The sequence below is a fragment of the Nocardiopsis sp. NPDC055879 genome (genome assembly GCF_053615935.1).
Genome location: NZ_JBSHCT010000019.1, coordinates 1 through 57,671 on the forward strand (window position 1 = coordinate 1; position 57,671 = coordinate 57,671).

General features: G+C 65.1%; 51 protein-coding genes and 1 pseudogene (1 of these 52 running past the window's edge). 15 read left to right on the forward strand and 37 right to left on the reverse strand.

Annotated elements, in window-relative coordinates:
• Positions 1-475 precede the first annotated feature (475 nt).
• A complete protein-coding gene (locus tag ACWGKS_RS21800) occupies positions 476-640 on the forward strand; it encodes an IS3 family transposase (RefSeq protein ID WP_452523702.1) in 165 nt (54 codons plus the stop codon).
• Between the two features lie 146 nt (positions 641-786).
• Positions 787-1,158 (forward strand): hypothetical protein, encoded by a 372-nt coding sequence (locus ACWGKS_RS21805; RefSeq protein WP_452523704.1) that lies wholly within the window; start codon positions 787-789, stop codon positions 1,156-1,158.
• 576 nt (positions 1,159-1,734) lie between these two features.
• Here ACWGKS_RS21805 and ACWGKS_RS21810 read toward each other — a convergent pair.
• From ACWGKS_RS21810 to ACWGKS_RS21845, 8 genes are all read right to left on the reverse strand, one after another.
• Positions 1,735-8,874, reverse strand: a complete 7,140-nt coding sequence (locus tag ACWGKS_RS21810; RefSeq protein WP_452523955.1) for an RHS repeat-associated core domain-containing protein — start codon at positions 8,872-8,874, stop codon at positions 1,735-1,737.
• Positions 8,875-9,034: 160 nt separating this feature from the next.
• On the reverse strand, positions 9,035-12,511 hold the full coding sequence (locus ACWGKS_RS21815; RefSeq protein WP_452523706.1) for a LamG-like jellyroll fold domain-containing protein: 3,477 nt from the start codon (positions 12,509-12,511) through the stop codon (positions 9,035-9,037).
• A 594-nt stretch (positions 12,512-13,105) separates the two neighbouring features.
• Positions 13,106-14,746 (reverse strand): recombinase family protein, encoded by a 1,641-nt coding sequence (locus tag ACWGKS_RS21820; RefSeq protein WP_452523708.1) that lies wholly within the window; start codon positions 14,744-14,746, stop codon positions 13,106-13,108.
• 90 nt (positions 14,747-14,836) lie between these two features.
• The gene (locus ACWGKS_RS21825; protein ID WP_452523710.1) at positions 14,837-15,085 is read right to left on the reverse strand and encodes a hypothetical protein; all 249 of its coding nucleotides are present in this window, start codon (positions 15,083-15,085) and stop codon (positions 14,837-14,839) included.
• A 126-nt stretch (positions 15,086-15,211) separates the two neighbouring features.
• Entirely contained in the window at positions 15,212-15,649 is a 438-nt protein-coding gene (locus ACWGKS_RS21830) for an XF1762 family protein (RefSeq protein ID WP_452523711.1), read from the reverse strand.
• Entirely contained in the window at positions 15,640-16,770 is a 1,131-nt protein-coding gene (locus tag ACWGKS_RS21835) for a DNA cytosine methyltransferase (RefSeq protein WP_452523713.1), read from the reverse strand. Before ACWGKS_RS21835 ends, ACWGKS_RS21830 begins: the two co-directional genes overlap by 10 nt.
• The gene (locus ACWGKS_RS21840; RefSeq protein WP_452523715.1) at positions 16,767-17,636 is read right to left on the reverse strand and encodes a phosphoadenosine phosphosulfate reductase domain-containing protein; all 870 of its coding nucleotides are present in this window, start codon (positions 17,634-17,636) and stop codon (positions 16,767-16,769) included. Before ACWGKS_RS21840 ends, ACWGKS_RS21835 begins: the two co-directional genes overlap by 4 nt.
• Positions 17,633-18,493, reverse strand: coding sequence for a hypothetical protein (locus tag ACWGKS_RS21845; protein WP_452523717.1), 861 nt, complete (start codon positions 18,491-18,493; stop codon positions 17,633-17,635). Before ACWGKS_RS21845 ends, ACWGKS_RS21840 begins: the two co-directional genes overlap by 4 nt.
• Positions 18,494-18,787: 294 nt before the next feature.
• Between ACWGKS_RS21845 and ACWGKS_RS21850 the strand changes: the two genes are divergently transcribed.
• From ACWGKS_RS21850 to ACWGKS_RS21890, 9 genes are all read left to right on the forward strand, one after another.
• Entirely contained in the window at positions 18,788-19,525 is a 738-nt protein-coding gene (locus ACWGKS_RS21850) for a hypothetical protein (RefSeq protein ID WP_452523719.1), read from the forward strand.
• A 193-nt stretch (positions 19,526-19,718) separates the two neighbouring features.
• Positions 19,719-20,069 (forward strand): pilin, encoded by a 351-nt coding sequence (locus tag ACWGKS_RS21855; RefSeq protein ID WP_452523721.1) that lies wholly within the window; start codon positions 19,719-19,721, stop codon positions 20,067-20,069.
• Complete coding sequence (locus ACWGKS_RS21860) at positions 20,069-21,520, forward strand: hypothetical protein (RefSeq protein WP_452523723.1); 1,452 nt, start codon at positions 20,069-20,071, stop codon at positions 21,518-21,520. Before ACWGKS_RS21855 ends, ACWGKS_RS21860 begins: the two co-directional genes overlap by 1 nt.
• Complete coding sequence (locus tag ACWGKS_RS21865; protein WP_452523725.1) at positions 21,521-22,450, forward strand: PrgI family protein; 930 nt, start codon at positions 21,521-21,523, stop codon at positions 22,448-22,450.
• Positions 22,451-24,250, forward strand: a complete 1,800-nt coding sequence (locus ACWGKS_RS21870) for a VirB4 family type IV secretion system protein (RefSeq protein ID WP_452523727.1) — start codon at positions 22,451-22,453, stop codon at positions 24,248-24,250.
• Complete coding sequence (locus ACWGKS_RS21875; RefSeq protein ID WP_452523729.1) at positions 24,247-26,544, forward strand: type IV secretory system conjugative DNA transfer family protein; 2,298 nt, start codon at positions 24,247-24,249, stop codon at positions 26,542-26,544. The genes ACWGKS_RS21870 and ACWGKS_RS21875 overlap by 4 nt, the downstream gene beginning before the upstream one ends.
• A gap of 28 nt (positions 26,545-26,572) precedes the next feature.
• The gene (locus ACWGKS_RS21880) at positions 26,573-27,454 is read left to right on the forward strand and encodes a replication-relaxation family protein (protein WP_452523731.1); all 882 of its coding nucleotides are present in this window, start codon (positions 26,573-26,575) and stop codon (positions 27,452-27,454) included.
• Entirely contained in the window at positions 27,447-28,529 is a 1,083-nt protein-coding gene (locus ACWGKS_RS21885) for a C40 family peptidase (RefSeq protein ID WP_452523733.1), read from the forward strand. The genes ACWGKS_RS21880 and ACWGKS_RS21885 overlap by 8 nt, the downstream gene beginning before the upstream one ends.
• 76 nt (positions 28,530-28,605) lie before the next feature.
• Positions 28,606-29,271, forward strand: coding sequence for a hypothetical protein (locus ACWGKS_RS21890; RefSeq protein ID WP_452523735.1), 666 nt, complete (start codon positions 28,606-28,608; stop codon positions 29,269-29,271).
• Between the two features lie 60 nt (positions 29,272-29,331).
• On the opposite strand, the gene ACWGKS_RS21895 is transcribed toward ACWGKS_RS21890, so the two are convergent.
• From ACWGKS_RS21895 to ACWGKS_RS21975, 17 genes are all read right to left on the reverse strand, one after another.
• Positions 29,332-31,290: a hypothetical protein gene (locus tag ACWGKS_RS21895; protein WP_452523737.1), complete on the reverse strand. Its 1,959-nt coding sequence runs from the start codon at positions 31,288-31,290 to the stop codon at positions 29,332-29,334.
• Between the two features lie 458 nt (positions 31,291-31,748).
• Positions 31,749-31,967 carry a transposase gene (locus ACWGKS_RS21900; protein ID WP_452523957.1) on the reverse strand — a complete coding sequence of 73 codons (219 nt, stop codon included), beginning with the start codon at positions 31,965-31,967 and terminating at the stop codon, positions 31,749-31,751.
• On the reverse strand, positions 31,958-32,254 hold the full coding sequence (locus tag ACWGKS_RS21905; protein WP_452523738.1) for a transposase: 297 nt from the start codon (positions 32,252-32,254) through the stop codon (positions 31,958-31,960). Before ACWGKS_RS21905 ends, ACWGKS_RS21900 begins: the two co-directional genes overlap by 10 nt.
• A 179-nt stretch (positions 32,255-32,433) precedes the next feature.
• Positions 32,434-32,745 (reverse strand): helix-turn-helix domain-containing protein, encoded by a 312-nt coding sequence (locus ACWGKS_RS21910; protein WP_452523740.1) that lies wholly within the window; start codon positions 32,743-32,745, stop codon positions 32,434-32,436.
• A 345-nt stretch (positions 32,746-33,090) separates the two neighbouring features.
• Positions 33,091-34,098, reverse strand: a complete 1,008-nt coding sequence (locus ACWGKS_RS21915; RefSeq protein WP_452523742.1) for a hypothetical protein — start codon at positions 34,096-34,098, stop codon at positions 33,091-33,093.
• Complete coding sequence (locus tag ACWGKS_RS21920) at positions 34,095-34,961, reverse strand: N-6 DNA methylase (RefSeq protein WP_452523744.1); 867 nt, start codon at positions 34,959-34,961, stop codon at positions 34,095-34,097. Before ACWGKS_RS21920 ends, ACWGKS_RS21915 begins: the two co-directional genes overlap by 4 nt.
• Before the next feature lie 75 nt (positions 34,962-35,036).
• Positions 35,037-35,603 carry a hypothetical protein gene (locus ACWGKS_RS21925; RefSeq protein ID WP_452523746.1) on the reverse strand — a complete coding sequence of 189 codons (567 nt, stop codon included), beginning with the start codon at positions 35,601-35,603 and terminating at the stop codon, positions 35,037-35,039.
• Positions 35,600-35,800: a hypothetical protein gene (locus ACWGKS_RS21930; protein WP_452523748.1), complete on the reverse strand. Its 201-nt coding sequence runs from the start codon at positions 35,798-35,800 to the stop codon at positions 35,600-35,602. Before ACWGKS_RS21930 ends, ACWGKS_RS21925 begins: the two co-directional genes overlap by 4 nt.
• Positions 35,801-35,906: 106 nt before the next feature.
• Positions 35,907-36,632, reverse strand: coding sequence for a hypothetical protein (locus ACWGKS_RS21935; RefSeq protein WP_452523750.1), 726 nt, complete (start codon positions 36,630-36,632; stop codon positions 35,907-35,909).
• A 103-nt stretch (positions 36,633-36,735) separates the two neighbouring features.
• A complete protein-coding gene (locus ACWGKS_RS21940) occupies positions 36,736-37,083 on the reverse strand; it encodes a hypothetical protein (protein ID WP_452523751.1) in 348 nt (115 codons plus the stop codon).
• A 65-nt stretch (positions 37,084-37,148) separates the two neighbouring features.
• Positions 37,149-38,384, reverse strand: a complete 1,236-nt coding sequence (locus ACWGKS_RS21945; protein ID WP_452523753.1) for a DNA polymerase III subunit beta — start codon at positions 38,382-38,384, stop codon at positions 37,149-37,151.
• 97 nt (positions 38,385-38,481) lie between these two features.
• The gene (locus ACWGKS_RS21950) at positions 38,482-39,294 is read right to left on the reverse strand and encodes an ArdC-like ssDNA-binding domain-containing protein (RefSeq protein WP_452523755.1); all 813 of its coding nucleotides are present in this window, start codon (positions 39,292-39,294) and stop codon (positions 38,482-38,484) included.
• Positions 39,295-39,491: 197 nt separating this feature from the next.
• Positions 39,492-39,758 (reverse strand): hypothetical protein, encoded by a 267-nt coding sequence (locus ACWGKS_RS21955; protein ID WP_452523757.1) that lies wholly within the window; start codon positions 39,756-39,758, stop codon positions 39,492-39,494.
• An 8-nt stretch (positions 39,759-39,766) separates the two neighbouring features.
• Positions 39,767-39,961, reverse strand: a complete 195-nt coding sequence (locus tag ACWGKS_RS21960; protein ID WP_452523759.1) for a hypothetical protein — start codon at positions 39,959-39,961, stop codon at positions 39,767-39,769.
• Positions 39,962-40,073: 112 nt separating this feature from the next.
• A complete protein-coding gene (locus tag ACWGKS_RS21965) occupies positions 40,074-40,379 on the reverse strand; it encodes a hypothetical protein (protein ID WP_452523761.1) in 306 nt (101 codons plus the stop codon).
• Between the two features lie 502 nt (positions 40,380-40,881).
• Positions 40,882-42,093 (reverse strand): AfsR/SARP family transcriptional regulator, encoded by a 1,212-nt coding sequence (locus tag ACWGKS_RS21970; RefSeq protein WP_452523762.1) that lies wholly within the window; start codon positions 42,091-42,093, stop codon positions 40,882-40,884.
• Positions 42,094-42,526: 433 nt separating this feature from the next.
• Positions 42,527-43,468, reverse strand: coding sequence for a GlxA family transcriptional regulator (locus tag ACWGKS_RS21975; RefSeq protein WP_087096044.1), 942 nt, complete (start codon positions 43,466-43,468; stop codon positions 42,527-42,529).
• A 107-nt stretch (positions 43,469-43,575) separates the two neighbouring features.
• Here ACWGKS_RS21975 and ACWGKS_RS21980 point away from each other — a divergent pair, with 107 nt between their 5' ends.
• The gene (locus ACWGKS_RS21980) at positions 43,576-43,887 is read left to right on the forward strand and encodes a putative quinol monooxygenase (protein WP_033107114.1); all 312 of its coding nucleotides are present in this window, start codon (positions 43,576-43,578) and stop codon (positions 43,885-43,887) included.
• Positions 43,888-44,181: 294 nt separating this feature from the next.
• Positions 44,182-45,507: an ISL3-like element ISPfr2 family transposase gene (locus ACWGKS_RS21985; RefSeq protein ID WP_026138135.1), complete on the forward strand. Its 1,326-nt coding sequence runs from the start codon at positions 44,182-44,184 to the stop codon at positions 45,505-45,507.
• A gap of 195 nt (positions 45,508-45,702) precedes the next feature.
• On the opposite strand, the pseudogene ACWGKS_RS21990 reads toward ACWGKS_RS21985, so the two are convergent.
• A pseudogene (locus ACWGKS_RS21990) lies at positions 45,703-45,870 on the reverse strand (tyrosine-type recombinase/integrase); the annotation flags it as partial.
• A 24-nt stretch (positions 45,871-45,894) separates the two neighbouring features.
• Here ACWGKS_RS21990 and ACWGKS_RS21995 point away from each other — a divergent pair.
• Positions 45,895-46,953: an IS630 family transposase gene (locus ACWGKS_RS21995; protein ID WP_452523767.1), complete on the forward strand. Its 1,059-nt coding sequence runs from the start codon at positions 45,895-45,897 to the stop codon at positions 46,951-46,953.
• 22 nt (positions 46,954-46,975) lie between these two features.
• On the opposite strand, the gene ACWGKS_RS22000 is transcribed toward ACWGKS_RS21995, so the two are convergent.
• The 5 genes from ACWGKS_RS22000 to ACWGKS_RS22020 all read right to left on the reverse strand — a co-directional run bounded on the left by ACWGKS_RS22000 (position 46,976) and on the right by ACWGKS_RS22020 (position 52,322).
• Positions 46,976-48,274: an ISAs1 family transposase gene (locus ACWGKS_RS22000; RefSeq protein WP_452523769.1), complete on the reverse strand. Its 1,299-nt coding sequence runs from the start codon at positions 48,272-48,274 to the stop codon at positions 46,976-46,978.
• Between the two features lie 180 nt (positions 48,275-48,454).
• Positions 48,455-49,251, reverse strand: a protein-coding gene (locus ACWGKS_RS22005; RefSeq protein WP_452523959.1) for an IS5 family transposase whose coding sequence is annotated in 2 segments (ribosomal slippage) — positions 48,455-48,915 and positions 48,915-49,251 — 798 coding nt in all. Because the reading frame shifts where the segments join, the coding sequence is not laid out codon by codon here.
• 130 nt (positions 49,252-49,381) lie between these two features.
• A complete protein-coding gene (locus ACWGKS_RS22010) occupies positions 49,382-49,873 on the reverse strand; it encodes an Imm21 family immunity protein (RefSeq protein ID WP_452523771.1) in 492 nt (163 codons plus the stop codon).
• An 11-nt stretch (positions 49,874-49,884) separates the two neighbouring features.
• Complete coding sequence (locus ACWGKS_RS22015; RefSeq protein WP_452523773.1) at positions 49,885-51,186, reverse strand: polymorphic toxin-type HINT domain-containing protein; 1,302 nt, start codon at positions 51,184-51,186, stop codon at positions 49,885-49,887.
• Between the two features lie 2 nt (positions 51,187-51,188).
• Positions 51,189-52,322 carry an ISAs1 family transposase gene (locus tag ACWGKS_RS22020; RefSeq protein ID WP_355015922.1) on the reverse strand — a complete coding sequence of 378 codons (1,134 nt, stop codon included), beginning with the start codon at positions 52,320-52,322 and terminating at the stop codon, positions 51,189-51,191.
• A gap of 390 nt (positions 52,323-52,712) precedes the next feature.
• Here ACWGKS_RS22020 and ACWGKS_RS22025 point away from each other — a divergent pair, with 390 nt between their 5' ends.
• Positions 52,713-53,078, forward strand: coding sequence for an ArsR/SmtB family transcription factor (locus ACWGKS_RS22025; RefSeq protein WP_452523775.1), 366 nt, complete (start codon positions 52,713-52,715; stop codon positions 53,076-53,078).
• Between the two features lie 84 nt (positions 53,079-53,162).
• Here the strand turns inward: ACWGKS_RS22025 and ACWGKS_RS22030 are convergent, their stop codons facing one another.
• The 6 genes in view from ACWGKS_RS22030 to pstC are tightly spaced (at most 58 nt apart) and all read right to left on the reverse strand, a layout consistent with a single transcriptional unit that may run on beyond the window.
• Entirely contained in the window at positions 53,163-54,230 is a 1,068-nt protein-coding gene (locus tag ACWGKS_RS22030) for a metalloregulator ArsR/SmtB family transcription factor (RefSeq protein WP_452523777.1), read from the reverse strand.
• Positions 54,231-54,276: 46 nt separating this feature from the next.
• Complete coding sequence (locus ACWGKS_RS22035) at positions 54,277-54,648, reverse strand: ArsR/SmtB family transcription factor (RefSeq protein ID WP_452523779.1); 372 nt, start codon at positions 54,646-54,648, stop codon at positions 54,277-54,279.
• A 37-nt stretch (positions 54,649-54,685) separates the two neighbouring features.
• Complete coding sequence (locus tag ACWGKS_RS22040) at positions 54,686-55,456, reverse strand: winged helix-turn-helix transcriptional regulator (protein ID WP_452523781.1); 771 nt, start codon at positions 55,454-55,456, stop codon at positions 54,686-54,688.
• Positions 55,457-55,514: 58 nt separating this feature from the next.
• Positions 55,515-56,372: a phosphate ABC transporter ATP-binding protein PstB gene (pstB, locus tag ACWGKS_RS22045; protein ID WP_452523783.1), complete on the reverse strand. Its 858-nt coding sequence runs from the start codon at positions 56,370-56,372 to the stop codon at positions 55,515-55,517.
• Between the two features lie 7 nt (positions 56,373-56,379).
• Entirely contained in the window at positions 56,380-57,285 is a 906-nt protein-coding gene (gene pstA / locus ACWGKS_RS22050) for a phosphate ABC transporter permease PstA (protein WP_452523785.1), read from the reverse strand.
• On the reverse strand, positions 57,282-57,671 hold the end of the coding sequence (gene pstC / locus ACWGKS_RS22055; protein WP_452523787.1) for a phosphate ABC transporter permease subunit PstC. Its footprint extends 552 nt past the window's final position; the window shows 390 of its 942 coding nt (coding positions 553-942); its start codon lies beyond the right edge, outside the window — the gene reads right to left on this strand; it ends in the stop codon at positions 57,282-57,284. Before pstC ends, pstA begins: the two co-directional genes overlap by 4 nt.

The window sequence follows — 57,671 nt, forward strand, 5'->3', positions numbered from 1 at the left end:
AGGTCGGGCGTCGCGGCATGGGGCTCATGCTTGCGGCCTGACAGCAGCAGCGTGGGGGAAGTGCCCGGACCGTTACCCCTTCTCAAACACGCTCTCAAGAACAGGCATCACCATGCCGACAGGAACGAGGGGGATGGCGGAAGGCGATTCCAGCACACACCATAGTCTCCAACGCGCTCGGTACGAGGCACTCGAGCGTGAGGTGCGGGAGCTGCGCAGGGCCAACCCGATCTTGAAGTCAGCGTCGGCTTTCTTCTCGCCAATACCACAATGAAAGCAGACCCGACGGGGTTGGCCCATTTTTTCTCTGCCCCGCACTGCGGTGGTCTGTCCGCAATGTGCCGCCCCGCTGGGCCCTGCTTCGGGGCTCATGGGCGTGGCCTGATAGGATCCTGCCCGCTCAACCTGCCCGACTGAGGCGTGCCCGCCTGCGATTCCCGTCGCTTTGCCAGGAGTCGACAGGTGGGAGCTAACGATGACGGTGGTCGGGATCGCAGTGGCCGAGTACGTGGACTGGTTCAACCACCGTCGCTTGCACGGCGAGATCGGCCTGCTCCCGCCAGCGGAGTTCGAAGACAACTTCTACCAGCAGGCTTCGGCGTCCTTGGATACTGAAGCGTTGCTTCGGAGCCTCCAATAAAACCGGCACAAGACAGTTCCAAGTCCAGGGTGAAGTACCAACTCCCATGACCGCGCCTTGCCAACCCAGAGCAGCGCCCCTCTCTGGCCTTCGTGCCCTTGGTCCCTCGGCACCCGCACCGCTTGTACACCGAACCCGATCCGGACATGACCAACACCCCTGAAACCAGTGTCAGCCCTCAGGTGGAAGCAAGTACAGGCGTCCTACTCCAGCCCTCGACGAGTAACTCTCCAGGGTCACTCGTCTTCCCTTGGAAAAAACCTTCCAGTACACGCATCAAGGTCGCTCTGGTCAGGGCTTCCCACCATCAGGTTCCAACATCGCGACTGAGCATGCACCAACCCTGCTGTCCTTCTCTAGAAATGGTCGACCCGGCCACCAGTCTGAAAACCGTGCGCGAACCCGTGACCGAAAATAAGAGTTCTGGGCATATCGATCGCGTTAACTCGGCAAGCGAAGGCATCGCCCCGTTAAGCCATCAGATCCTGCTCAGAGATGATCACGACGGTGACCAGTGAGCCCTGACGACCCACGCGGGACTATCTCACTAAAATTACCCACCTTCCCCCCATTCGACAGAGGTGGACAAGCTAGGACCGGAAACAGATTTTGCACCAGCAGCATAAAGCATCCACCATAGCTCCTCAAATGGTACCACCGGCTCTCCGCGAGTATCTACGAATACACTCACATCACCCCCGCCTGGGATAACAACATCCCACCAAACCCAACTCCTATCCTCGGGGTCAAATAGCGATATCCATTCATGCACCCCCCAAACATCACCCTGGCGAGACCGGTAGTAGTTCTCGCAACCTTGCAACACGAAACCATCAGCCTCCTCCCCTTTGGGCTTAATATCATAAAAGGAAGAGAGAAACCACCCAGGAAGCGATGAGTAATCAAAGTATTCACGCTCAAAACCCTGAGTTGAACCAATAAATATCACTGAAGCCATCACCTCCCTGAGCCGACAAGCGTACTCCCCTGATTCCAATAGAGGACTTACGTTCATGCGAACCATCACAGGAGGAGCCCCTCCTTTCGGCCCAAAACGAACCCGTTCTAACTCATCCACGAAGATCCTTTCACTGTCACAAAAGCCTCCCACTGCCAGGAACAATTCTCGCCATGAAACCGTCAATCATCCCCGACGGTAATCCAACCAACCCCGGAGAAACCTTAGGATCAGAAAGCTCCGGAGAATTTCGGGATTCAATTTTCCAATCTTTCTTTGTGCCCGAATAACCCCTTGGCATGCGCTGAGGGAGAGCAGACCCAACAACACCGTCTACAACAGAACTAGGAACATCGAATGCAACGATGGTCCCCCCGGACCCGCGAAACCCCTGCGAATGACTTACGTCACCGCTCATATTCAGGTAAAGCCTTCCGTCCCCCTGGTGACTTACATTCCCACTCCCATTCACAGAAAGTCTCTGGCTGTCTGGGTGGTCCGTCTGTTTACGGTAAACAGTTGTATTACAGTTGTGGTTGAGGACATCCAGTGACCCAGCAGCCACGTGGTAGGTGTGAACGCCCTGCACGGTCAGGTTATGGACCGTCGCGCTCTGGGTCCAAGCCTGGATCGCGGAAACCTGCACCCAGGTCCCCGACGAGGTCTGCAACCACATACCCGGGGCCAGGTCGATCGCGTCCACCCACAACCCCAGGTCCGGAACCCAGAACGGGTGACCATCGGTCGCCACGATCACGTCCCCGGCCTCCACCGGGCCGGGAACACCCTCAGATTCCTCACCCGAACCCGCCTCGTCCCCTTCCGGGGCATCACGTTCGCTGGTCGGATCGATGGTGATCTGCACCAGGGCCTTGGCCCCCGAGCCCACGATGGTGGCCAACACCGTCCGAACCGACTGCTCCCCGGTTTCAGGGTCGGTGGCCAGGACCTTCTCACCGACATCGACGTCCTCGATCGGCTTGGGCGACCCGTCGGCCATCACCACCGCCGTGCCCGGAACGAAACTGTTCCCGATCGGACAACTCACGTTGTCGAGTTTGCGGTTGGCCCGGTTCAGGCCCTTGATCCCATCGATCAACTCACCACCCAGAGCGGAGATCCTGCGCCCCAACTCCGCGGCCTTACCCCACCGCAACCCGTACTTCGCGGCGATCTTGGCCGGCAGACCGCCCACGAACATCAACGCCACGTTGACCGCGGTCTCACCACACGCACCCAGATCACCGGTGGTGAAGCACTCCAACCCCGCGGTGATACCGAGCTCGTCGGCCACCAACTGCGCCAACCCGGTTGCGGCCTTGATCAGCTTCTGTTTGGCCTCGGCCTTCTCCATCTGCGCTTGACGCTGCTGACGCAGCGCTGCCTGCTGTGCCTGGTGCTCGCGCATGTACTGCCGCTGCTTGGCGGTGGTCCGCATCGGTGTCACGTTGTACCACTGCTCGACCACCGCACCATTGGCCGTGGAACGGATCGCCTTACCATCTGAGTGGGAGTACCAGTAGTGCTTGCCGTTGCGCTGTACCGGCGAGTAGATCAACGGGCGCCCGGTATCCGGGTTGACCCCGTCCACGATCAGGTAGGACGCCCGCCCGTCCGGGTCGGTGTAGGTGACCGGGCTGTTGTTGGCGTAGGCGTAACCGTGCATCTGTTGGTGGTCGGTCACGTCCAACACCGGGTCCACCGAGATGAACCGGCCCAGAGTGGAGTCATAGGCCCGCGCACCGATCTGGGTCAGCCCGGTGGAGGCATCGATGGTGCCGTTGGCGAAACCACGCTCGGCGGGCCAGTCCCCGGTGGAACCGCGCTGGGTTCCAAAGGCCGTCATGTGCCGGTGGGTGGCCTCACCGGTCCGTGCGTTCACCGCGACCTGGCCGGTTCCGTGTGGGTCGGCGTAGATCCACGACAGGGTGCCGTCGTTCTGGCGGACCGCGACCGCTTGCCCGGCGTGGGAGTAGAACCGGGTCGCCTCCTGGACCAGGGTCTCCTTGTCCAGACGCAGTTCCATACCCGGCAGGTACAGCGTGGTGGAGGTCGGGTCTTCACGGATCAGCCGCTGACCATCGGCGTCGTAGGTGTAGGAGGTCTGGGAGCCGTCCTCTTCCACGACGCGGGACAGGTTGCCTTCGGCGTCCCATTCCAGATCCTGTTCACGGGAGGCCGTGGTGCGACCGGTCATGTTCCCGGCCTCGTCGTAGGTGTACTCCTCCAGCCGATCACCGGCCGGGCCGGACTCCTCGACACTGGTCAGGGCCTGCGGAGCCACACCGGTGGCACCACCGTGATGGTAGGTGCGGGTGATGTCACCGCCCGGCTGTCCGTGTTGAACCTCGGTCTCACGGTTGCCGAGCTTGTCGTAGGTGTAGGAGTGCCAGTAGGGAGCGGCTCCACCCAGCGCGTCCGCCGAGGGTTGGTCGGCGCAGGCCTCCTCACCCGTGGCGTCGGGGGTCCACACTCCGGTCATGCGACGCATGTGGTCGTAGGTGAAGCACTGCACGTCCGCTTGGAGATGGTCGGCGGTGGGTTCGTCGCGCAGGTTGAGGACGTTGCCCGCGTCGTCGTAGGTGTAGTACTGGTGCACCAGTGACCCGGTGACTCCGCGCTCGGGCACCAGCGTGGTCTCGGTCGTTCTTCCGGTGGCTGGGTCCTGGTCACGGGTGATCCAGGTGGCGTGGGTGCCCGACGCCCCGATGTCCAGAGCGAGTTGGCGCAGTTCACCGGTATTGCTGTAGACGGTGTCGGTGACGTAGTCGGTGAACCCCGACATCTGGGTGGGCATGCCCAGCTCGTTGTAGCTGTAGCCGATGGTCTCCTGACCCAACCCGCCGGCGGCGGGCAGGGTCAGGGCGTGTACCGAACCATCGAGGTTGTACTGGGTGGAGAACCGGTAACGACCCGCCAACATGGGTTGGTCGGCGGGGATGCGGACCTCGGTGGTGGTGGGACGGTAGAACTGGTCGTACCTGACCACCGAGGTGGTGTAGGCGTTCCCGTCGACGTATCTGGTAGAGGAGGTCAGGTGACCCAGGGCACGGGTGTCGTAGAGCCACTCGGCCCGTTTGTCACCTTCGGGTGAGTCATCGTGCAGGGCGACCTGGCGGCCGATGTCGTCGTAGGTGTAGGCCAGGGTCTGGCCGCGGGCGTCGGTGGCCGAGACCATCTGGTCGAGCTCGTTGTAGCTCATCGTGGTGGTACCGGCGATCGGGTCGTCGGTACTCACCAGGCGCCCGCGCAGGTCGTAGGCGTGTTCCCAGACGTTGCCCTCGGGGTCGGTCACCGTGGCCAACGCATCGTTCTTGGCGTAGGTGTAAGTGATGGCGTCGTAGTCGCCTTCGGGCACCCCCTCGTGGTGGGTGCGTACCTCACTCAGGCGGCCTTGGGCGTCCACGATGGAGGTGGTGGCCACCGCACCATCGGCCGGGGTGACCAGGGTTCGATCGCCGTGGTGTTCGGTGCTGGTGCGCCAGCGTTCCTCCCCGAAGGCCACATGCAGGTTGTCGGTGACCCGGCCGGCGCCGTCGTAGAGGGTGACGGCCTGGCGGGGGATGTCGGCGTCGTTGTTGACGACGAAGAGGGTGTCTCCGGGGTCGTCCTCGTTGTAGTAGGCGTCCCTGGTCTTGACCTCGCGTCCGTGGGTGTCGTGGAAGGTGTCGGTCACCACACGTCCACCGCCCGGTGCCGGGCTCTGGGTCTGGCGTGGCCGGAGGAAGGCGTCGAAGATCTCGTAGCCGGTGACGTACTCGGTCGGGGTGCGCAGGGTGCGCGTGATGATCGAGGTGGGGGCGTCCTGGCGGACGTGGTATTCGAATTCGGCGGTGGGGGTGTGGGTGGCCTGGTCCCGGTCGGGAAGCCACACCTGGGTCATGCGCCCGAGCGGGTCGTAGGCCATGGTCATGGTGGCGCCGTTGGCGTCGGTCTCGGAGACGGGAAGTCCCCGTGAGGGGTCGACCGTGGTGGTCGTGGTGTGGCCGAGGGGGTTGGTCTCGGTGACCGATTCGGGAAGGCCTTCAGTGGTGAAGGTGTACTCGGTGGTGGTCACCCCTCCGGAGGCGTCGGTCTCGGAGATGGTGTTGCCGTAGGTGTCGAACTCGGTCTGGTCGACCGTCTGGTAGACGGGTTCACCCTCGGAGTAGGAGTCGAGTTTGCGGGTCTTGGTGGGCAGCCCGGTGGTGGGGGCGTCACCGTGGTCTCCGCCGTCGTAGAGGACGAGTTCGTCGGTGATGACGTCCTCGGGCCGATTCGGGGTGTCCTCGCAGTCCACTGCGAGGGTCTCGGCGCGGGAGACGAGGTTGAGGATCCAGGCGTCGGTGTTGCTGACGTAGGTGGTGTTGACGCACTTCTCGTCGCCTTGGACGTCGACGTCACCGTGGTCGCGGACGCGGGTGATGGCGCCGTCGTCGTTGATGGTGTTGTCGACCCTGGTCTGGCGCCAGGAATCATCGGCCAGGCGTGTGAGGCTGACGATTCGTTCGGTCTGGGTCCTGGTGGCGGTCTGTTCACCCCAGTCGTGGGTGACCTTGGCGGTCTCCCGCCACCAGGGGGTGCTGATCTCGCGGGTGATGTCCTGGCCGTCTTCACCGTCGCGGACGATCACCTCACGGACCATGCCGTGCAGTTCCTTGTGGTCGGTGTGTTCGACCCCGCGTGAGTCGGTGATGGAGACCGAACGTTTACCCGAGGGCAGTTTGTCCTCGTGCATGCCCTGGAAGTACAGGTATTCGGTCTCGGTGCGTTCTTCGTTTTCGTGGCCGCTGCGGACGATGACCCGTTCGTAGCCGCGCCAGTCCGCCCAGGTGCGGTACTTGTCCTTGACCATGCCGTCGGCCTCGGTGTAGCGCCAGGCCGGGGTTCCGACGTAGTCGTAGCCGGTGGTCATGGTCGGTTGGTCCGAGACCAGGTCCACTTCGTTGACTTCGGTGACCACGTACTTGTGGAACCAGTCGGTCAGTTCCACCCCGCCTTCGGGTGTCCACAGCACCGGATAGCAGCGCATGGTGTTCTCATGCGGTTTGGGGGTCTTACCGGGTTCGCATTCGGGTTGGGAGTAGGTGATGTCGAACTGGCCACCGGACTCGGTGTAGATCGAGGTGATGCGCCACCGGAGCATCGGAGCGATGTCGTCGGTGGGTGAGTCGACCCGGTTGGGCATCTGGGTGCCGGCGAAGCTGATCTTGGGTAGTGCTTCGGTGCCCTCGACCTTGCCGACGTGTTCGATGGAGTCCAGCCACAGGGTGGGACCGGTACCGTCCCCGGCTTCGGGGAAGGAGTGCTCCAGCTTCCAGGTGTCGACGTCGGTGTAGGAGTCTCCGTCGCGGATCTGGGTGGTGATGGCGTCGAGCTTCTTGGTGGACCAGAAGGTCGGCGAGTGACGCCCCGTACAGGACTGGCCCGTCTTGCAGTCCTGGTCCAGGGGCACGTCGGGCCAGTGCTCGGCGTTGCCGGAGGTGCGTTCGTCGGCGGCGCAGTCGAAGGAGTCGGTGACCAGACACCGTTCGGAGTCGGAGAACAGCACTCGGGCCGGGGCGGTGGCGTAGACGTCGCCCTTGCGCAACCCGTATTCGATGCGCTTGACGTTGGCGGCGCGTACGTAGGGGGTGGCGGTGTTGGTGAGGTTGCGGCCGTAGTGGTTGGTCTCGGCGTCGTAGTAGAACGTCATGACGTTGCCGTGCACGTCCACGACGTAGTCGAGGTTCCACTTGTAGGCCTGCTGGCACCAGGACTGGGAGAAGGTCGAGTCGTAGCAGGGCTGTCCAGTCTTGGCAGCGTAGACCGGCATGGTCTGAGCCGACTTGGTCTCGGGGTCGCCGCTGGACCAGCCGGGGAGGCGGTTGCGTCCGAAGAAGTACTGGGTGCCGTCGGGGGTGGTGACCTTCCAGTACTCGCCCTCGTGAGCGCCGTTGGTGGCACCGGTGAGGCGTTCGACCTTGGTGCCGTCGTCGTTGGACAGCCGGTAGGAACCATCGTCGTGCTTGACCAAGGCCCCGGAGTGGCCGGTCATCGACAGGGTGACGTTGTCGGTGTTCCAGCACAGGTCACCGGTCTTATGGCCGGAGTCCACACAGGCCGAATAGCGGCGTTCGATCGCGCCGGGGGCGTAGGCGAAACCGTCACCGATCCAGGAGGTCTGGTTGTTGGAGGTGGCGATGCGCCCATCGACTCCGCCGGAGGAGTAACCCAGGCCGATGGCCGGGTTGAGGTCGCTGGGGGCGGGTGGGGTGGCGAAGGAGTAGGACCAGGAGAAGTCACCGGACTGGTTGTTGACGTTCCAGCTGGAGGCCGCCGAGAGTTGGGTGGCACCATAGTCACCGTTTCCACCGGCCGGGGCAGCGGCCAAGGCCACCAGGGCGCCCTGGGGTGCGGCACTCACCTGCGCGGTGACGTGGTGTTTCTGAACATCGTTGGCCAGGAGTTCGGCCGAGTCGTGGGTGACGGTTTCCTCGGTGGCGCAGGAGTCGTCGAGCACGCATTCGTCGAGTTCGGTCAGGGTCAGGCGGGAGGCGTAGTCACCGCCGAAGGCCTCGGCGAAGTCGGAGTAGTCGATGCCGAGTTCGATCGGTGCGACGGTGGGTGAGTCATCGGTGCGGGTCACACGCAGCACAAGACCGTTGATCCCCGCGGTCTCGGCCTGGGCCTGGTCCAGGATCTCGATTTGGACGGACTCGACAGGTTCGGGTTCGGGGAGCTCGACCGGTTCGGCTGCTTCGGGGCTTGTGTGGGCCTGTGCTTCCTCATCAGGCCCTTCGCCCTCACCGGCAGCGGGTTCGGATCTCTGTTCCTGGTCGGTGGAGGAACCATCTCCGCCGTCGGATGCCTCGCCATCCGACTCTGCGGGAGTCGTTTCTTCGGTCGGTTCGGGTTCCCGCTCCGGCTCGGTTTCCTCGGATTCGACAGGCACGGGGTCATCGTCTGTTTCCTCGGCCCCGGACACGGCCTCTTCTTCGAGAATCCGCTCCCAGTATTCGGGAACCTGCCAGTCCTCGAACTCCTCCCCGGTGATGGCCCCCACCGTGACCGGTGAGTCCTCCTGGGCGCTGAGGCTCCTGGCCGTGCTCTGCCCCAGATCCACGTCGACGCTGGTGGCCTCGGGCCAGGTCACATCGGCCGGATCACTCATCGCGGCCTCGGCGACCGCGTTGTCCTCGGCCAAAGCCTGGGCGACCACGTCTTGCCCTTCGACGGAGGGTTGGTCGGCCACCTCCGGACGTGGATTGAAGGCGGTGGCCGACGCCGGAAGGGTGTTCAGTAGTCCGGCGATCATCACGAAGGCCACCGGGTAGAGGATGGCGCGGCGGATCGGCCCGGGTCGGGACGGGGAAGGGGTGTCACTGTGGGCGGTCACAGCAGGCCTCCTGTCACCCCGCCTTCGGGGCGGGGTGACGGTCACATGGGGAAGTAGGGGGTCGAGGGTGGAGCCCGGGTCAGAGCTGTGGGGTGGGGATCTGTCCCGCGTAGACCTGGGAGAGCTCGCGTTCATTGAGCACACCCTGGTAGGTGTGGGCGTCGTCGAGGTCACCGGTCCAGAAGTAGGTGTTGGACCCGCGATGCTGACCGCTGCCGATACGCACCGGACCGTCGGCGTGCCAGGCGTGGTCGACGGCCACCCGGGATTCCTCGAAGCCGTTGACGTAGAGGATCAACTGACCGTTGGTGTGGTCGTAGACCCCTGCCAGGTGCGCCCACTCCCCCAGTCGGGCGGGGGTAGTGGAGTAGGCGTAGGTCCAGCCGGCAGACCCGTCGGTGGGGGCGTCATCGTGCGGGGCCATCTTGAAGGTCCAGTTGCCGTTGGAGCCCTGGTAGCCCAGGTGGAACCCGCTCTGGAACTCGCCGGACTGGCTCAGGGCGGAGGTGTTGATGCCTTGACCGGTCTCGTCCAGGCGGACCCACGCGGCAACGGTGAAGCTGCGGTCGCTTTGGAGTGCGGGCCCGGTGGCCTGGAGGTATTCGTCGTCGCCGTTGAGCCGCACCCCGGGTGAGAGGGTGACGTCGTTCTCGGCTTGGTCCCACGCGGTGTCGGGGTCCGCGTGCAGGGTGGCGTTCAGGTCGTGGTCGGTGGAGTCGGCCACTTCGGTGCCCTGGTACTCGTCCAGCGCCCAGTGCCCTTCGGGTGCCAGGGGGCGGTTGGCCAGCGCCCAGACTTCGGAGTGTTCTTCGGCATCGGTGACGGTTTCGTCCAGCACCAGGCGGTCCCAGACCTTGACGTCGTCGATTGCCCCGGGCCAGTAGTAGTTGCCGGTGCCTTGGAACAGCGCGCGGCCGACCGTCAGGGGTCCGGTGGCGTTCCAGGAGCCGGTGTGGGTGGCCGATCCCTGGCGGATGCCGTCGACGTAGAGAACGATCTCGCCGGTTTCGGAGTCGTGGGTGCCCACCAGGTGGGTCCACACCCCGACCTCGGCCGGGGTGGAGGAGGTGATGGTGGCCCACTCCCGAGAGCCATCCCAGTACTGGTCTTGGGGTGACATCTTGAAGACCCACTCGCCGGTGTTGCCCTGGTAGCCCAGGTGGAAGGCGCTCTGTTCATCACCTTCTTGGGCTACGGCGGTGTGGTGGGCGTGGGCGCGGTCCAGTTTGACCCAGGTCGAGACCGAGAAGGTGCCGCTGGTGTCCACGGCCGGGTAGTCGGCGTTGATCTGGTCGTAGGGGCCGGGGTCCCCGTCGGTGTAGCCACGGGTGTGGACGGCGGTGCCGTTCAAACGGGGGATGGGGTTGGTATCGGGGTTGTCCACGGCGCCTACCCGGCCACGTACCCACTGCACTCCGTCGGAGAGGGTGGCGCCGCGGTCGGGGTCGATGGCGTCGACGGCACGATCGCCTTGGCCTTCGTCGAAGGTCAGGTGCGCGACCGGGTCGCTGGGGGGTGCGACCAGGAAGGTGTAGGCCAGGACACAGTCGGAGGAGTTACCGAAGGCGTCGACGGTGCGGGCGTAGATCCGGTTGGGGCCTTCCAAGCGGGGAGTGAGGGTGACGGTGACCGAACCGCCTGGGGTGTCGGTGTCGATCTCGTTGACGCAGGAGTCGTCGTTGAGGGCGTACTTGTAGCCGGTGGCGTCATCCACCCCGTTGTTGGCGAAGGTGAACTCTCCGGGCAGGCCGGGGGAACCATGGAAGATGTCACCTGCCGGGTAGTCGGTGGAGGTCACTTCGGGGCCGGTGTCGGGGCGGTCGGTGCTGATCATGAGGTAGCAGTGGGTGGACCAGCCCGACCAGGAAACGCCGTCGTTGGCGTTGGTTCGGTAGGCGATGAGCACGTTCTCGGGCAGGGTTCCCGATCGCACCGATTGGAAGGAGCCCGAGGACCACACGGCGATGTCGGTCATGGCGGTGTCCACGTCATCGACGCGTTCGCCGTCCACCCACCAGGCGAAGCGGGTCTTGACCTTCTGGCGACTGGCGGAGGTGGAGTCGCGGTCACGGACGTAGGCGGTGAAGGTGGGGCGGGTCTGGTTGATCAGCCGAGGGTTGTCGGGGTCGGTGGCGCACGGTCCGCCGTGGGAGTCCGACAGGCGGGTCGGGGTCTGGGGTGGGTTGTTGTAGTCCACCTGCAGGGTGGGGTTGGAGGCGAAGCGACGCCAGTCGTGGTTGCTGGAGGAGCGGGTCTCGTTACCGCGCAACCCCAGGGTGGTGGTGGCGTTGCCGGCGTCGCGGCTCCACACGTATCCGGTGGTGGCGTTGAACTCCACCGTCGGGGAGGCTCCGCCCGAGCAGTTCGAGCGTCCGGCGTTGATGGTGCGGGTGTCCAGCTTCGTACGCCAGGCCGAGGTCTGGGAGTTCCAGGTGGTGGAGGAGGTGATGGCGTTGGTGCGCCACAGCTCCACCTTTGCGTTGGTGCACCCGTAGGCGTGGGTGACCTTGGCGCGGAAGGTGGCTCTGGTGATGTCGGCGTTGCGGGTACGGGAGTCGATGCTGAAGCGCCAGAACGCTCGTTTGGTAGTGCCCTGGGCCGGTTCGTATCCCACACCGGGGGTGTGGGAGGTGGAGTAGTTCCAGTACGACTGGGTGGGGTAGCTGCGGTTGACGTAGGTGCGGCCCACCCTGCTGACCGCCACGGAAGGGTCGATGTAGACCGGGTACTGGGTGGCTTCGTCGGTGAGCATCCCTGTGTCAGGCACCAGACGGATGCTGTCGGGGGTCATATCCACCTCCACCAGGGCGGTACGCGCTCCGGTGGGGGCCATATCGGTGGCGTCCTCGAGCGCTTCCTCTCCTGAGGAGTCCCACATCGCGGGGGCGATCGCGCTGAACACGCTCTCTTGGCCCTTGTCTCCGATGGCGTCCAGGTTGCCGTGCTCACCCAAGCGCATGGTGACGCCTTCGGTGGCCAGGCCCAGTTCCAGGTCGGCCAGTTGCTCGTGTTGGGCCGCCTCCGGGGTGTGCACCACCAGCACCTGTCCGAACCCGTCGACCCCCGCGGTCAGCACCAGATCCACGTCGGGCAGGACATCGGGGTAGGTCGCCTTGTCCCCTTCGAGCACCGGGGTGGGTAGTGACTCGTGCCAGCCCAAAGCGACAGAGTTGGAGCCCAGACCGATACTCGCCAACGTCGTGTCACCACCACCGGAGAAGACGATGTCGGCCACGGCCGCCCTGGGGCGCGCGTTGCCTTCGGAGTCGATGACCAGGTCGGTGTCGACCGGGGTCCAACCGTTGTCGTCACGCACACGAACCGGGTGGGCGTTCTGCTCCATGGTGAAGCTGCCGTCGGGGTTGGCCACATGGCGTGTGGTCTCGGTGGTGGCCCCGGCGATCTCCACCGGTTCCCCGGTCTCTTGGGCCTGCGCGATGGCGGCTTGCTCGAAGAGTGCCTCAGTGGAGATCGAACCCTCATCCGAAGGCTGGTCCGGCTCTTCGCCGGCGTGTGCGGTCGAATGCAGGAGGGGAATGACCAGCACTGTCGACATGAGGGCAGCGGTCGCTGCCTGCACGGCGCGGGACATGGCGGTGTGCTCTCTAGGCTCAGGCGGGGGATGGACGAGTTGCGGGATGCGCCCCGATCGCGGGGCGGCCTCGTCCGTGGTCCTGAAACCGAAAGGGAAGTTAGAAGGCGAATCCGAACAAAAAGTCTGTGACTAACTTCACTGAAACTGGCTCCTGGTCTAGTGAGCTGGAGCTCTCCCCCAAGAGCACGCTTCTCGATGTGCGCATGGCCGAGATCGGACAGATGAGCGAGGTTTGAAGCTCACCCCATGACCATCAACATGGTTGGCCTGCTGTTTCATACGGAGGAGGATGCATCAGAAGGCGAAGAGAGCCAGATACCGAGTCCCGTCGGACGGACTGATGGAGACAACCTCTTCCAGGAGAGACGGTGTGATGCTCGCCTGGGAGAATGATGGCGTGGACAGCCTGGCACGACCTTTGCGGTTCCGCTGTCCACTACTTCGCCGTGAACAGGGGTGGCTGATCCACGGCCTACGAAGTTCTCGTGAGGCGCCATCGGACACCACCATCAGCCTGTGTGCTCCGTTTGTGCTCCGCAGTTTTGGACCGGGACGTCAGTAGACGGCACGACGTGGCACGGGATGGCATCCTGATTCGGATGGTGCGGGACGGGATGGTACGTAGCGGCACGTGACGGTACGTGACCATGGAACTTCTAATCCGACGGTCGCAGGTTCGAATCCTGCCGGGTGCGCCACTCCAGACATTGCGCGAACCTTCTCCTCCGAGGAGGAGAGGTCCGCGTTCATGCTGGTGGGAACCCTGAAGACGGGTTGGATTCGCCGGGGACCAGTGATACGGACTTCGGCGACCAAGTTCTGCACCAGATTCTTCTTCGTCGCCGGATTGCCGTTGGCGAAGGCCTGCCGTATCTGCGTACGCATCGCGATGATCTCCTCTTCGGTCGGCCCCTCATGCGGGGACTCAAACAGCTCGGTCAGTTCACTCTCCCTATGGCGCAGCCGTGCCACCGTGGCAGCGAGATCGCTCAAACGCGGTCCGCACACCGACTCGGGCATGGTCCCCGCTTCGAAAGCCCGTAGATACCGCTCGATGGAAGCTTCAGCACTCGCCAGTTCGCTCCGCACCGCAGCGCGCTCGGCGACATGTTGTTCCTTCATCTGGTCGTGACGCTCAGCAACCCCACGGATCGCTTCGTCCATCAGGTCACTGCGCTCATAGGTGGCCAGCAGGGCCTCGACGACGGCCTCCTCTAGTTGATCGGCGGGCAACCGGTCAGCGGCGCAGGTCTTCTTGCCGTAGCGCAACCGTGAGTAGCAGGTGTAGTACCGGTATCGGTACTTGTTGCCGTTGGCCGCGTTGCCCAGGTAGTGCTTGTCGCAGAGCGGGCAGGTGATTCGCCCCGACATCAGGTAGTCGGAAGAGTTGCCCGCCCGTTTGGTGTGGTCCTCACCCCGAACACGCAAGATCTCTTGAGCGGCCTCGAAGATCGAGGTATCGACCAGGGCGGGGTGGGAGCTGGGATAGTAGGCCTCACGAAAGAACACCTCTCCCACGTAGGCGCGGTTGCGCAGGACGGTGAGTACCGCGTCCCGGCTCCAAGGTCTACCGTTCTTGGTTCGGTGCCCGTGGTCGTTGAGCTGGGTGGCGATCTCCTTGGCCCCCACGCGTTTGTGTACGTAGGTATCGAAGATGCGCGGCGGAATGGGGGCTTCGTCTTCCTTAACGATGAGTTTCCCGGTGTCGGCGTCCACCAGGTAACCGTGTGGACGGGATCCGCCGCACCACTCACCGCGTGCGGCCTTGCGTTCCATGCCGTTGATGACGCGATCGATGATGGTGGCGCGCTCGAACTCAGCGAAAACCGCGAGCATCTGTACCATCATCCGCCCCGCCGGGGTGGTGGTGTCGAAGGGTTCGGTGGCCGAGCGGAAGGCCACCCCGGCCGAGTCCAGCTCATCGAGTAGGTGGGCCAGTCCGCGTACGGAGCGCGAGAAGCGGTCCACTCGGTAGACCAGCACCAGGTCGAAGCGCCCCGCGCGTGCGGCTGCCAAGAGCCTGGCCAACTTGGGCCGGTCGGTGGTGGCCCCGGATGCCTGCTCTGGCACCACCGTGACCAGTTGCCAGTCCTCTTGGCTTTGGATATAGGCGCGAAGCTTGGTTTCCTGGGCCTCCAGCGAGAATGGCTGACGTTCCTCGTCTGTGGAGATGCGGATGTAGATCGCGACCCTCATGGGCCCGTGTCCTTTCTCAACTCTCAACCCCAAAGAGGGCGCGTACGCTTATCTGCCACGCCACGTACTCACCCCCTGGGATGGGTCGGCTCAGCGTTCGCTCTCGTGGTCGAGGTGGTGAGTCAACAGCTCGGTCAGTGCCTGCACGGCGACGGTGCGTTGGTGGGGCGTGAGCTCCACGATCTGCGCGGGTTCGACCTCGAAGGCTTCGGTACGTGCGCCCTTACCGTGCGGGCGCCGGCTTTCGTGCGTGTTCGTGGGCCTTTCAGGATAGGCCCCGCCATCACTCTGAATGTCGTGTTTTAGCTGGTCAGGGGCATAATCTTCCTGTTCGGCCATAGGGGTGTCACCTTTACGTAAGGGTCGCGGATGGTGGCTTGTGGCGTTGTCGTTCGGCATCGCGCGGCAATGCCGCGACAAGTGACCAGCCGGGCACGTCAACGGGGCAACGGAGTTGATGGAGCGTCATGGCGCCTGCCAACGGATCCTCGAAACTCCTTCGGTCCGTGGCCGCCGGGGTGAATGCCAGTCTTCCCGGGGAGGCAGTGCCGCGACTGGCTGCCATCCGGCCGCCCGCAGGGAGGCCCCGGTTTCGTCGGCGCGGGTGTAGGTGACCAGACGCCGATAGGCCAAAGCTCGGGCAGCACGCGCCGACGCTCCGTAGAGCATTGAGCAGGCGTTGTGCGTGCCGTCGCTGGCGAGTCGGGTGACTTCAAGGGTGAGACCGTCATCGAGGCCCCGCGCGACCGGTCGTCCGGCCATGGCGACGGCAACGAGCACGCCCTCGTCATCGAGGGCACCAAGACTGAACTTGTGGCCCGGTGGCGCTTTCAAATGCCGGTGCCAGACCTCGATGAAGGCCTTCGCTTCGGCGAATGGCAACGGCACCAGCGTCAGTCCCATGCCGCATCCCCCGGTCCGGTGTGGGTGGCTTCTGAGAGCAAGTGCCGAACGGCAACGGTGGCTTGTTGCGGCACTACACCGTTGCCGAGGGTGCGGATCTGCGCCGAGTGCGGCATGCCGAGGTGTGGGTCGGTGACCCATCCGGCGGGCAGGCCCATCATCCACTCGACGAAGGTGGCACTCAGTCGGGGTTGTCCTCGGGTGCCGGTCTCGGTGGGTGGGGGCGCCGCTCTGCCGAGCACCGTTTCCCAGTGCCGGATGGCCGGTTCGTGGTCTCCCCATGCGTACGCGAACGGGGTGGAGCATGGCCGTCGGTGTCGGTGGTCATGGCGATGGCCGCGCAGGGCAGTGTGAGGCGCCCGTTTGAATCGTTCCGGTGGGAGATCCCCCTGGTTCCGTCGCTCGCGCAGGGCGTGGGCAACAGACGTTCGAGCGAGCGAGCGCGGCATCCGGGGGTGTGCGCACTGCGGATGGGTGCGTACGCGGGGGTATGGGGTGGGCAGCAGAGCACATCGCCGAGCCGAATCTGTTGGCCCCGTTCGCGGCGTTCCTCGGGTGTGAGACGACCACTGTTTCCGCCACTGGTGTACGGGGTGGGCAACAACGAACACCCTCTCCCTCCGGTGGGGTGCTCCGATGTCGCCGGCGCGTACGCAGCACCAGCGTGCGTCATACCCCGTGCGGGCCAGGTCCGCGAGTACGCGGTCGAAGCCTCGGCCTTTCCACCGGAGAGCGGGAACGTTCTCCAGCACGAGTAGGTGTGGTCGAAGATGGCGAACGGCTTCCATGACGTACATCCACACACTGGATCGGGTTCCTTTCTCGATACCGGCCCCTTTGCCGGCGGCGCTGATGTCCTGGCAGGGGAAGCCCGCAGTGATCACGTCGACCGGTTCTACGTGTGGCCAGTGCACGGAGGCGAGGTCACCGAGGTTGGGGACCATGGGAAAACGGTCTACCAGGAGCCTGGTGACGTAAGGGTCGTTGTCGGCGGCCCAGGACAGACCCGTGGTGCCGCTCAGTGCTGCGGCCACACCCATGTCGAGCCCGGCATAGCCGGTGCACAGCGAACCGATCGACACCGAGCGCTCAAGGGCGACTGTGGGCCGGGTGGTGATCACTGGGCATCACCGCCCTGTGCCGGTTCCTGGGCGGTATCGCCGCGGCAGGACCAGGGCGAGCACCCTTCCGGTTCGGGGCCGTTGTCGATGCCGAGGTCGACCTCCGCCAGGGGGCGGCGGGAGGAGTGCAGGTAGTAGGTGCCGCGCAGCGGCATACCACGCTTGGCCGCTGCCGGGTTCCCATGCCGGATCGCGGCATCGAAGTCGACCGCGTCGGCGAACGCCTCAGGTTCGGTTGCCGCGAGTTCGGCCCAGGTGGTGTTGGACCGGTAGGGGCAGCCGATACAGGCCGAGCGTGGGGTGGTGCCCCATCCGTGGGTGGTCAGGTACTCGCGGCAGTCCTGGCGGGTCCATCCCAAGTCCAGCAAGGGGAAGACGTTGCGCAGGTACTGGACGTCGGCGTCCTTGGCCCGGTGGACCTCATCGGCACTGATCCCGATCGCTTGAGTGGCGTATACCCCGGCCGGTACTCGTGCGGGGTGGGGGTAGTCCAGCAGGTGGCGGGCTTGGCGTTTGAGCGGTCGGACCTTGTACTCGCCTGTGCATTGCCGGCGGGCCATGCCGCGCTGTCCTTCGGAGCCCCGTACGAACAAGGGCATCGAGGCGAATCGGTGCCGCTCGTCCAAGGCATCGTCACGGATGTTGCCATTGCTGACGCGGATGATGGGGATGCCCGCTTCAGCGGCGGTGTGTTCCAGCCGTTCCAGGTGGTCGTAGACCTGGCGAGGCTCCCATCCGGTGTCGGCGAACAGAGCGTAATCGAATTTGGGGATGGCGCCTTGGGTTGCGAGCAGGAGCAGGGTGGTGGATTGGACCCCGGCACCCAGGGAGAGCAGTCGCAGGGTCGGCTGCGTGGTGGCGCTCATCGGTTGCCGCCCCTCTGCTCCGAGTCGCCGGACCCGTTACCGCGGCACGCCCACGGCGTGCAGGCGTTGAGCTCGGAACCGTTGGGCTCGGTCAGGTCGACCTGGTCCAGGGGGACGCGGTCCGGATGCAGGTAGTACGTGGTGCCGGGCGGCATGCCGTGCCGTGCCGAGTTGGGGTGGCCGTGCCGCAAAGTCACGTCCACCGCAACCGCTTCGGCGAACGTTGCCGGGTCGTTCTCTCGCAGGTACTGCCAGGAGCGGTTGGAGCGCATCGGGCAGGCGACGCATGCCAGGTCGAGTTCTGCGGGGAGTTCGTGGTGGGCCAGGAACGCGGCGCAGTCGGCGTCGGTCCATCCGATCTCGATCAGCGGGTGCCGCAAGCGGACGTAGCGCGGACCGGTCGAGGGCGGGGCTTGGGACTGGCCGAGGGTGGGGCCGGTGGCGCACTCGGCCACGATCTGGTCGGGGACCGGGCTGGGACGCGGATACCCAAGAAGGTGACGCACGATCCCGGTGAGGGCTACGCCTTGGCGGCGTACGCACCCGTGTGGCAACTGGCCGGGGGCTCCGTCAGGAGTGAGGGTGAACAGCGGCAACGGCAACACCGCGCCGTCGAGGCTGGCCTGGACCGGGTTACCGGCCTTGACCGGGGTCCAGGCCATTCCCGCTGCGGTGGCCATCCGCCGCAGGGCGGCCAAGGGTCGGTGGATCTGGGTGAGGTTCTTGCCGGTGTCGGGGACCAGAACGGCATGGAACGCGGGGATCGCACCGTGGGCGGCCAAGACGAGCAGGGTCGTCGCCCCGGGGCCACCATCGATCAGAAGTACCCGTGTGTGGGGTGGTGGGTGGTGGGTCATAGGTGGGTGGTCGGCTGGATGTCGAACGCGCCTCACTATCAAAAGGAACGAGACGCCGTTTTTCGCTCATCGCCCTGGTGAGAAACCGTACGCACCACGTACGCACCGATCCAAGTCGTTGGCCCGGCCCTTGCACTTGAAGACGCCAAAAGCGCGTGCGGCACCCGCACCTAATCCGTTTTCGTGAGCAGAGAATAAGCAGATCGAGAGCACCATCATGTGCTGACCATCTGCGCATTTCCTGCGAACCCAGTCGTGCTTCATGGAACTCCCCGAAAGAGATGGGAGTTCGACATGGAACACACCGATCAGCCATTCGAGGTATTGCGGCGCACGCTCACGCTCCTCACTACCGGCCCCGGCCAACCCACTCTGCCCACCGCTTCGGTGGAGGGTATCGACGCTACGGAGCTGACCGCAGGCCAGGTCCTGGAGCGGCTGCGCAAGGGGGCGCCGAACCAGACCGATGCGCTCTGGCACCGGGTATTCGCCCGCGCACGTTCGGGCGAGTCCACGTGGACGGTCATCGCGGCCGGGGCGATGTTGCCGCCCATGGTGACCGCGTGCGCCCGGTATGCGCGCGTGCCCACGCAACAGATCCCGGATGTGGAGTCGGAGCTGCTCACAGCGCTGTTGGAGCAGGTGCGGTCCCTGCCCGCCGGCGTGGTCGATGTGCAGTATCGGCTGTGGTCGGCGGTGACCAACACCGCCAACCGGTACCGCTACCGCCAATTGCGTGAGGTGAGTGCGTTGGCGGACAGGGATCCGAGCATGGTCGCTGCCAGCCACAGCAGTGGGCGGGGGCCGGTCACCGTGTTGGCCGAGGCCGTGTCCGCGGGGGTGGTAACTCCGGTGGAGGCCGACCTGGTGGCGCGGACCCGTTTGGAGGGCGCGCCATTGACCCGGGTCGCCACGGATCTGGGCCTGCCCTACATCACGGCGCGTCGGTGGCGGAAGGCCGCTGAGGGGCGACTGGCATCGTCGCTGGACACGGACGAATCGGAGATGGCGATGAGCGATATCGCCACCTGAGTTCCTTTTGATGGGTGAGGAGAGTTCCTCCTCCCCCGTTAAAGGGGACACGCCAGCCGGGGCAAAGAAGGTGCCGAACGCCCTCCACCGATATCGCCATTTCAAGAAAGGAGAAGTTGGCGTCTTCGCCCCGGCTCTGGATTCGCGTGTTCCGCTGAATATCGCGGGGTTTCACCGAATCGAGGTGACAGCGATGGAGGCGGTCAAGAACAGTGTGCTCCCCACCCTGACTTTGGGGGTGGCCGTGGTCTTGGTCGTGGTTTTGGGTGAGATCTCGCCTGTGTGGGCGCAAGAGGCCGAGGAACCCGGGGTCAGCGACCTGGACAGCGTGATCACCAACATCCGCAACTGGATCATCGGCCTACTGGTGGTGCTGGCCACGCTGCTGCTCACCATCGGCGGTCTGCGGTACCTGCTGGCCGGTGGGGATCCGGGCGAGGTCAACAAGGCCAAGGACACGTTGAAGTACTCGGCCCTGGGGTACCTGGTGGCGATCCTCGCCCCGATCCTGGTGCAGATCCTGCGCGGGTTCGTGGGGCTGTGATGAGACCTGCCCGCACGAGCATGATCGTCGTTGTGGTGGTCACCCTGGCCGGGAGCCTGGCGTGGACCTCCCCCGCGCAGGCCGAGACCACGGTCCTGCTCGCTGACGTGTCTACAGACCCCGAGGGCACACCCACCGATCCGGAGGAGTGTGGGGCACTCGATTACGGGTGTCGCGTCACCGTCGGGGTCTATCTGTGGATCGCCGGTCTGGTCGGCGACTTGATCGAGTTCACCATCACCCTGGTCGCGCTGCCGGCCCTGGCCACCCCACCCCCGGCGGACGGGTTGCGCACGGTGTGGGGCGAGGTCCTCACCATCACCAACTCCTTGTATGTGCTGGTGGTGATCGTGGCCGGGGTCTTGTTGATGGGCTACCAGACCGTGCAGACCTCCGCCGCCCTGAAAGACCTCCTCCCCCGGGTCGTCTTGGGGTTCATCGCCGCCAACGCTTCTTGGCTGCTGATCGAGATGATGCGGGAGCTGGCCAACGGCGTGGCGGTCTCGATGTTGGACGGGGCCGCGACCGTGGAGAACGTCACCGTCACCCTCACCCGGGTGTTCGACAACCCCCTCGGTGAAGCCCTCGTCGTCCTGCTGTTGATGCTCATCGGCGCGCTACTGAGCACCTTTTGGATGCTGGCCGTAATCATCCGCGTCGTGCTGTGGATCGTGCTCACCGCCATCTCCCCACTCGCCTTGGCCTGCCACGCCCTTCCCCAAACCGAGGGGCTCGCCCGACTGTGGTGGCGCTCTATGGGCGCACTGATGATCATCCAGATCGCTCAAGGCCTGGTCCTGCGCTTGATGGTGGTGCTGTTCCTATCCCGGGACGCCATGCCCGACTTCATCGAAGCCGCACAGAACGTCATCGACGTTCTCCTGATCATCTGCCTGATGTACGTGCTGATCCGTATCCCCTTCTGGGCGTTCAAGCACGCGTTCAACTACCAGAACTCGCCCCTGGTCAAGGGGACCAAGCTGGTCGCCAGCCTGTTGATCTTCCGTGGCCTGGGCAAGGCGTTCGCGGCCAAGAAGGGCACAGCCACGGCCTCGCGCGCGGCAGCCTCGCGACAAACCCCGCCCCGTCCCTCGCCCCTGCGCTCAGTGTCCTCGGGATCCTCCACGGGTCCACCGCGTCGGTGGTACCAGCCCGAACTACCCGACTTCAGTGCCCGATTGCCATACCGGCAGGACGCATTGCCCGGCATCGACCGGCGGATCGACCGCCGCGAACAGGCACGCCTGCGTGAACGGCGCCGCTACTACCAGCCGACCTTGACACGTCCCTCTCCTCCCCGCCAGGAGCCATTGCCGGGCTGGCGCGAACCCGAACCCCAGCAGGACACGTTGCCCGGCGCCCGCAACATTCCTCCCAGGATTCCGCTCCCCCGCCAGGACCCTCTGTTCGATCCACCCGCCCCTCGCCCTCGTCCTCGAAGGAGGCGCTGAATGTCACGTGTACGCATGCCCGCCGATGTGGAACGCGAGGACAAGATCCTCGCCGGTCTCACCGCCCGCCAGCTCGCGATCATCGGGGTCCCCGGCATAGGACTGTGGGCCGCCTATAGCGGCCTCGACCATCTACTGCCACCGATCGTGTTCGTGATCACTGCGGTCCCGGTGATGGGCGCGGCGGTGGCCGCAGCACTGGTCCAGCGCGACGGACTCAGCCTGGACCGCCTCCTGCTGGCCGCCTTCAGGTTCATTCGCTCCCCCAAACGCCGCGCCACCGGAGCACCTCCCGCTGAACCCCTGCCTTCATGGGTGGATGCCACCACTCCAGCCCTACCCAGCCCACTGGATCTGCCGGTGAAGGCGATCTCCGATGAGGGGGTCGTGGACCTGGCCGAACACGGGTGCGCCGTGCTGGTGTCGTGTTCGACAGTGTCCTTCGCTCTGCGCACCCCCACTGAACAGGCCGGGCTCGTAGCGGGTTTCGGGTCCTACCTGAACTCGCTCAACAGCCCTGTGCAGCTGTTGGTGCGAGCCGAGTCCATCAAGTTAGACCCCTTAGTGGACACCCTGGACCGAGCGGCACCGACGATGCCCCACCCGGCACTAGAGCGCGCCGCCCGCGACCACGCCGACTTCCTCGCCGACCTGGCACAAACACGGGATCTGCTGCGACGGCAAATCGTCCTGGTGCTGCGAGAGAGGGGCGGTGACGTCTCCCATACCACGAACACGGTACGGCGGCGAGCCGAGGACGCCGTACGCGGACTCTCCGCCGCCGGTTCCCGGGCTCAAGTGCTCAGCGGCGGGCAGGTCGCCGCGCTCCTCGCCTCCGCAGCCGACCCTGCCAGCAGACACGTGCCTCCCGAAGGACTCTCCAGCCCCACTTCGACCATCACCGGCCCCACCGCACCAGAGGAGACTTGAGTGTTCACCCGCAGCAAGAAGAGCCGCACCACGCCCGCTGATAGTGCGGGGCCGGTGGCCGCCGAGGTGGAGATCGCGCCCCGACACCTACGGGTGGGGAGCGGGGTGAGTGCTTCCTGGGCGGTGACCGGCTACCCCGCCGAGGTGGGCCACGGCTGGACCGAACCCCTGCTCACCTACCCCGGCCGGTTGGACGTGTCGCTGCACATCGAACCGATCCCGCCCCAAACCGCCGCCGACCGGCTCCGACGACAGATGTCCAAGCTCGAAGCCTCCAGCCGCACCACCGCGGAGAAGGGCAAACTCGAAGACTTCGAGGCCGAGGTCGCCGCCGAGGACGCCCGCGAGATGGCCGCGTCCCTGGCCAGGGGCGAAGGCAAGTTGTTCAGGGTCGGGCTCTACCTCACTGTGCACGCCCCTTCCGAAACGGAGCTGACCGAGGAGGTCGACCACGTCCGGTCGCTGTGTTCGTCGATGTTGCTGGACGTGCGGCCCGCTTCCTACCGCCAGCTCCAAGGGTGGATCGCCGGCCTCCCGTTGGGTGTGGATCCGCTGGACCAGCGGCGCAGCATGGACACCGCCGCGCTCGCCGCATCGTTCCCCTTCGCCTCCCCCGACCTGGCCGTGCAGGCGAGCGACAGAGCCGTGCTGTACGGACTCAACGCCAGCAGCTCCGGGGTGGTGGTGTGGGACCGGTGGTCCGGCGACAACTACAACTCCGTGACGCTGGCCCGCAGCGGCGCCGGAAAGTCGTACCACTGCAAGCTTGATCTGATCCGGAACTTGTACGCGGGCGTGACCGCCGCCGTCATCGACCCCGAAGACGAATACACCCGCCTAGCCCAGGCCGTGGGCGGAACCGTCCTTCGGCTCGGAGAGCCCGGTGTCCACGTGAATCCCCTGGATCTGGCGGTGGACTCCACCGCCCGACGCGACGCCGTTTCCCGACGTGCGCTGTTCCTGCACACCCTGATGGCCGTCATGCTCGGCGGTTCCCTGTCTGCCCGTCAGCGCGCCGCGCTCGATCGGGCTCTGGTCGTCACCTATCGAGAGGCCGAGATCACCGGTGACGCCGAAACGTGGAACCGTCCAGCACCGTTGTTGGCGGATCTGGTGGCAACTCTGGCTGCCGATTCCGACGAGCACGCCCAAGATCTGGCCGTCCAACTCCAGCCCTACGTGGCCGGTTCCTACAACGAACTGTTCCGTTCTCCCACCACCCAGCGACCGGCCGGGCACCTGGTGTCGTGGTCGCTGCGCCGGCTCCCCGACGAGCTCAAGGCTGTGGGGACGATGCTGGCGCTGGATTCGATCTGGCGCACTGTCGCCGACACCCCCTCCCCCGACCACCCCCGCATGGTGCTGGTGGACGAAGGCTGGATCCTCATGCAGGAGCCCGAAGGCGCGAAGTTCCTATTCCGACTGGCCAAGGCCGCACGTAAGCGATGGACGGCCTTCGGTCTGGCCACGCAGGATGCGGCGGACGTGCTCGGCTCCGACCTGGGCAAAGCCATTGTGGCCAACGCGAGTACGCAAATCTTGATGCGCCAAGCCCCGCAGGCCATCGACGAGGTCGCCTCAGCTTTCAGCCTCTCCGAGGGAGAGCAGCAGTATCTACTCACCGCCGCACCGGGGGACGCGTTGCTGTGCAGCGGCGCGGATCTGCGCATCGCCTACCGGGTGGTGGCCAGCGACGCCGAACACGCCCTGGTGACCACCGATCCGGCCGAGCTCGCTGAAGCCAGTGAAGTCTCCTCGTCCCTGGATCTGGGTGACGAGGACGAGGAGGACTTTCTGTGAGTGAGCCCCTGGTCGACATCTGGGCCGTGATCGTTTCCCTACTCGTTCTGGTCGCTCCGGCGGTCATCCCGTTCTGGTGGGTCCCACTGGTCGGGGCCACGGTGTTGGCCCTGCGCCGTGGGGTGGTCGTCCTGCGTCATCGGTCCTGGTCTCAGGGCGCACGCCTGGTGGAGGTCCTTTCGCCGCCCACCGCCGAACTAGCGGGGGCTGAGGCGTTCTGGACTCAGATGCTGGGACTGCTGCGACCAGCCTGGAAGCGGTGGTTACTGGGTCAGCCGCATGTGGTGTGGGAATACGTCGTCGACCAAACCGGGCTGCGCATTCGGCTCTGGGTTCCCGGTGGTGTCCCCCCGCACCTGGTGGAAAGGGCGGTCGAGGCGGCCTGGCCGGGTGCATCGGCCACCACCGGACAACTCTCCTCACCAGTCGAAGGTGCCCGGTCGCACGGCGGGCTTCTCCGCTTGGCTCGTCCCGACCACTACCCCATCGCCACCACGCATGAGGAAGACCCTCTTCGCGGGCTCATCGGCGCTGTCGGCTCCCCCGCTCCCGGGGAGACGGTGCTGGTGCAGGTGGCGGCCCGGCCGGTGACCGGACTGCGGTTGCACAAAGCCAATCAAGCCGCTGCGGAATTGCGTTCTTCCCACAGTGTGCGCTCCGAGGTCTTCGATACCCTCACCCCCGGCCGCCACCGTCCCACCTCGTGGGCGGCACTGCGCCCCGAGGTATCCGGGGAGGTGCGCGCGATCTTGTCCAAGAGTGTGCGCCCCCGGTTGGAGACGGTGGTGCGCTATCTGGTCACCACCTCTGAGAGCCACCCGCAGGGCCGAGCGCATCGGCGTGGTCGAGCTCATGCCCTCACCGGGGCGTTCAGTGCATTCAGCCTGTACAACCACTACAAGCGCCGCCATACCCCCTTCTTGGCCCCGTGGTTGTCACAGGTGCGCTATCTGGGACGCGGAGACCTGCTCTCGGCCAAAGAGTTGGCCACGGTGGCGCACTTGCCCCTGGATGAAGCGGTACCCGGTCTGGAACGGGCCCCTGCCAAGCCCGTCCCTCCTCCCCCGGGATTGGTGTCGGATGTGCCCGAGGCTCGGGTTTTGGGGCGCTCCGATGCGGGCCCTTCCCGGTTGATCGGTCAGAGAGCGGCCGATGCGCGTCACCACACCCACATCGTCGGCGGTACCGGTACCGGCAAGACGTCCCTGCTGTTGAACATGGCCCTGGACGACATCAAGAAACAGCGGGGTGTGGTGTTCATCGAGCCCAAGGGTGAGAGCAACCTGTTGCTGTCGCGGATGCCCGCAGAGGCGGCCGATCGGGTCGTGCTCATCGACCCCGACGACAACGCGCCCCCACCCCCACTCAACCCGTTGTCCGGCCGTGACCGGGAACGCAACGCGGACACCATCACCGGGATCTTCAAAAGGATCTTCGCCGACTCGTGGGGTCCCAGGACCGAGGACATCCTGCGCTCGGCCTGCCTGACCTTGGCGGGCACCGAGGAGGCCGGGCTGGCCAACATCCCTCGGCTGTTGGAAAACTCCTCCTTTCGGCACCGGCTCACCCGCCGCATCAGCGATCCCACGCTCCGCGGATTCTGGGAATGGTTCGATGAGCAATCGGGTGCGGCGCGCTCACACGCGAACGCCCCGTTGATGAACAAGGTCCGCTCGGTCCTGCTGCGGAGCTTCGCTCGGGATTTGTTGGCCACCAACACCCGTGGCCTGGACCTGCGCACCCACTTGGACACCGGCGGGATCGTCATCGCTCGTCTACCCAAAGGGGTCCTGGGCGAAGACACCTCCAGCCTGCTCGGGTCGCTGTTGTTGTCCCAGGTGTGGAACGCCGTGCTCGCCCGGGCTCGCCAACGCGAAGCCGACCGCACGGACCTGGCCATCTACCTGGACGAGGCACAGAACTTCCTCACCCTGCCCTACGGGGTCGACGACATGCTCGCCGAAGCGCGCGCCTACCGCGCCGGTCTGGTGCTCGCCCACCAGGACCTGTCCCAACTCCCCCGAGACTTGCGTGAGTCCCTCTCCGCCAACGCCCGCAGCAAAGTCTACTTCGATGTTTCCCCCGAGGATGCTCGCCAACTCGCCCGGCACATGCGCCCCAATCTCGGCGAACACGACCTTTCGCACCTCGCAGCCTTTCAGGCCTCGGCCCGTCTGGTCCTGCAAGGTGCCCTCTCCCCCAGCTTCACCTTGCGCACCCGGCCCCTGTCCCCGCCCATCAAGGGGCGGGCCACCACGGTCCGCAAGGCCGCCCGACGCCACTCGCCCACCTGAACCCCGCCTCGAAAGAGAAGGACGTCTCATGCTGCGTACGCACACCCGCCCCGATCACCGTGTTCCCACCCGTCAACGCACCTCACCGGAGGTACTGCGCACCCTCATCGGCCGGCTCACGCCCCGAGATCGAGAGATCATGCGTTTGGTGTGGGAGCACCGCACCCTGACCACCCACCAGATCGCCAGGCTGCTGTTCGGGTCCTACTCCAGCGCCAAGGAACGTCTGTCCACCCTCCACCGAATCCGAGCCCTGGATCGGTTCCGGCCCTACATCGGTCAAGGATCCGCGCCTTGGCACTACATCCTCGACGCTCCCGGTGCGCAGATCCTCGCCGGTGCGAACAGCCAGACCCTGACCGAGTTCGGGTATCGGCGCGACCGGGCTCTGACCCTGGCCTACCGGGCGAGCCTGGACCACACCGTCGGCGTGAACGACTTCTTCGTCGACCTGGCCTCGCACACCCGCGAACACGACACCCAACTGCGGTGGTGGACCGCTGCTCGCAGTGAGGCCGAGTGGGGCGACATCGTCCGCCCCGACGCCGCTGGGCGATGGTCCGAAGGAGACCTGCGCGTCCGATTCTACCTCGAACACGACCGGGGCACCGAGCCGCTGCGCCGTCTGGCTGAGAAGGTCGACGCCTACAGCGAACTGCGGCGGGTCACGTCCCGACGCGACGCGGTGGTGCTGTTCTGGCTGCCCTCCACCCAACGTGAGCACAACGTGCGTGCCCGTACCCCACAACCCACTGTCCCCGCCGCCACCGCCGTGCAGGGAACCCATCCGGCCGACGCGGTGTGGGCGCGCCTGGACGACCCCACCGCTGCTCGACTCCGGTTGTCGGAACTGTTGACCGAGCCGATAGTTCAGCCGCCATTGCCCGGGTGGGAGGACGAAGGTGGCTAGTCCACTGGGGTGCGGCTGTGCCCTGCTCATCGGGCTGGTCTTGACTGGCCTGGCCGCCTCCATCGCCACGGTGCTCACCGACGACCCCCGCAACGGCTCTCTCCCCGACGAAGTCGAGGGTGTCGATCCGACCTTGTTGGATGCCTACATCCAGGGGCCGAACATCCTGGAGAATCCCGAATACTCCCAGTGCACCGGGCTGCGGTGGCAGATCCTGGCCGGGATCGGTGCGGTGGAGTCCGACCACGGAGCCACCGTCACCATCCACCCGGACGGCACCACCGACCCGCCGTTCATGGGCCCGCGCCTGGACGGATCCGGGGTCGGAGGCAACACCACCCCGCACTACGACACCGATGACGGCAAGTGGGATGGGGACACCGAATACGATGCCGCGGTCGGCCTCACCCAGCACCTGCCGGCGAACTGGCCCGACTACGGGGTCAACGCCCGCGACGGCGGTGAAGCGGATCCGCATAACGTGTTCGACTCGGTGGCCTCCACCGCCGTGGAACTGTGCCAAAGCGCTCAAGGCGAACCCGTCGACTTCGACGAACGCCAAGACCTCGAAGACGCGCTGTTCCGCTACAACCCCGCCCACTGGTACGTCGAGGAGGTGATGGCCGAGATCGACCACTACGACACCCACCATCCTGGTACCGCTCACCAGGTGGGGCCCGGCAGCCCTGAGGGGGTGGAGGCGGCCGAATGGGCACTCGACCAAGTCGGAAAGCCCTACGTGTGGGGTGGGACCGGCCCGGACGCTTTCGACTGCTCGGGGTTGACCATGAGGGCCTGGGAGGCTGCCGGAGTGCCCATCCCTCGGGTGACCACCGACCAGTACCGGGCCGGTGAACAAGTGGCCTTGGACAGCCTCTCCCCCGGTGACCTGTTATTCTACGACACCAGCGAATACACCCCCGGCCTGCCCCCAACTCACGTGACGATGTACGTCGGCGACGGCCAGATGGTCAACGCCCCCAGCTCCGGGCAGGACGTCCGAGTCGAACCCGTCGATTCGGAGTTCTACAGCCCCAGGTTCATGGGCGCAATCCGTCCGGCTCCCCAAGACTAAAGATCAGTAGGGTCAGACCTGTCCGAAAACTCCGGGAAGTGGGTAAGAAGCTTTCATTATCGTTTACCGTAGTGACATGAAAGACGGAATCCGATGGATCGGTGAACACAGCACTCAGCGCCCGAACAGAAGCATCCCGGGGATGCTTGGCAGCATATCTCTCACTGCGGCCCGCGACATCGACGCGGAAGATTTCCTCACCAGTCTCGGCGCAGAACCCTTCCAACTCGACGAAGGATATCTGTACAAAGATAGGCACTCAGTCACCCTCCCGGAGGGGGTGAAACCTGCGGAGGTCAACTACGCCATGTACGGAACCTGCGGTGACTGGGTATACGTACTGGAGGACTGGGGCATAGCGACCTGGTATTTGCACCGTGGTGGTGGCTCCTCGATGCCGTTCCTAGCCGGGGTAGAAACCGTCTGCGTGAGTGACAATAGTGACGATCCTCCACCCTGCATCGCACACACCACACCTGAAGGTCCCATCATCAGTGTGGAGTTCGGGGAGGATACCGGTCGCGGATCAGAGCTGGATATCCTACTCCATGATGCAGGAGCAGTTTTCCCAAATACGCAGGAAATGCCATGGGACGAGGCGGCCTTGTGCCGCGAGCAGTACCTGAAAAAACTCCCACCTGCGGTGTTCTCCGCAGTCAGTAACTACTGTGGGATGTCCATTGAACGAGTTGACGTCGAAGCTGGAGACCTACCCCTAGCGGTCCTTTTCCCACTGTCCTGATTCCGCCGGGCCAGGAGGGGCCTGGGTCGGCCCCTCCTGGCGTTTTAATTCGACTGATAATCAGGTAGTGGTCATGGTGCAGATGACCGGGTCTGCTGGCGTTCCCCAATCGGTGGTATAAGTGCAGTTACCATCCATACGAGGGTCCAGCCAGTAAGCATCTCCATCCATGAGCCTCATCTCTTCCCTAAACACAGGGAAACGATTCATGGAACCCTGGTTCTGGTTCCCAGAAATTGCGGAACGCCCGCAGAATTCGGTGAACTCAGGGAACAATCCATCGATGTTGTACAGGTGAACCCGGCCCTCATGTTCCTTAGCAAAGGTTTGAATGCAAGCCCTGCCGTTAGGGGTTCCTGTAGTGCTGTCAGCGGGGACTGCTTCGTTCAGGCCTCCCTCGCTCTCAGCCATACCACCGCTGTTATAGCTGGAGGCGAAGGAGAACTCATCACAGTTCAACTGGTCTTCAGCATCGTCCAAGGCACTGGCATGACCATTGTCTGCCGCCCATCCGGGCTCGCCGCAAATACGGCTACGGTTCCTACTATTCTGGTCTTTGTCACCCATGTAATAAAGGGGATTTTCAGCGGCGCGGGAGCCAGGCTGGTTGGGGGACATGCTCTGGATCAGCCAGGCGTGCGCGGCGGCTTGAGGATAGTTCGCGGCGTTGAAGGGGTACGTCGGCGCTGCGTTGAGGAAGACACAGCCGTTGACCGAACTCCCGCTTCCCTTGGTGTCACATCGGATATGATCCAGCTCCTCAGCTTGGTGCCGGTCCTCCTCCGACCAAGGAAATGTATTAAGGCTGGGGACCAGAAACCCGTCAGGGCCTGTAACGCTCATTCCGATTGTAACGTCTGGTTGGAAGATATATTCCTGATTGGACCCGCTCGCGTCCCATTCATGGATAGTTTTCACCCATGCGGGATGCGTGTCGCCAGGCTTCCAACTAGGCTCAACGTTCCAATCACTCCTGTTGGGCTCTTCTGGGGTACAGCCTTCCCCGCACTCGTGCCCATCAATACCCATGGAGATCTCACCAAATTCGTCTGAAACTGGCTCATATGGCTTCACCGTCAAATACTCACTGAAGCTATCCGTTCCATCCAAGACCAGGCGACGAGTGAACGCAAAATAGGTATCGTGAATCGGAGTTTCGTCCGTGTCGTAAAATATAATCTGCCGAATCCGTCGGTCACATTGCGTAAATCGGTCTGAGAGGATTCCCATTTCGAGCGTGTCGCACCATTCAGCTTCCGGAATTTCCACAGTGGCTTGCGCGCTGAGGTCTTCCGAGCTTAGGGGATCAGTCGACTCGGCCATTTCCGTGTCCGGTAGCTCCGTGAGCATCGGGCCGAGACAGACTTGACCGCTGTCGTTGACTGGTCCGCATTGTTCAGTCTCGGTGGACCCTGATGAACTGGTGGTGGACGCGCCTAGCGGTTTAGTATGCTCATCGGCTGGGTCGACATCGAACCAACTGGGTGCGGGGCTATCGAAGTCCGGTGCCGGCAGAGTCAGATCCACCGGGAGTTCCACACGGAAGGGCTCCCAACCTGACCAATCCGTCTCGTACAACGACCCATCATAGGCTGATGTGCGGAACAGGTACTCCACGTTGGGGTCCAGCTTGCCAGGAGGTACTGCGACCGATGCAACAGACCCGGACTCCACAAAGTCGGATACCTGTACCCCAAACTCAGTGTCCGAGATACTGACCTTGGTCTCCGGGTTGCCGTTGGAGTCTGCTTCCCACGCCTCGAAGGTCAGATTAGCTTCGTCGCCATCGGCGTCCGTGACGGTATTGCTCAGTTTGACCTGCGGCGTGTTGACAATCCACACGCCCTCGGAGTTCTGTTCTCCATGGGGCCCGACTTCAAAGTCGGTACCTGACTCGGGGCGTGACCCATTGGCCACTCGGGCCTCGGGACCGGCTGCGGGTTGCGATGACGGTGCCGTGTTCGGGTCAGTTTCCTCTTGGCCAATTTCATTGGCAACTGCTGGTCCTGATCCGATCATCAGTGCGGTGAAGGCGAGTGCACTTATACGAAAGAGAGCACTGTTCCTTCTGGGCCTACCGGGCAAAATTTCCCTTTTCTCTTATCAGGCTATTTTACAACACGGATCACGATACTTATTGTCGATGGCGCGCGAAAGTCAATAACCTGGCCTGAACACGCAAATAGCCGAACGATAAAATCCAGACTTTACAGCCAAGACCGACACGAACAACACGAAGGGAACATACAGGAATTAAGATCTCAAATCAGATACAAAATGATACCGAAGCGGGCCTGAGTCGACCCTGAGATCTTAAGATCATCTTTGACGTGCGAAAACCTCATTTTGGCCACATCCGGCCACACCAGCACCCAAGAAACCCTGATTACCACGACTGGGACCTACAAGCTCCTACTAAGCTTTTAGGTGGTAGTTGACGAACCCACCTGACCACGCCACCTACTATTGATCCGGAACTAGATGATTCTGATGGTGTAGCTGGTGTGCGGGTCCTGGAAGTAACCCCGAACATGACCCGCGAGCCGCTGAACGCTACGGAAGAACGAACGCACCTGGGCCCGCATACGGTGGCGATCGGCGATGACCTCATCGGCCAGGTACCGTTTCAGGTCGGCGTTGACCAGCTCGTCAGGGTTCAAATGGGGTGAATACGACGGCAGGAAGTTCAGCTCGATCTGCTCGGAATGGTCCGCGACCCAGGCACGTACCCCGCCTTGGACCGGTGGACCGAATACTGGTCCACCACCAGATGCACCTTGGCCGTGAAGTGCTTGATCAACCGGCCCAAGAAAGCGATGGACACCGGGGCGGTGAAGTACAGCTTGCCGGTAGGGCTGATCGCGCTCATGGCGTTGACACCGAACCGGTCGCCGCTCCTGGTGGTGGTCGGCGTGCACCCGCTCAACCCCCAGGTGCGACCCGCAAGGTGGTCCGAACGCACCTCGACCTGATCGGCGAACATCACCCGTTCTCCTTGGGCGCGGACCCTCTCACGTAGGTCCGGCCAGGTCTGCTCGGTCCACTGCCGTTGGGCCCAGGGGTCGGCTTGAACGCACGCCAGTCCGGGCGCTGAAAGGTCAACCCCAGGCGGCGCAGGATCTTGTGTATGCCCCGGTCGGTGAAGGTGGTGCCGAAAAAGTCCTAGACCACGGCGGCGACCTTGATGGCGGTCCACAGGGTGCCGCCCACCCCCAGCTGATGGGGCTCATACTCCACGAGTGCTCGGGCCAGAGCCTGCTCCTGGTCGGGGGTGAGCTTGGTGCGCTCGCCCGGTTTCCTGCCGGGCCTGCCCGCGCGTAGGCCTTGAGTACCCTCTGTTTCTTGGCGACGGTGCCAGTTATGGATCGAGTCGAGGCTGATACCGAAGACGCGCACGGCTTCGGTCCGCAGTGCTTCCTGCTGGACGAGCGTGAGCTTGCGCATGTCCACACGCAGGTCATTGTCATCGCTCATGTACCTGCAACACCACAAGAACCAACAGATTCCGGCTCAATATCTGCCTAGACCAGCTTAATACTCTCTCTAATACCACGGACAAGTGCTGATCAAAGGCTCGTAGCAAGAAGTTTTAAAAAATACAACTACAATGTTTCGTTCAGGCCTCGCCGCCGATTTCAGAGCAGGGACGAGGCCTGTACCCGGACCGGCTACACCGGTTAGGATGGCGTGTGCGGGTGTGTCGTTTGCTTGGTTGTTGACGGTCTCCCGTAGAAGGGCCGGGGTTTCCCCGGCCCTTCGCCTGTGTCCGAGTTATTCCCGGGGTGGGGTGACGTCGACCCATGCTTGGCTCACCCACAGCTATACCCGTACCATCTGCGGTTCTCCGGCGAACTTCGCCGCGCACGTGCGAACACCGTCGTAGTCGGGATAGGTCGCTCCGGGGGTGGCGTCCATGATTCCCACCAGGTCGGTGGTCGGTCCTTCTTCACCGGTTCGGGTCAAACACACCAGGTAGTAGCCCTGTGATCGAGCCCGTGCGGCTTCGCGGGCCATCTGGCGCTCGCGCATCAGCAGCGCGACCACTTCTTGCCACTCCACCGGTTCTCCTTCGGGGCCACGGCTCATCAGCGCGTAGGTCAACAGCAGCCGATGTCCGTGGGGCCCATCCCCCTCGAAGGTCAGGTTGTCGCCGTCACCGGCGACCGGCCCGAGATACACCGGTTCGCTTCCGACTCGCACCCATACCTGCGCCGACCATTCCCCGTCGCCGCTCTTCTTCAGGTGGCTCACCCGCATCCGGAACTTCATTGGGACGCGCAGCCCGGTGTGGGTCAGACTGGTCAACCGCGTCGGCGGCTGGTGTTCTTGGCCCGGAAGCAGGGGTGACACGCCCAGCCACAGATCCCGCATCCATGCCTGGACTCGGACCACGTCGGTGGTGAACAGGGCGGGGTCCACCTTGAGTTCGGGGCCCGGCCCGATCGGTCCGGGAGCATCCACCTGGTGCAGGGTGATGGTGCCGTTGGTGTGGAAGGCGCGCACGGCCACGGTGGGCCGGTCTGCCTCGGTGGCTTCGGTGATCGCCCGGTCGTAGCGGTACTCCATCACCAGCTCACGCAAGACCGTTTCGCGCGAGGGGCGCTTGCCGTCCACGGTCCAGCACAGGCCGGTGAACGCGCTAAGAAAGCGCCGTGCGTCCACGTTCATGTCGAGGTCGACCGCATGTGGGCCAACGGTGAGCTTTCCAAGGACGGTCTCACCCTCCTGGATGGTGGACAGGATGCGCCCGTCAGCCAGGAAAGTGGTGTCGGTGACGCGCAGCGTGGTGGTGGGCACTCGCAGTTCGGTGTAGGGCAGCGAGATCATCGGTTTCCTCCCGTCGGGTCGGTAGGGTGGGTCACGGCGCGGAAGGCCGCTTTCAGGCGGGTGTCAGAGCGAATCTGTCGGGCGTGGGAGAGGACTTCGCGGCGTTGTGCGTACGCACTGCGGACCACCTCGTCGGTGAGCACATCGCCCACGGTGAGCAGTACACGGAGGCCGAGCCCCCACAACAGGCTGTTGATGGCGGTGCAGGCGATAGCGAGGGGATCCAGATCGGATCCCACCCACGTCAGGCGGGTCGGGTCCTGTCCCTGGGCTCGTACGGCGGTGGCCACGGTGCGCCACAGCCCGCCGGTGCCCACGGTCGGGTCGTGCACCGCGCCCGGCTCTGTGGGGCCGGTCATCTGAGTGAGCAGTTCGGCGATGCCCGCGGGGGTGTAGAACGCCCCTCGTGCGGCTTGGGCTTTGGGGCCCTTGAGTTGGGCCATCACCACTCCGAGCAGGTCCACCGCGTGGCGCTGGTCGGCGTCTTCGGTCAGCTCGTACAGACCGGCCCCCACCGCGGCACGGGCCACCTCGTGCGAGCCCCGTCGTTCCTGTTCGGTGAGTGGTACCGGTCCGTGCCAGACCAACAGCAGTGGCGCGAGTGCCGGGGTCAGGTCGGGGCGGTCGTTGACGACGCGTATCCAGATCTGTCGGATCAGGGCGTCGACCCGGGGCGCTGGCAGGGTCGTGACGTGGTCGGCCAGACGGTGCCGGTCGTTCGGTGGTGGTTCGAGTAGGGCGAGGGCGGCCACCACGGACAGGGGGATGTGTCCCTGTCCGCTGCCGTGGCGGCGATGCCAGGCATCGGCCACACGGTCGGCGATGGTGTGCGCCCTCTGTTCCGGGGATCGGTTCTCGGGCATGGGAAGCCTCCCGGGCGGGGCGGGCCGGTAGGTGTGCGGCCCGCCCCGGTGCGGTGACGGGTCAGGGGTGCGCGGTCAGCGGGTCGGGGTGTTGCGCAACCGAGCGCGCCACTCGTAGGCCTGCCAGGGCGGGGCGGGTTCCCGACCCCATGGCACGCGGGCGATGCGCTGGTGGACGTATCCGCCGTCGTGGTGCGGGGAGCGCACCGAGGCGAACACCCGCAGGCCCTCGGCGTTGATCGCGTAGACCCATTCGATGAAGGCCGGGTCACAGGCCGGGCCGGTGTGGGAAGCGTCGCAGCGGCACACCAGCATCGGTGTCCTCTCCGAGCGCTGCCCGTGGCAGTAGCACTGCGGGATCATCCCGTGGTGAGGGTCGTCGAAGGCCTGGAACCCAGCACGGGCGAAGTCCTCACCCGTGAAGACCCGGCCGCCCAGGTTGCGGGCGATGAGGGTGGACCAACCAGCCGGGTGCTCATCGATCAGCACCCGCGTCATCTGTTCGTGGTCGCGGCCGAACGTGTGGTGGTAAAGCCCGAACAACTCACGCCCCAGAGCGGTGGGGTAGGCGTCACGGTGGTGGTAGCGGCCCTGCCACCCTCCGTCGGAGGTGGGTCGGGCGATGGCTCCTCGGGTGCTCATCGCTGCCCCTCCTGTCCGGTCATCTGGTCGGCCGCGTCGGCCGCCAGGGTCAGCTGGGAGGCGAACACGCGCGCCTCCTGCGGGGTCAGCGGGATCAGGTGGGCCAAGGCCCCGACCGGGCCGGCCCAGGCCATCACCCGTGGGGTGTCGGGCTGGACGCTCGCGCCCGTTCGGGGCGCGCTCGGTACGCTGGACATGACTGCGTCTCCTTGTCTGCGATGGGTAGTCGCGCGTTGGTGATGTGGTCGGGGGCCGGTCTGCGGCTAACAGGCCGGCCCCGCATCGTGCGGCCGGTGGCGTTGACTACCGGTCGTCGCTCTGGGGAGTGCGGTGGTACTCCACCCATCCCTGCTTCGCACCGGTCCACAGTTGGGCGCGAACCGTGCCGGTGGGCAAGTCGGCGATGGTGCGGTGAACGGTGATCAATGCCCGCTCATAGTCGGGATAGGGGGCCGACAAGTTGAAGGTGGCGTTTCCGGGGATGCCGATGTCGTCGAAGAAGCGGACCATGTAACGACCCTTCTTCTGGGCACGGGCCACATCGCGCGCCCACTCGTACTCATTGGTCAACTCGTCGATGACGGTTTCCTCATTGACGGGCCCACCGGTGTTGTCGCGGCACTGGTCCACGAAGTCGGCCAAGGCGCGGCGCGCTCCGCTGGTGTCGGGGTAGAACAGCGTCATTCCGCCCGTGCCGTGGTTGGTGATGGTGCCGAGCTTGACGCGTCCCTCTCGGAGCGTCGCCGACCAGGCGATACCGCTTCCCACGTCGGTCTGTCGCAGGCTGGTGACTCGGATGCCGGTGTGGGGCACCTGCAATCCGGTATGGGGCAGGGTGATCATGGTTTCTCCTTCCTCGGGTGAGAGTGCGCGGGTGATGGTGAGCCGGTCATCGTTCAAGGTGATGCCGTACTCGGTCCACAGCGCCGCGCAGAGGTCAGGTTCGTGGTGTGGGCAGGAACGCCAGGTGATGCCACACGAACCCCCTTCATGGAGGTTGTGCAGGGTCAGGCCGCTGGAGACGAACACGGTGGCCGTCCTGTCACAGATGGGCAACGGACACCGGTCGAATGGGCGCGCGCGTGGCATGGGTCCTCTCCGTTCCGGTCGAGGGTGGTCGTTCTGTCGGTGGTCAGTTGTCGGCGCACCACACGGCGCTGTCGCCGGCCATGAGGTGCCATCCGGTGAACAGGCCTGGGATGGCGGTCATGGTGCTGGTCAGGTGCAGGGCCACCACGTCGGCGACGTGGTCGGCGTGGTCGGCCATGGCGATGACGTGGATCACGGCACCGGAGTCATAGGGGGCCACGTCCGTGTCGATCACCACCACGCCGGGGGTATCGGTGGTGGGGAGGGTGGCCAACCCTGTGGTGAGGTGCATGTCGGTGGCGAACTGTTGGGCCGGGGTCAACGCGCCCGACGCGTCGCTGTGGTCGGGGTCGCCGGCCAGGGCGAACAGTTGCACGCGTACGACGGCCACGGTCTACCTCCTCTTCGATCCGGGGTGGGGTGGCGCACCCTGGGAGCGCCACCCCGTCGGGGCGGTCACATCAGGCGCAGAGGCATGAGCAGGTGCCGGTAGGTGGTGGGGTCGTCGAACTTTTCGCCGGCGTCGGTGAGCGCCACCGGTTTGGTGGGGCTCTGGATGTGCAGGGTCACCGTGGATCCGGTGAAGGTGGCCAACGCGTCGAGGGTGTACCGGGGGTTGAGCCCGATCACGTCGTGGGTCTGGCCGTCGACGGTGGCGGGGATGTCAGGGGTGCTCACGTAGTGGTCCCCTTCTCCCAACCGGGGTGCCATCCGCACGGTGTCCTGCCCCACGGTCAACACGATGGGCAGGTTGTCCCTATCGGTGGCCTTCATGACCTCGGTTGCCTTCTCGGTGTGGCGGATCAGGGCCTGACGGTCGACGGTGACCGTGGTCGCCACCTCGGTGGGGAAGTACTTGGTGTACTCGGTTCCCTTGACGAAGGACTCACCGTCGTTGTGTTGGCGGGTGAGGATCGACACCGGGCCGGTTTCCAACTCGATCAGGTCGATGCCCCATTGGTCGATGCCGTGCCCCAGGGTGAGGGTGCCCGTTCCGGTGAGCTTGGGCAGGATCTTGCGCAGCATGAACCCGTTGAGGAGCACGGCCGGGGCATCGTTGGTGAGGGTGGCCTCCACGTGTCCCACGGCCAGCCGGTACCGGTCCGATCCGGCGATGATCAGACCGGTGTCGGTGGGGTTGGTCTTGACACCGGTCAACATCGGCAGGACGTCATCCCTGCCCACGGCCGGCATCACCCGCCGAACCTGGGAGACGAACCGATCACCGTCCATTCGGGCGAACACCTGCGGTGAGGTGGGAAACTGCGGGTAGTCCTCCAACGGCAACCGTTCGAGCGGCATCGTGTGATCCGCCAACGTCAACGTGGCGAAGGCGGGGTCACGGCCGGCCAGGGTCACCGTCGATGCGTCGGCGCGCTTCTTGGTCATGCCTTTGGTGAGTGCGCTCACCAACTTGGACAGTTCCCGGTGGCGCACCAGCAGGGTTCCCGGGGTAGTGACGGCGTCGGGGATGCGGACCGTGATGGCGGTGTCGTAGTCGAATCCGCACACCATCAGGTCGCTTCCGTGGGCGCGCAAGAGCACGCCGGCCAGAACCGGAACCGAGGGACGGCCGACAATGGCGACACCGACCGTGGCCAACGCATCGGCCAACGTCGCGCGGGTGGTGGTGAACACGGGTTCGGTGACCGTGTCGTCGTGGGTGGTGGTCCTTTCCAGGGTCTGAGTCATCGTGTGCCCTTTCGGGTCGGGGTGGGATCCGGAGGTTTCGCCCCGGTGGCCGGCCACAACAGCCCTGGGCGTTGTGGCCCACCAGCGCGGCGCAACCTCACGCGGGAACGGGTTCGGTGACGGCGTCGGGCAGGGCCTTGACCAGAGCGGCGGCGATCTCATCGGCGACACTCAGCACCTGTTGGGCGCTGTTGCGTGCGGTGTCGGCGTCTTTGGCCCATCCGGCGACGTAGGGCACCGAGTAGGGCAGACTGTCCAACCCCACCAGGTTCGTCACCAGGCACGCGACGGATTCGGCCTCGACTTCACCCATGGCGCGAGGGAGGTCGCGGGTGTCGTGTTCACACACGATGTGTGCCAACTCGTGCACCAAGGTTTTGACCGCTTGCGCGTCCTCTACCGTGTCGCTGATACGCACCGTGCGGGTGTCCCACCGAACCCACCCGTTCGCGGGTGCGGTGTCGGCGCGTTCGATCTCGTATCCGCGCGTGGTGACCATGTCGGCGACCACGTCCCACACCTGGGGAGGCGCCGCGCCGGTCAACAGGGTGGGCGCGGCCCGTTCGGATTCGGGTACCGGTTCCCCGTCGGTCTGGCTGATGTCGAACACGGTCTCGACCTTGAACCCGCGCACCCGGTACTGCGGGTTGCCGTCGGTGTCGTTGACCGGATCGCCGTTGTCGTCGCGTGCTCGGTAGCGGGCCGGCGCGAGGATCCGGATTCCCTTCTCACCACGTCGTACCTGCCGACCGGCCTTTTTCCACGCCCCATATCCGCGTACGTCGGTGGCGTGTTCGCACTGTTCAATGATGAGGAGAAGGTTGTTCAGCGAGTAGCGGCGCAGCCACCTGCGCGCGGAGAGCATGGCGCGCCACCCTTCGGACGTGGTGAGGGTTTCCACCTGTTCCATCAGGGCGTTGTGTGCGGCGTTGAGCCGTTCCTGTCGCTGTTCCGGCGTGAGGGACTTTCGGGTTTTCTTTCCAGGTGCCATGATGTCGGCTCCAATTGAAAGCGGATGGTTTTACAGTCCGGTCACAACGCACACCGTGTGTGCGTTCTGATCAGACCCCGGGGTGTACCGGAACGGCCGGCGCACCCCGGGATTTTCTACCAAGGCTGGTAGCCGAATTCGTTGGTGATGACAGCTATGGTTTTCATCATCTCTCGGTAACCCACGGCGCGCGCGTCGGTGATGGTACGGTCCGGTTCGTCGTCTCCGTAGGTGTCCGAATAGTGATAGGTGAATTCCGCGTGTTCGGTGAAGACGCTTCCACCGGGCTCGTGCCAGTAGAAGATTTGCGCAGTCGTGGCCACGCCTTCGTCGGTTTCACCGCGTGCGACGAATCCTCGTTGCAGTTGCATACGGGTGTACATGGAACCCCCTACGATTCCTGCTCTTGCTTTTCGCGCTCAAAGGCAACGGTGTTCGCGTAGCATCGCCGCGCGGTTTCCTCGTCGTCGGCATCGAAGTAGGCGACGCCGAACGTCGCTCCGAGGTAGTCCAAGACGCAGAACCCCCCGTCAGTGGTGCGCGAAAGGGTGATCACGGCGTTTCCGACCTGTTCACGTTCGAGCATGGGGCGATTCCTCCGATCGGGTGATATCAGCGCGACCCACGATCGTTGTACGTTGGCGCGCATAATTCCGTGGGTGCCGTTCGCCACCTATGCGGCGAACGGCACAACGCGTCTAAAGACGCTCGACTCGGATTCCACCCCGGGGGCCGAAATACACGTGCCGGTCCGGCAAGGACGGGTCACTGTCGGGAGCGGCGAACAGGTGAATACAGGAGTCGTCACCGACGGCCGGCGTGAGCACGTGTTCGGATTCGCGGTTCACGTACTCGAACCGTTGACGGGAGGAGTATCCGTCGTGGTACCGGTCGTGAAGCGCGTCTTCGGCATCCCGCAAGGATCCGAAACGCTCCATGTCGCTTTCGGGATCGGAAAGCGCATAGCCGTTTCCGCCATACCACAGGCCATACCAGGCGGCCATGAGAAGTCTCCAATGAGGGTGTCGGGGTCGTTTGCTTGGTTACTTTATATATACCCATATCGCGAACCAGAAACACATTCATTGGGAACTTTTTCAATCCCGCCGACTCGACACAAGGCACGCAACAAAACAACGACGACAACCCGAGAGAGGACCTTTCATTACCATCAAAGTAATTACCAGGCATTCGCATGCAATGAATTAAATGAATCCAGAGGGTGCATATTTCTGAGACAGAAAGCCAGGCAGGATTTCCATTCAGTGCCCTCAGAGAGTTTGCAGCTATGCCTGCGGCATCTGTCGGAGGGGGCACCGACGCACCCTGCGTACGCTGTCACCAGGCCTCATGCATGCACGAACTCCCGCCCCTCATAGGGGCGGGAGTGGTGGTGGGCGGGCCAGTGGGCGGCCGGGCAGCGCTTTTCGGCTCTACGCACACCCACCGGACATGATGAAACAGTCGGCCCGAATTACATCTCGGGCCGACTGTTGGATGTCGGTGCTATTCGGCGCTTTCCAGGAGTTCTCGCTGATTACGCATCACATGATCAGCGGCTTCGGTGTCGCCGTTCTCAGCATACCTTCGGGAGAGTTCTCGCGCAGCGCCGTCATGGACAGGTTCGATCCTCAGGGCCCGCTGGAGCATGGAAATGGCCTGCCGTGTGTCCACCGATGCAGAATGGCCAGTGAGCGATTCAACTATTCTAGTACGTATTCGCACTCGCACCGCTTCGGACCAGGAGAAATCTGTCTGGTCGGCGAAGTCTCCGTCGACCATGGCGGCGGCGCTGGTGGCCAGGACCGCTGGGGTATCGCTGTGGGAGGCCTCCTGAAACAGGCGGTCCATTTGCCACAGATCGCACCCCACCATGGCCGCGTTCAGCCGGTAGCGCTCCTGGTCGTGGGTGATGATGGCGGTGGCGGCCTCGCCCAAGTGCGGACGGCACGCCGATCGCACCGCGGTGCAGGCGTCGTGGAAGCGCCGAATGGCCCGGTGCGGGGCTTCCTGGGGCCACATCTCATCCACCGCGGTTTCCAAGCGGACCCCTTGGGGGTGTGCGGCCAGGTAGGCGAGGACCTCATACGCAGCTCGGCGGTGGGGGCGCACCTGGTGACCATGGGCGGCCAGGGTGATGGGGCCCAGCACGGTGACCGAGACCGTCCCCTGCGTGGTGTCGGCTGCCATGTCGCTGTCTTCTTCGGCCGGAAGGGCACCCGACGAGGTCGGTTCTGATGGGCGCTCCCCTGGTGGGGACTTCTCCTGGTCTTGGCCTTGGTCCGCTTCCTGGTCCTGGGGTGGGGTCTTCTTCTGCCGGGGCGGGGCGGCCAGGGCCTCACGGTGCGCCGCCAGAGTCCGCTGGAGGGTTAGGAGTGGGGTGGGGGCCCATCGGTGGCCGCTCAACTCCCCTATTCGGTCATCGGCTTGGGTGATGATCCCGTTCTCGTCGAGGGTGAGGGTGGGGCCGCCCCCTGTGGGCCAGGGCCCCAGCAGGACGGCGCTGAGAGGAGCGCCCTCGACGTGGGCGAGCAGAGAACTCACCTCCTCGGTGATCTCCACCGAGGCGCGAGCCAGCAACACGAACTGCGGCCCCACGGGTTCGTCCTCGGTAGGAGGGTCTTCCGCTGCGTCGGCCACCTCGTCGGCGGCACTGTGGCGAGCCAGCACCTGGAGTTGGAGCAAGGTGAGGGCATCGGCCACGGTCTCGGTCACCATGACCGATGCGTCCTCACTCAACACCGGTAGGCGCCCCGCGGCTCTTCCCAGATGAGGGTGTAGGTCGGCCGGGCGCGTCGGTCCGCAGATAGACGTCGAGGTCTCCCGACGATGGAGGTTCCTACGCCATCCGTCCGAAAGACCTCGACGTGACCGACGCTACCCCGCCGGCCGGCTTCGGCCGCCCTGACCTGACCGCCTTCGCGTCTCATCCCAGTCGACCCTGATCGAGTCTGCTGACCCCCTCGACGAGAACGCAGCGACATCACAGCCACCCAACCCCGACCGTCCGGGAAGCCGGGACACGTCACATGACCTGTGCTGCGGGCGTGTCGAGTGGGTCGTCCAGGGGCGACGCAGGAGCGTCGACGCGACGTGCTGAGAGGTGGTTCCAGTCGAGCGCTAGGACACCGGCTACAGGCATGGCGATAGGTCAGGAACGGCGTCGCTCCCTGCGCAGGAGGGAGCGCAGAGTCTCGGCGTTCGCGTAGCCGACCCGTAGCGCGATCTCGGCGGAGGTGAAGTCCGTGGTTGCTGAGAGGTGCCGAGCTCGTTCGATGCGAAGCCGTTGGACGAAGCCGAGCGGAGTGAGGTTGAGCGCCGCACGGACTCGTCGTTCGAGGGTGCGCCGGCTGGTGCCGAGCGACTGCGCGACGAAGGCGACGTTGAACGGTTCGTCCAGGCGGGCGCGCACGAAGCGTTCGAACTCGACGACGATCGGGTCCTCGTGCCGGAGATGTTCGTAGGCGACGAAGGCCGCCTGCGACGGACGCTCGTCGATGATGAGGAGCTTGGCGACATGTTGGGCCAGGTCGGGGCTGATCGATCGCACGAGTGAGAGCGCGAGGTCGATGTGGGCGAACGCGGCGCCGGCGGTGACGAGGTTCCCGTCGACCACGACCATGGTGTCGAGATCGAGGGCGACGGTCGGATAGCGCTTCCGGAACTCCGGCCCCAGGAACCAGCTGGTCGTCGCCCTCCGATGATGCATCCGTCCGGTCTCGGCGACAGCGAACACGCCGGTGCACGCCGCGGCGATCCGGGTGGTCGCCTCGTCGAGGCGCCCGAGCGAGGCGATGACCGAACGAGCATCTCGGCTCTGGAGGACGTCGTTGGTAGCGGCGGCCGTAAGGGTTCCAAGCGCAGGGACGACGACCACGTCGAACTCTCCGGACTCCGACAGCGGGTGGTCCACCGACAGGGTCATCGATGCCGTCGTGGTCACTCGCCGTTTCGGTCCGAGGATGGCGAGTTCGATCGGGTCGATCCGCGGGTCGACATCGCCGCGGGCTCCGTCGGCCACCCGCACGATGTCGATGATCGACGCGATAGCCGAACCGAAGCAGCCGTCGATCGCGATCAGTCCGATACGCATGACGTAAACAATAGCAATACTGCCGTATACGCCACTCCCCACCGGCCCTCGCTCGTCATACGCTGAACTCGTCCCACGAAGAACCCCGACGTCAAGGAGAGTCCCTCATGTCCACACCCGCATCACTTCCGTATGCCTTCGTCGCCAAGATCGTCGCGGCCGATGGACAGCACGACGCGGTCGCCGATCTGCTCGCCGGCGCTGTCGCACTCGCCAACGAAGAAGTAGGAACGATTGTCTGGTTCGCGGTCAGGACCCACGCCGACACCTTCTGGATCTTCGATGCATTCCCCGACGAAGCCGCTCGCGACGCCCACGCCAACGGCGCCATCGTCGCAGCCCTGATGGCCAACCAGCACCTCCTCGGCGCAGCACCCGAGATCCTGGCGGCCGACGTCCTCGCGTCCAAGCTCCCGTAGTCCGCCAACGCACGAGACGATCGCGCCCCGCCGAGCCGTCGCCAGGTCGCGACGCAACGCCACGCTGCGTTGCCGAGCGGTGCGAGGCCTATCGGCACACGGACAGGATGCCGGCCGCGAGCGCTCAGCCGGCGAGGGGTCCGTCGCAGAGGAGAGCGACGTCGGTGTCGGGCAGAGCCGTGAGGGGTCTTCTCAGATGACGGTGTAGGTCGGCCGGGCGCGTCGGTCCGCAGATAGACGTCGAGGTCTCCCGACGACGGAGGTTCCTACGCCATCCATCCGAAAGACCTCGACGTGTCCGACGCTACCCCGCCGGCCGGCTTCGGCCGCCCTGACCTGACCGCCTTCGCTCGACTCGACGGCCTCGGTCTGAGCGTGACCGGACAACGACTTGAACCGGATCGTGCGGTCCTCGCGTGCCGCGTGGTGGAACCAGATCAGTGGTGCCGACGGTGCGGCAGCGAAGGCGCCGCTCGTGACACCGTGATCCGGCGGTTGGCCCACGAGCCGCTGGGCTGGCGACCGACCGTGCTGGAAGTTGTAGTGCGCCGCTACCGCTGTGCCGACTGCGGACACGTGTGGCGCCAAGACACCAGCGCCGCGGCGGAGCCACGCGCGAAGCTCTCGCGCACCGGGCTGCGGTGGGCGCTGGAAGGGATCGTGGTCGCACACCTCACCGTCGCACGTGTCGCCGAGGGACTCGGGGTCGCGTGGGACACCGCCAACAACGCGGTCCTGGCTGAAGGCAAGCGGCTGCTGATCAACGACCCCACGCGGTTCGAGGGCGTGAAGGTCATTGGCGTCGATGAGCACGTCTGGCGCCACACCAGGCGTGGCGACAAGTACGTCACCGTGATCATCGACCTCACCCCGGTCCGCGATGGCGCCGGCCCAGCAAGGCTGCTGGACATGGTCGAGGGCCGGTCGAAGGCGGCGTTCAAGACCTGGCTCGCCGACCGCGACGACGCCTTCCGTGACGCGGTCGAGGTGGTCGCGATGGACGGCTTCACCGGGTTCAAGACCGCCGCTGCAGAGGAGATCCCGGACGCGGTCACGGTGATGGATCCCTTCCACGTCGTGCGCCTGGCCGGTGACGCCCTCGACAGGTGCCGGCGCCGGGTCCAACTCGCGATCCACGGGCACCGTGGGTTCAGGGACGACCCGCTCTACAAGTCGCGGCGCACGCTGCACACCGGCGCGGACCTGCTCACCGACAAGCAGAGCGACAGGCTACGCGCGCTGTTCGTTGATGACGCTCACGTCGAGGTCGAGGCGACCTGGGGTGTCTACCAGCGCATGATCGCCGCCTATCGCCACGAGGACCGGCAACGTGGCCGCGAGCTCATGGAGAAGCTGATCACCGACCTCAGCGCCGGCGTCCCCAAGGTGCTCACCGAGCTCACCACCCTGGGCCGGACCCTGAAGAAGCGAGCCGCTGACGTGCTCGCCTACTTCGAACGACCCGGCACCAGCAACGGGCCGACCGAGGCGCTCAACGGACGGCTCGAACACCTGCGCGGCTCCGCACTCGGGTTCCGCAACCTGACCAACTACATCGCCCGAAGCCTGCTCGAGACCGGCGGCTTCAGACCCCAACTTCTACACCCCCGATTGGGATGAGCCGCCAAACGGGCCGACGACAGAATGACCAAAAGAGGAAGACACCAGGGCAAGTTCTCGATAATCGATCGGACCTTTGATCCGATGGTTAACGCACCCCGACCACGAGGAAACCCCAGGCCAGGGCGGGTGAAACCGTATCCTCACCTGGGGCAGAGTGCCTTGTGGGGCTCCTGGTGTGCTCGGCTGTACCGGCTACCGCACCGGGGCCAGGTTGCTCACCTTGGCCGGCTCCCCGCGCAGCAGCGCAGCGGTCGCCTCCGCCGCTGCCTTGGCCACCTCGGGAAACACCGTCTGATAAGTGTCCTGAGTGAAATGGGCGGTGGAATGCCCCAGCTCAGCCGATATTGATCCGGAATCTGTTGGTTCCTGTGGTGTTACAGGTACATGAGCGATGACGATGACCTGCGTGTGGACATGCGCAAGCTCGCACCCGCCCAGCAAGAAGCGCTGCGGATGCGGGTGATGGGCGCGATCAACGACGGCATGCCCCCAACCGAAGCCGTGCGCGTCTTCGGTGTCAGCCCCGACTCGATCCACAACTGGCGCCGCCGCCAAGAAACAGACGGTGCCCAAGGGCTGCGCTCGGGCAGGCCGGGCAGGAAACCGGGTGAGCACACCAAACTCAGCCCCGCCCAGGAACAGGCCCTGGCCCAAGCCCTCTTGGAGTACCAGCCCCAAGAGTTGGGGCTGGGCGGCACCCTGTGGACCGCCGTCAAGGTCGCGGCTTTGGTCCAACAGCTTTTCGGCACCACCTTCACCGACCGGGGCATACGCAAGATCCTGCGCCGTCTGGGGTTGACCTTCCAACGCCCGGACCGGCGCGCGTCCCAAGCCGACCCCGGGGCCCAACAAGAGTGGGCTGATCACACCTGGCCGGACCTGCGTGAGCGGGCCCGCGCCCAAGGGGAGCGGGTGATGTTCGCCGACCAGGTCGGGGTGCGCTCGGACCACCTGGCGGGCCGTACCTGGGGGTTGAAGGGGCACACACCGACCACCATCAGGACCGGCAACCGGTTCGGTGTCAACGCCATGAGCGCGATCAGTCCCACCGGCAAGCTGTACTTCACCGTGTTCGAGGGGGCCTTCACCGCCCGGGTGTTCCTCGGATTCCTGGGTCGGTTGGTGGGACACTTCAGCACCAAGGTGCACCTGGTCGTGGACCAGCACTCGGTCCACCGGTCCAAGGCTGTGCGAGCCTGGGTCGCGGACCACGCCGAGCAGATCGAGCTGCACTTCCTGCCCCCGTATTCACCGCATCTGAACCCTGATGAGCTGGTCAACGCCGACCTGAAGCGGTACCTGGCCGATGAGGTCATCACCGATCGCCACCGTATGCGGTCCCAGGTCCGCTCGTTCTTCCGTAGCGTTCAGCGGCTCGCAGGCCATGTCCGGGGTTACTTCCAGGCCCCGCACACCAGCCACGGCCCCGGCGTTGTTATGTGATGTCCGGTTCCGTGCTGGTTGGTCAGATGCCGTAGACGGCGAAGGCGTCCTCGTGGCGCAGGAGGTCGCGGCGGGCGTGTGCGATGTTCGCGCGCCCGGCGAGGCGGATAGTGCTGATCGCCAGGTTGCGCAAGCTCGCCAGGGCTCGGGGTGCTGTACCGGACCTGACCTGGGAGTTGTCTTCTCCAAAGGTGACGTCTCGCACCCAGTGGAGCTTGTTCTCCACGGTCCAGTGGGACCGGGCGTAATGGTTGAGGTGGGCAGGCCCGGCCAGGTCGGGCGGCAGACTGGTGAGACCGAAGACGATCTCCTTGCCGGCCCACTCGCCGTCGAGGTTGCCGGTGTCACGGCGCAGGCGAAAGACCTGGGACGCGCCGGGGAAGAGGGTGTGGTCGGCGGGTGCGGTGCGCAGGGTGCGCCGTTCGGTGCGGCCGTGCCCGCGGTCGTCATCGATCGCAGTGCTCTCAGCGAAGTCGGAGTCCGTGCCCCTGAGCAGTATCTGGGCGGCGGCGTGCGCGAGGGGCTGGTTGCCCTTGAGAATCAGGACGTAGTGGCCGCCCACAGGGCCGGTGATCAGGCGGGCGGTCTTCTGCGTGGTGTGCAGCGCGTCCAGGGTGAATACCCGTCCGGGCAGGTCGAGTCGGGTGAGCAGGGCACGGGCGGCCTCCCCCTCACCGCGTTTGTCGCCGACCTGGGCCTGGCCCAGGACCGCGCCGCTGGTGTGGTCGATCGCGCCGACCAGGAAGACCCGCCCGTTCTCGGTGCGGGCACCGGCCAGGGCCTTGCCGTCCAGGGCGGTGGCGCACAACAGCCCGTCCGGTACCGGGTGCTCGGCCAAGCGTTGGGCGGCGCGGCGCTGTTCGCGCTCGGCCGGTCCCGGGGCGTGGGGGATCTCGGGCGCGGGGACGGTGCCACGCGCGAAGTCTGTGGTGTATCCGCAGGTGGCGGTGTCCAGGGCGTTGGTGTCCAGATGGGTGAGCACGCGCCGGAAGGTGCGCTCGCTCGGTAGGAGGTAGCGGCCGGTGAGTGGGTCGTACCGGGCGCCGATACGGGCCAGTTTCGCCTGCGGGGCGCGGGCTGCCCACTGCCAGATCGCGGTGATCGAGTCACCGCCGATCACGAGCGTGGCGCACGCGGTCAGTGCCAGGATCACCGCGAGGGTGTGGCGTCGGCCTTGCCTGTTGCGCTGGTCCGGGACCTGCCGCAGCCTGCGCAGGAGCTCGGACTCCGCTGCTGCTGGGTCGGTGGTGAGTTCGGCTTCCCACAGGGCGAGGTCCGTGAGTTGGCCAACGGCAGGGGGGATCGGCGAAGATAGGGGCACGAGCGCGACTCCTGTGACGATCTTTTGGCGTAGAGACCTGAAAGATCATCAGAAGTCGCGCTCGTCCTGCAACCGGCCAGATCAAAACGGTGCAGAACAGCTCAAAGGAAAACTACGCCGGGGCCGTGGTTCTTCAGGGGTACGGGGATTCGGGGTGGCCTCCATGCCTTAGAGGTCGTCTCATTTGGTAAGTCTGCGGAAGCAGATCAACGTGCAGGCGATGCCGTCGAACGCGAGGAAGTGTTCGGCTTTGCGATCGTAGCGACGATGGAGACGGCGGCATCCGGACAGCCAGGCCATGGCGCGCTCGACCTGCCGGCGGTGTCGCCCCAACCGCTGGGAGGATTCCACACCCTTGCGGGCCAGACGATGGACGATTCCGCGTTCTCGGAGCCATCGGCGCAGGTGGTTGTAGTCGTATCCCTTGTCACCGTGGAGCTTGCCCGGCTTGCGCCGCCTGCGGCCTCGCCTGGACCTGATGGGCGGTATTGCGCGAATCAAAGGTTGCAGCGCCTGGCTGTCGTGCAGGTTCGCACTCGAGATCGCCATGGAAATCGGAAGCCCGGTTCGATCGGTGATCAAGTGGATCTTGGCGCCCTTCTTGCCCCGATCGACAGGATTCGGACCCGTCAGGTCCCCCTTTTGAGAGCACGCATGTTCACCGAGTCGACCGCACACCGAGACCAGTCCAGCTCACCACGGGCACCGAGTTCATCCAAGACCAGGCGGTGCAGCTTCGCCCACACCCGAGCCCGACTCCACTCGGTGAAACGCCGATGCGCAGTCGGCCCGGAGGGGCCGAACACCGGTGGGAGCTGAGCCCAAGTACAGCCGGTCGTGGCGACGAAGATGATCGCGGCCAATACCTCGCGATCCCCGTGCCCGAGGTGCCCACCGCCTTGAGGCCGAGTGGGCGCCTCGGGCACCACCCGTTGGAACAGCTCCCACAATCCGTCCGGCACCAACCGCTCAACCATCGACACTGGGCCAGACCACCGAGGATCCAAATGAGATGAGCTCTTATGACACGCCGGGGCCTCTCACCCGCCAATACGCACCTCAAAGATCAGCACCATAAGTTCACCAAAACGGAATGAACTCTAAAGATCAAGAACAAAGTTCCATTTTTACAATAGCCGCCGAAGCTTCGCCTTCAACAATAAACACGCGAACCAAATATCTACCGGGACAAAAGGGGAGTTCGATATATTCATCCACCTCAGTACCAGACCAGACAGCATCGAGCATCCACGGCTTACTTTGACAGAACCAGTACCCTGACCATACTTCACTAAGTTCGGAATCCTTAATTTCCAGCAGGCCCAGCAGTTGCTCCTCTGACTCAGCCGCCCCCCATCGAACAAATGATCGATGGTAAGGAATATAAGCAGTCAAATCTGGAGTGCCCCCTAGAACAAGGGCCTCGCCCCCGCCAACAGAAATTACCCCAGCGTACGATTCAACCTTACACGCCCTTTCATAATCCCCATCTTCTGACCCATTCCACGATTCCAAAAGATCACAAGGAATTACGATCAACGGCCCACCAAGCGTCCCTATCCACTCAACCGGAACACCATTGACACCACCATCAGACATACAATCACAATCTAAAGATCTCTGTACGGGTTAATTTTGTCTCTCTGCATTTGCGCCGACGCACGCCCCTGCTGACCACTACACGACTTACAATGCGGCAACAAAACTTGAGGAGTATCACCATCAATGAAAGTGGAGACTGGCTGATGGTCTTTGACCCAAGTCCCCGACGGATACCCGGAATTTTTCACTCCACACGTGTGACACCCATAGGTATCGCCAATTCTATTCATCTCCGACTTTTCAGAACTAGTCCAATTCCTCCCTTTATCTCTGGCGGGAATGCTTTCCGCGGCATTAGGGCCAGGATGGAAGAGGCCGCAAGACTCACCATATCCACCTCTTCTTCCCCCAATATTATGGTTGAGGACATCCAGCGAGTCCGTGGCCACGTGGTAGGTGTGGACGCCCTGCACGGTCAGGTTATGGACCGTCGCGCTCTGGGTCCAGGCCTGGATCGCGGAGACCTGCACCCAGGTCCCGGACGAGGTCTGCAACCACATACCCGGGGCCAGGTCGATCGCGTCCACCCACACGCCCAGGTCCGGAACCCAGAAGGGGTGACCATCGGTCGCCACGATCACGTCCCCAGCCACCACCGGGCCGGGAACACCCCCAGATTCCTCAGAACCTGTTTCGTCCCCTTCAGGGGCGTCTTGTTCGGTGGTCGGATCGATGGTGATCTGCACCAGGGCTTTGGCCCCCGAGCCCACAATGGTGGCCAACACCGTCCGAACCGACTGCTCCCCGGTTTCCGGGTCGGTGGCCAGGACCTTCTCACCGACGTCGACGTCCTCGATCGGCTTGGGCGACCCGTTGGCCATCACCACCGCCGTGCCCGGAGCGAAGCTGTTACAGCTGCTGGAGGAAGCCTCCGAGATATTCTCAAGTTTCTTATTGGCCCGATTCAGGCCCTTGATCCCATCGATCAACTCACCACCCAGAGCGGAGATCCTGCGCCCCAACTCCGCGGCCTTACCCCACCGCAACCCGTACTTCGCGGCGATCTTGGCCGGCAACCCGCCCACGAACATCAACGCCACGTTGACCGCGGTCTCACCACACGCACCCAGATCACCGGTGGTGAAACACTCCAACCCCGCGGTGATACCGAGCTCGTCGGCCACCAACTGCGCCAACCCGGTCGCGGCCTTGATCAGCTTCTGCTTGGCCTCGGCCTTCTCCATCTGCGCCTGACGCTGCTGACGCAACACCGCCTGCTGCGCCTGGTGCTCGCGCATGTACTGCCGCTGCTTGGCGGTGGTCCGCATCGGCGTCACGTTGTACCACTGCTCGACCCAGGGCTCCGGCAAAGTCAGGTCTGTAGGAGTCTGAGCGGGCGAGCCTCGTCGCGGATCATGTGACGGTTGGCCTCGGCGATGTTGTCGAACCCGGCTGCTCTGAGCAGTCCGATCGCGGTGTTGCGCAGGGTCGCCATGACCTGCGGAGCGCTGCCCGTGCGCACCTGGGAACGGTCCTCCTCATAGGTCACATCCCGCACGTGATGGAGCTTGTTCTCGATCCCCCAGTGCTGGCGCACCCACCCGGACAGCACCAACGCAGGCGCAACGCGGTGGTCGGCCGAGGTGATCAGGTAGACGACCTCCACGCTCTTGCGTTTGGGTGAGCCCTTGGACTTCTTGCGCCAGGTGGTGCGGCGTAGCTGAGCGATCTGGGCGGCACCCTCGAAGGTGACCCATGCCGGGACCTGGGCGGTCTTGATCGTGCGGGTCTCTTTGCGGCCGTGCCCGGTATCGCGTGTGGTGTGTGCGGGCACGTGCTTCCACGGCACCTTCTTGAGCTGGGCGTAGAGGTGTTTGTTGTTGGCCTTGACGGTGAAGACGTAGTGGGCGCCCCCGGTCCGGATGGTGTTGGCGGTATCGGTGCAGGTGTGCATCGCGTCGAGGGTGACGACAGCACCCGCGATGTCGATGAACTGGAGTAGTTCCCGCACTGCGGGGATCTCGTTGCTCTTGGTCTGGACCGTGACCTGTCCCAGGGTGGTGGTGCCGCACAAGGCAGCGACCAGGTGCGGTGCCCCTTCGGTGCCGGTGCGGGCACCGCGCAGGGTCTTGCCGTCCAAGGAGATGATGCGCAATCCGTTGATCACGGCCAGGCGGGTGGCGGACCAGGCGCCCAGCACCTGGTCGAGCAGGTCGGCATCCAGGCGGGCGAAGGTGCGGCGGAAGGTCGCCTCGTCGGCGGCTCCCCGGACCATGCCCAGGGCGGTGAGGGTGTGGGTGGTGGTCTCGGTGGCCCATTGGCCGATGGCGGTGAACCCTTTGGCTCCGGCCAGGGTCGCGCAGACGGCCACGGCGATCAGCGCGGCCAGGGTGTGGCGTCGTCCGCGGGGTTTGCGCGGGTCGGGCACACCTGCCAGGACCTGGATCAGGTGGTCCTGGCGTGAGACGGGTTCGACGATGAGCTCGCCGGGGTGAGACGATGACATTCGCGGGCGTGTTCCTCGGTTGGGCGAAAGCGTGAAGAACTTCCATCCAACCGGGTCGGACACGCCCGCTTCTGCTTGTTCGCCCTACGAAGAAGCAGGTCACATCCCTACAACCCGACTTTGCCGGAGCCCTGGGGCCCGGCCCCGACGATCAGCCCTAAAACACGCGAGCACATCGGCCTGATCGCCCGGACTGGCCAGCGGGAACATTCGCGAGGATCATCCTGCTGTGCGTAGCTCTGAGCCATCTCGTTCCTGCCGCTGAGCGCCTGTCGCTTCCATCTGGGAGCTGTCCCAACAGTGATGTCGACGACGCATGAACTCAGGCCAGTCGTACAGGTCAAAAGAGGCGGAATTGACTGTGGCGCGGCGGAATGGTGACATCGAAGCATGCTGATGCCAGCCGACAGCCACACCACCGAGACCACCGACGAACCCCTACCGGACAGCGGAGGCGATCCCGCGGTGGTGGCGGTGAAGCTGTTCGGGGACCCGCTACGGGCCCGGATCGTGCAGCTGCTCTCCACCGAGCAGATGTGCACCTGCCACCTGGTCGAGGAGACCGGTTCCCGGCAGTCCACCATCAGCCATCACCTGCGCATCCTGCGCGAGGCGGGACTGGTCTTCGCCCAGGCCCACGGCAGGTTCACCTACTACGGTCTGCGGCCCGAGGCCCTGACCGCGCTCGCCGCGGACATCACCGCGCTGGCGACCCGAGCGAAACAGGCGCGCACGCTCCGGCGCCCCTGCGACTGAGCCGCCCCGGCTGCCAGGGCTACGGTGCACTCCTCGCAGTGTGCGAGATCCTCACCCCTGGCTCCGCTCAGACCGCTGGCGGGCTCACGTCCCCAGGAGGGCGGGCAGGAGCACCTCCCGTACCTTCTGGTCGATGTCGTCGCGGATCCTGTGCACGGCCGCCGCGGGCTGCCCGGAGGGTTCGGCGATGTCCCAGTCCAGGTAGCGCTTGCCCGGGTAGACCGGACAGGCGTCTCCGCAGCCCATCGTCACCACGATGTCGGCGGCCCGGACCACGTCGTCGGTGAGCGGTTTGGGGAACTCGGTGCGCAGGTCGATGCCGATCTGGGCCATGGCCTCGAACACGCCCGGGTCGATCCCGGACCGGGGCAGCGATCCGGCGGAGCGGATGTGTACCCGCTCCCCTGCCAGGTGGCGCAGGAGCCCGGCCGCCATCTGGGAGCGGCCCGCGTTGTGCACGCACACGAACAACACCTCTGGCACTGGCTTGGCGAGCTGCCCCTGGACCTGGGCGATAGAGGCCAGGCGCTCGGCGGCGAAGCGTTCGGTGAGCACGGGCAGGTGCGCGGTCACGGCGGCGCTGTGGGAGAGCTTCTCGTAGGAGTCGGTCAGGCAGCGGCGGACGGTCTCGGGCGAGAAGATGCCGGTGAAGCGGATCGTCAGCCGCTCCTGGACCCGGGCGAGGATGTCGTGCGGGTCCAGAACCCCCGGTAGAGGGGCGGGGGACGGCCCTCTCCGGGTGGTCTCACCGGGCTGCTGCGCTCGCAGGGGTTCGAGGGCGTCACGCAGGGTCGGCTCCTGTCCGTCCTTGTCGTCAGCGCAGACGAGCCGGGGAAGAACGCCGTGCAGGCGGGTCGCGGCCGGGGTGGCGGTGTAGAAGGTGTGGTTGCCCTCCCTGTGCCGCTCGATCAGGCCCGCGTCCGTCAGGACCTTGAGGTGGTGGCTGACCGTGGGGTCGGTCAGGTCGAAGGAGGCGGCGAGGTCCCTGACGGCCACGCCCTCCTTCGGGCCGGTCACCGTCAGGCTGAACAGGCGCAGCCGCACGGGATCGGCGAGGAGTTTGAGCTGGGCGGACAGTCGGTTGGCCGTGCCGATCGGAAGCGGAACCAGGGTTCGCTGCGGGGTCGGCCCGTCGTGGGGCTGCGGACTCATCGGATGGTCACTTTCCTGCGCCGGTTCCTGGAGGGATTCGCGTGCCTCAGGTGGAGGGGTCAGACAGGCCCAGCAGGTCACGCAGGGCGGATCCGTGGTTTGTGGACAGGGAGTACCACGAACGCTTGCCTTCCCTGCGGCGTTCGAGCAGACCCGCGTCGAGCAGCTTCCTGAGGTGGTGGCTGGCGGTGGGCTGGCTGATCTCCAGCGTGGCCACCAGGTCCTGTACGTACGCCTGTCCGCCCGGGGCGGTGGCGATGGCGTGCAGCAGGCGCAGACGGGTGGGGTCGGCGGCGGCCTTGAGTAGGGCAGCGATATCGTCCGCCCGTTCCGGCGAGTACGCGGACTCCGCACCGGGGTAAGGCGGTGGCGCTGAGACGGCCTCGTCCGAGCGTTCATCCAGATGCGTCCGATCCACACGTGCATTGTAGGCGGGCGGATGCCGGGACCTGTCATCAGGCCGCGTCGACGTCGAGGCGGTAGCCGACCCCGCGGATGGTGTGGATGTACCTGTGTCCGGCCTCGGTCTTTCTCAGCTTGTCGCGCAGGCGGCGTACGTGCACGCTGATGGTGTTGTTGACCATGGGCTGGTCCCTGTTCCAGACCTCGCGCCATATCTGTTCCCTGGTCACCACGAGCCCGGCGTGATCGACCAGGTACTTCATGAGCTGGAACTCACGCAGCGCCAGGTCGATCCGACGTCCGCACACACGCAGCTGATAGCCGTGCGGATCGAGTTCGAGGATGCCCGCCCGCACGACACCGGGGGCGCTCGCCTCCGCACGGAGCGCGCGTCCCGGGCGGGCGGCGTGGATCATGGCGGCGAGTTCAAGGACCCGGTAGGGGCGGGCGACACAGGCGGTGGCGCCCGCGCCCAGGGCCCGGGCCGCGCGTTCGGCATCGTGGTCCTGCACGCCGATGATGACCGGGATGTCCAGGACCGCGCGCACCGCGACGATGAGCGCCTCCAGGGGAAGACCGGGTACGTCGGTCCCCACAACCAGGATGTCGGGGCTGGCCATACCGATACGCAGCAGAGCCTGGGCGCTGTCGGTACATACCCCGATGTCCATGCCCTGGGAACCCAGATCCAGCACCAGCCCGTGCGAGATCTCGGCTTCGGACTCCACCAGCAGGACACGCACGGGACCGGACTCGGGAGGGCGCACCTGGGCGTGGCACCGTGCCGGGGACCGGTCGGTCAGAGTGACAGTACGGACGGGCATACCGACCTCCAGGTTTTCTGTGCGGGTCTTGCCGGATCTGTGTGCTTGTGGTCGCCGGTTACCCGAAGCGGCCGGTGATGTAGTCCTCGGTGCGCTTGTTCGCGGGCTTGTTGAACAGGGTGGTCGTCATGTCGTACTCCACCAGGCGGCCGTGGCGTTCCCCGGCCTCGTCGACGTCGGCGGTGAAGAACGCCGTGCGGTCGGAGATCCGGGCCGCCTGCTGCATGTTGTGCGTGACGATGACGATGGTGAACTCGTTGGCCAGCTCGTTCATCAGGTCCTCGATGCGCAGGGTCGCGATGGGGTCGAGCGCCGAACAGGGCTCGTCCATCAGGATCACGTCGGGGTTGACCGCGATGGTGCGCGCGATGCACAGCCGCTGCTGCTGACCGCCCGACAGGGCCAAGGCGCTCTCCCTGAGCTTGTACTTGACCTCGTCCCACAGGGCGGCCTTGATCAGGGCCTCCTCGACGATGTCGTCGAGCCCCTTGCGGACACCGTTGACTCGGGGGCCGTAGGCCACGTTGTCGTAGATCGACTTGGGGAACGGGTTGGGCTTCTGGAAGACCATGCCGATCCGGCGGCGCACCTCGATCGGGTCGATGTCGGAGGCGTACAGGTCATGGCCGTGGTAGCGCACGGTCCCGGTGACACGGGCGCCGGGGATGAGGTCGTTCATCCGGTTGAGGGTGCGCAGCACGGTGCTCTTGCCGCAGCCGGAGGGGCCGATCATCGCGGTGATCTGGCGCGGGCCGACCTTGAGGTTGACGTCGCGTACCGCCTGGTACTCGCCGTAGTACACCGACAGGCCGGTGATCTCGAAGACGGGGTTGCCCAGATCGGGGACGTCGCGGTCGTAGACAACGCGGGTGACCGGGGCCTTGGTCGCGACGCCGTGTGCGGACGTGGTGGTCATGGGATTCTCACCAGTTCCTCTGGTAGCGGTTGCGGATGAAGATGGCCGCGGAGTTCATGACCAGGATCACCACGAGCATCAGCACGATCCCGGCCGAGGCCAGAGCTTGGAACTCCCCACGGGACTGGGCGATCCACCCGTAGATCTGGATGGGCAGAGCCGTGTACTGGCTGAGCAGGCCGTCGGGGTTGAAAGAGACGAAGGTCAGCCCGCCCAACAGCAGCAGTGGGGCGGCCTCTCCGGCGGCGCGGGACAGGGCGAGGATGGAGCCGGTGGCGATGCCGGGGACCGCCGCGGGCAGCACCTGGCGCCAGACGGTCTGCCACCGGGTGGCGCCCAGGCCGTAGGAAGCCTCCCGCAGTGAGGAGGGCACGGCGCGGATCGCCTCGCGGGAAGCGATGATCACCACCGGCAGGACCAGGAGTGACAGGGTGAGGGCGCCGGTGACCAGGGTGAACCCCAGTCCCAGCATCCGGGCGATGATGCCCAGGCCCAGGATGCCGTAGACGATGGAGGGCACGGCCGCCAGGTTGGAGATGTTCAGCTCCAGCATCCGGTTGTACCAGGTGTTGGGTTTGGCGTACTCCTCCAGGTAGATGGCCGCCATGACCCCGGTGGGCAGGCAGAACAGGGCGACCAGCCCGATGAGCCAGATGGTGCCCCACAGAGCGGCTTGGGCTCCGGCCGTCTCCGGTCGGCGAATCGAGGCGAAGTTGGTGAGCAGGCGAAGGTCCAGGCGGGACCAGCCCTCGATGATGACGTAGCCGATGAGGACGGCCAGGAACAGGACCGCGACGATCACGCAGGCCCGCAACACCACAGCGAACACCAGGTCGGCCCAGCGGATGCCCCTGCGCCGCAGGTCGGTGTCCGGTGCGGGTGTGCCGGTGCGAGGTTCGACGGTGGCGGTCATTCGTACACCTCCCGGTACTTGCGCACCAGACGCGCGCTGAGCAGGTTCATGACGAAGGTCATAGCGAACAGCAGGGCGCCCACGGCGAAGATGGTCTGGTAGCTCAGGGAGCCGATGGGCAGGTCACCGGTCCCGGCGGCGGCGATGAACCCGGTCATCGTCTGCATGCCCTCCAGCGGGTTCAGCGTCAGGGTGGGCTGTCCTCCCGAGGCGATGGCGACGATCATGGTCTCCCCGACCGCGCGCGAGATCGCGAGCACGAAGGCAGCGACGATCCCCGAGAACGCGGCGGGGACGACCACGCGGGTGGCGACCTGGCGGGGTGAGGAGCCCAGAGCGTAGGAGCCTTCGCGCAGCCCGGCGGGGACGGCGCTCATCGCGTCCTC

Excerpts from the sequence above, each read along its gene's own strand:
- ACWGKS_RS21800 (WP_452523702.1), top strand. The coding sequence starts at position 476 with ATGACGGTGGTCGGGATCGCAGTGGCCGAGTACGTGGACTGGTTCAAC.
- ACWGKS_RS21805 (WP_452523704.1), top strand. The coding sequence starts at position 787 with ATGACCAACACCCCTGAAACCAGTGTCAGCCCTCAGGTGGAAGCAAGT.
- ACWGKS_RS21810 (WP_452523955.1), bottom strand. The coding sequence starts at position 8,874 with ATGATCGCCGGACTACTGAACACCCTTCCGGCGTCGGCCACCGCCTTC.
- ACWGKS_RS21815 (WP_452523706.1), bottom strand. The coding sequence starts at position 12,511 with ATGTCGACAGTGCTGGTCATTCCCCTCCTGCATTCGACCGCACACGCC.
- ACWGKS_RS21820 (WP_452523708.1), bottom strand. The coding sequence starts at position 14,746 with ATGAGGGTCGCGATCTACATCCGCATCTCCACAGACGAGGAACGTCAG.
- ACWGKS_RS21825 (WP_452523710.1), bottom strand. The coding sequence starts at position 15,085 with ATGGCCGAACAGGAAGATTATGCCCCTGACCAGCTAAAACACGACATT.
- ACWGKS_RS21830 (WP_452523711.1), bottom strand. The coding sequence starts at position 15,649 with ATGGGACTGACGCTGGTGCCGTTGCCATTCGCCGAAGCGAAGGCCTTC.
- ACWGKS_RS21840 (WP_452523715.1), bottom strand. The coding sequence starts at position 17,636 with ATGAGCGCCACCACGCAGCCGACCCTGCGACTGCTCTCCCTGGGTGCC.
- ACWGKS_RS21845 (WP_452523717.1), bottom strand. The coding sequence starts at position 18,493 with ATGACCCACCACCCACCACCCCACACACGGGTACTTCTGATCGATGGT.
- ACWGKS_RS21850 (WP_452523719.1), top strand. The coding sequence starts at position 18,788 with ATGGAACACACCGATCAGCCATTCGAGGTATTGCGGCGCACGCTCACG.
- ACWGKS_RS21855 (WP_452523721.1), top strand. The coding sequence starts at position 19,719 with ATGGAGGCGGTCAAGAACAGTGTGCTCCCCACCCTGACTTTGGGGGTG.
- ACWGKS_RS21860 (WP_452523723.1), top strand. The coding sequence starts at position 20,069 with ATGAGACCTGCCCGCACGAGCATGATCGTCGTTGTGGTGGTCACCCTG.
- ACWGKS_RS21865 (WP_452523725.1), top strand. The coding sequence starts at position 21,521 with ATGTCACGTGTACGCATGCCCGCCGATGTGGAACGCGAGGACAAGATC.
- ACWGKS_RS21880 (WP_452523731.1), top strand. The coding sequence starts at position 26,573 with ATGCTGCGTACGCACACCCGCCCCGATCACCGTGTTCCCACCCGTCAA.
- ACWGKS_RS21890 (WP_452523735.1), top strand. The coding sequence starts at position 28,606 with ATGAAAGACGGAATCCGATGGATCGGTGAACACAGCACTCAGCGCCCG.
- ACWGKS_RS21895 (WP_452523737.1), bottom strand. The coding sequence starts at position 31,290 with ATGATCGGATCAGGACCAGCAGTTGCCAATGAAATTGGCCAAGAGGAA.
- ACWGKS_RS21905 (WP_452523738.1), bottom strand. The coding sequence starts at position 32,254 with ATGTTCGCCGATCAGGTCGAGGTGCGTTCGGACCACCTTGCGGGTCGC.
- ACWGKS_RS21910 (WP_452523740.1), bottom strand. The coding sequence starts at position 32,745 with ATGAGCGATGACAATGACCTGCGTGTGGACATGCGCAAGCTCACGCTC.
- ACWGKS_RS21915 (WP_452523742.1), bottom strand. The coding sequence starts at position 34,098 with ATGATCTCGCTGCCCTACACCGAACTGCGAGTGCCCACCACCACGCTG.
- ACWGKS_RS21920 (WP_452523744.1), bottom strand. The coding sequence starts at position 34,961 with ATGCCCGAGAACCGATCCCCGGAACAGAGGGCGCACACCATCGCCGAC.
- ACWGKS_RS21925 (WP_452523746.1), bottom strand. The coding sequence starts at position 35,603 with ATGAGCACCCGAGGAGCCATCGCCCGACCCACCTCCGACGGAGGGTGG.
- ACWGKS_RS21930 (WP_452523748.1), bottom strand. The coding sequence starts at position 35,800 with ATGTCCAGCGTACCGAGCGCGCCCCGAACGGGCGCGAGCGTCCAGCCC.
- ACWGKS_RS21945 (WP_452523753.1), bottom strand. The coding sequence starts at position 38,384 with ATGACTCAGACCCTGGAAAGGACCACCACCCACGACGACACGGTCACC.
- ACWGKS_RS21950 (WP_452523755.1), bottom strand. The coding sequence starts at position 39,294 with ATGGAACAGGTGGAAACCCTCACCACGTCCGAAGGGTGGCGCGCCATG.
- ACWGKS_RS21955 (WP_452523757.1), bottom strand. The coding sequence starts at position 39,758 with ATGTACACCCGTATGCAACTGCAACGAGGATTCGTCGCACGCGGTGAA.
- ACWGKS_RS21960 (WP_452523759.1), bottom strand. The coding sequence starts at position 39,961 with ATGCTCGAACGTGAACAGGTCGGAAACGCCGTGATCACCCTTTCGCGC.
- ACWGKS_RS21965 (WP_452523761.1), bottom strand. The coding sequence starts at position 40,379 with ATGGCCGCCTGGTATGGCCTGTGGTATGGCGGAAACGGCTATGCGCTT.
- ACWGKS_RS21970 (WP_452523762.1), bottom strand. The coding sequence starts at position 42,093 with ATGGTGACCGAGACCGTGGCCGATGCCCTCACCTTGCTCCAACTCCAG.
- ACWGKS_RS21975 (WP_087096044.1), bottom strand. The coding sequence starts at position 43,468 with ATGCGTATCGGACTGATCGCGATCGACGGCTGCTTCGGTTCGGCTATC.
- ACWGKS_RS21980 (WP_033107114.1), top strand. The coding sequence starts at position 43,576 with ATGTCCACACCCGCATCACTTCCGTATGCCTTCGTCGCCAAGATCGTC.
- ACWGKS_RS21995 (WP_452523767.1), top strand. The coding sequence starts at position 45,895 with ATGAGCGATGACGATGACCTGCGTGTGGACATGCGCAAGCTCGCACCC.
- ACWGKS_RS22010 (WP_452523771.1), bottom strand. The coding sequence starts at position 49,873 with ATGTCTGATGGTGGTGTCAATGGTGTTCCGGTTGAGTGGATAGGGACG.
- ACWGKS_RS22020 (WP_355015922.1), bottom strand. The coding sequence starts at position 52,322 with ATGTCATCGTCTCACCCCGGCGAGCTCATCGTCGAACCCGTCTCACGC.
- ACWGKS_RS22025 (WP_452523775.1), top strand. The coding sequence starts at position 52,713 with ATGCTGATGCCAGCCGACAGCCACACCACCGAGACCACCGACGAACCC.
- ACWGKS_RS22030 (WP_452523777.1), bottom strand. The coding sequence starts at position 54,230 with ATGAGTCCGCAGCCCCACGACGGGCCGACCCCGCAGCGAACCCTGGTT.
- ACWGKS_RS22040 (WP_452523781.1), bottom strand. The coding sequence starts at position 55,456 with ATGCCCGTCCGTACTGTCACTCTGACCGACCGGTCCCCGGCACGGTGC.
- pstB (WP_452523783.1), bottom strand. The coding sequence starts at position 56,372 with ATGACCACCACGTCCGCACACGGCGTCGCGACCAAGGCCCCGGTCACC.
- pstA (WP_452523785.1), bottom strand. The coding sequence starts at position 57,285 with ATGACCGCCACCGTCGAACCTCGCACCGGCACACCCGCACCGGACACC.